This is a genomic window from Bartonella sp. AP88XZML (assembly GCF_042195565.1).
GTDB lineage: Bacteria > Pseudomonadota > Alphaproteobacteria > Rhizobiales > Rhizobiaceae > Bartonella.
The window spans coordinates 1-57,671 of sequence record NZ_JBHIOQ010000018.1; the positions used below are offsets into that span (position 1 = coordinate 1).

General features: G+C 37.2%; 39 protein-coding genes, 1 rRNA gene and 3 pseudogenes (1 of these 43 running past the window's edge). 33 read left to right on the forward strand and 10 right to left on the reverse strand.

Annotated elements, in window-relative coordinates; translation table 11 throughout:
* The 10 genes from ACFIK2_RS01345 to rrf form a co-directional block, all read left to right on the forward strand.
* The coding region (locus tag ACFIK2_RS01345) for an autotransporter outer membrane beta-barrel domain-containing protein (RefSeq protein WP_375676815.1) at nucleotides 1–373 on the forward strand (373 nt) is incomplete at its 5' end.
* A complete protein-coding gene (locus ACFIK2_RS01350) occupies nucleotides 374–688 on the forward strand; it encodes an autotransporter outer membrane beta-barrel domain-containing protein (protein WP_375676834.1) in 315 nt (104 codons plus the stop codon).
* Between the two features lie 877 nt (nucleotides 689–1,565).
* Complete coding sequence (locus tag ACFIK2_RS01355) at nucleotides 1,566–2,270, forward strand: right-handed parallel beta-helix repeat-containing protein (protein ID WP_375676816.1); 705 nt, start codon at nucleotides 1,566–1,568, stop codon at nucleotides 2,268–2,270.
* 64 nt (nucleotides 2,271–2,334) lie between these two features.
* Nucleotides 2,335–4,734 (forward strand): autotransporter outer membrane beta-barrel domain-containing protein, encoded by a 2,400-nt coding sequence (locus tag ACFIK2_RS01360; protein ID WP_375676817.1) that lies wholly within the window; start codon nucleotides 2,335–2,337, stop codon nucleotides 4,732–4,734.
* A gap of 580 nt (nucleotides 4,735–5,314) precedes the next feature.
* Nucleotides 5,315–5,491 (forward strand): hypothetical protein, encoded by a 177-nt coding sequence (locus tag ACFIK2_RS01365; RefSeq protein WP_375655308.1) that lies wholly within the window; start codon nucleotides 5,315–5,317, stop codon nucleotides 5,489–5,491.
* A gap of 424 nt (nucleotides 5,492–5,915) precedes the next feature.
* Nucleotides 5,916–8,438 carry an autotransporter outer membrane beta-barrel domain-containing protein gene (locus tag ACFIK2_RS01370; protein WP_375676818.1) on the forward strand — a complete coding sequence of 841 codons (2,523 nt, stop codon included), beginning with the start codon at nucleotides 5,916–5,918 and terminating at the stop codon, nucleotides 8,436–8,438.
* A gap of 630 nt (nucleotides 8,439–9,068) precedes the next feature.
* On the forward strand, nucleotides 9,069–11,417 hold the full coding sequence (locus ACFIK2_RS01375) for an autotransporter outer membrane beta-barrel domain-containing protein (protein ID WP_375634764.1): 2,349 nt from the start codon (nucleotides 9,069–9,071) through the stop codon (nucleotides 11,415–11,417).
* A 140-nt stretch (nucleotides 11,418–11,557) separates the two neighbouring features.
* The gene (locus ACFIK2_RS01380; RefSeq protein ID WP_375676819.1) at nucleotides 11,558–13,588 is read left to right on the forward strand and encodes an autotransporter outer membrane beta-barrel domain-containing protein; all 2,031 of its coding nucleotides are present in this window, start codon (nucleotides 11,558–11,560) and stop codon (nucleotides 13,586–13,588) included.
* A 136-nt stretch (nucleotides 13,589–13,724) separates the two neighbouring features.
* Complete coding sequence (locus ACFIK2_RS01385; protein ID WP_375676820.1) at nucleotides 13,725–16,859, forward strand: autotransporter outer membrane beta-barrel domain-containing protein; 3,135 nt, start codon at nucleotides 13,725–13,727, stop codon at nucleotides 16,857–16,859.
* 1,348 nt (nucleotides 16,860–18,207) lie between these two features.
* Nucleotides 18,208–18,322 (forward strand): 5S ribosomal RNA (gene rrf / locus ACFIK2_RS01390).
* Nucleotides 18,323–18,729: 407 nt separating this feature from the next.
* Here the strand turns inward: rrf and ACFIK2_RS01395 are convergent.
* The 7 genes from ACFIK2_RS01395 to parA form a co-directional block, all read right to left on the reverse strand.
* Nucleotides 18,730–19,134: a flagellar protein FlgN gene (locus tag ACFIK2_RS01395; RefSeq protein ID WP_375676821.1), complete on the reverse strand. Its 405-nt coding sequence runs from the start codon at nucleotides 19,132–19,134 to the stop codon at nucleotides 18,730–18,732.
* A 170-nt stretch (nucleotides 19,135–19,304) separates the two neighbouring features.
* A complete protein-coding gene (locus tag ACFIK2_RS01400) occupies nucleotides 19,305–19,493 on the reverse strand; it encodes a hypothetical protein (RefSeq protein WP_375632889.1) in 189 nt (62 codons plus the stop codon).
* 2,323 nt (nucleotides 19,494–21,816) lie between these two features.
* Nucleotides 21,817–22,050 carry a hypothetical protein gene (locus ACFIK2_RS01405; protein WP_375632887.1) on the reverse strand — a complete coding sequence of 78 codons (234 nt, stop codon included), beginning with the start codon at nucleotides 22,048–22,050 and terminating at the stop codon, nucleotides 21,817–21,819.
* 942 nt (nucleotides 22,051–22,992) lie between these two features.
* Complete coding sequence (locus tag ACFIK2_RS01410) at nucleotides 22,993–23,157, reverse strand: hypothetical protein (protein ID WP_375634767.1); 165 nt, start codon at nucleotides 23,155–23,157, stop codon at nucleotides 22,993–22,995.
* A 46-nt stretch (nucleotides 23,158–23,203) separates the two neighbouring features.
* Complete coding sequence (locus ACFIK2_RS01415; protein WP_375676822.1) at nucleotides 23,204–23,473, reverse strand: EexN family lipoprotein; 270 nt, start codon at nucleotides 23,471–23,473, stop codon at nucleotides 23,204–23,206.
* Nucleotides 23,474–24,562: 1,089 nt separating this feature from the next.
* On the reverse strand, nucleotides 24,563–24,793 hold the full coding sequence (locus ACFIK2_RS01420) for a plasmid partition protein ParG (RefSeq protein ID WP_273790969.1): 231 nt from the start codon (nucleotides 24,791–24,793) through the stop codon (nucleotides 24,563–24,565).
* On the reverse strand, nucleotides 24,790–25,419 hold the full coding sequence (gene parA / locus ACFIK2_RS01425) for a ParA family partition ATPase (RefSeq protein WP_273790968.1): 630 nt from the start codon (nucleotides 25,417–25,419) through the stop codon (nucleotides 24,790–24,792). The genes ACFIK2_RS01420 and parA overlap by 4 nt, the downstream gene beginning before the upstream one ends.
* Before the next feature lie 996 nt (nucleotides 25,420–26,415).
* Here parA and ACFIK2_RS01430 point away from each other — a divergent pair.
* Nucleotides 26,416–26,745 carry a TIGR01244 family sulfur transferase gene (locus ACFIK2_RS01430; protein WP_375632881.1) on the forward strand — a complete coding sequence of 110 codons (330 nt, stop codon included), beginning with the start codon at nucleotides 26,416–26,418 and terminating at the stop codon, nucleotides 26,743–26,745.
* 2,111 nt (nucleotides 26,746–28,856) lie between these two features.
* Here the strand turns inward: ACFIK2_RS01430 and ACFIK2_RS01435 are convergent.
* Both ACFIK2_RS01435 and ACFIK2_RS01440 read right to left on the reverse strand, forming a co-directional pair.
* The gene (locus tag ACFIK2_RS01435; protein WP_375610591.1) at nucleotides 28,857–29,858 is read right to left on the reverse strand and encodes a bifunctional riboflavin kinase/FAD synthetase; all 1,002 of its coding nucleotides are present in this window, start codon (nucleotides 29,856–29,858) and stop codon (nucleotides 28,857–28,859) included.
* Entirely contained in the window at nucleotides 29,858–30,703 is an 846-nt protein-coding gene (locus tag ACFIK2_RS01440; RefSeq protein ID WP_375632877.1) for a TIGR01459 family HAD-type hydrolase, read from the reverse strand. Before ACFIK2_RS01440 ends, ACFIK2_RS01435 begins: the two co-directional genes overlap by 1 nt.
* 1,194 nt (nucleotides 30,704–31,897) lie before the next feature.
* Here ACFIK2_RS01440 and ACFIK2_RS01445 point away from each other — a divergent pair.
* Nucleotides 31,898–32,251 (forward strand): helix-turn-helix domain-containing protein, encoded by a 354-nt coding sequence (locus ACFIK2_RS01445; protein ID WP_375636854.1) that lies wholly within the window; start codon nucleotides 31,898–31,900, stop codon nucleotides 32,249–32,251.
* Nucleotides 32,252–32,889: 638 nt separating this feature from the next.
* Nucleotides 32,890–33,077, forward strand: a pseudogene (locus ACFIK2_RS01450) (integrase); the annotation flags it as partial.
* A gap of 1,489 nt (nucleotides 33,078–34,566) precedes the next feature.
* Here ACFIK2_RS01450 and ACFIK2_RS01455 read toward each other — a convergent pair.
* A complete protein-coding gene (locus ACFIK2_RS01455) occupies nucleotides 34,567–35,292 on the reverse strand; it encodes a hypothetical protein (RefSeq protein ID WP_375676823.1) in 726 nt (241 codons plus the stop codon).
* A 398-nt stretch (nucleotides 35,293–35,690) separates the two neighbouring features.
* On the opposite strand from ACFIK2_RS01455, the gene ACFIK2_RS01460 reads away from it, so the two are divergent.
* The 20 genes and pseudogenes from ACFIK2_RS01460 to ACFIK2_RS01555 all read left to right on the forward strand — a co-directional run.
* Nucleotides 35,691–36,011: a TrbC/VirB2 family protein gene (locus tag ACFIK2_RS01460; RefSeq protein WP_375634396.1), complete on the forward strand. Its 321-nt coding sequence runs from the start codon at nucleotides 35,691–35,693 to the stop codon at nucleotides 36,009–36,011.
* The gene (locus ACFIK2_RS01465; protein ID WP_212112790.1) at nucleotides 36,012–36,320 is read left to right on the forward strand and encodes a type IV secretion system protein VirB3; all 309 of its coding nucleotides are present in this window, start codon (nucleotides 36,012–36,014) and stop codon (nucleotides 36,318–36,320) included.
* A 22-nt stretch (nucleotides 36,321–36,342) separates the two neighbouring features.
* Nucleotides 36,343–38,697 (forward strand): VirB4 family type IV secretion/conjugal transfer ATPase, encoded by a 2,355-nt coding sequence (locus ACFIK2_RS01470; RefSeq protein WP_375634398.1) that lies wholly within the window; start codon nucleotides 36,343–36,345, stop codon nucleotides 38,695–38,697.
* Nucleotides 38,694–39,179, forward strand: a complete 486-nt coding sequence (locus ACFIK2_RS01475) for a type IV secretion system protein VirB5 (protein ID WP_375634362.1) — start codon at nucleotides 38,694–38,696, stop codon at nucleotides 39,177–39,179. Before ACFIK2_RS01470 ends, ACFIK2_RS01475 begins: the two co-directional genes overlap by 4 nt.
* A complete protein-coding gene (locus ACFIK2_RS01480; RefSeq protein ID WP_375610597.1) occupies nucleotides 39,166–40,152 on the forward strand; it encodes a type IV secretion system protein in 987 nt (328 codons plus the stop codon). The genes ACFIK2_RS01475 and ACFIK2_RS01480 overlap by 14 nt, the downstream gene beginning before the upstream one ends.
* A 210-nt stretch (nucleotides 40,153–40,362) precedes the next feature.
* Entirely contained in the window at nucleotides 40,363–40,665 is a 303-nt protein-coding gene (locus ACFIK2_RS01485) for a type IV secretion system protein VirB7 (RefSeq protein WP_375634364.1), read from the forward strand.
* On the forward strand, nucleotides 40,619–41,323 hold the full coding sequence (locus tag ACFIK2_RS01490) for a virB8 family protein (RefSeq protein ID WP_375618279.1): 705 nt from the start codon (nucleotides 40,619–40,621) through the stop codon (nucleotides 41,321–41,323). Before ACFIK2_RS01485 ends, ACFIK2_RS01490 begins: the two co-directional genes overlap by 47 nt.
* On the forward strand, nucleotides 41,320–42,186 hold the full coding sequence (gene virB9, locus ACFIK2_RS01495; protein ID WP_375676824.1) for a P-type conjugative transfer protein VirB9: 867 nt from the start codon (nucleotides 41,320–41,322) through the stop codon (nucleotides 42,184–42,186). Before ACFIK2_RS01490 ends, virB9 begins: the two co-directional genes overlap by 4 nt.
* Complete coding sequence (virB10, locus tag ACFIK2_RS01500; RefSeq protein WP_375676825.1) at nucleotides 42,179–43,339, forward strand: type IV secretion system protein VirB10; 1,161 nt, start codon at nucleotides 42,179–42,181, stop codon at nucleotides 43,337–43,339. The genes virB9 and virB10 overlap by 8 nt, the downstream gene beginning before the upstream one ends.
* Complete coding sequence (gene virB11, locus ACFIK2_RS01505; RefSeq protein WP_375676826.1) at nucleotides 43,336–44,406, forward strand: P-type DNA transfer ATPase VirB11; 1,071 nt, start codon at nucleotides 43,336–43,338, stop codon at nucleotides 44,404–44,406. Before virB10 ends, virB11 begins: the two co-directional genes overlap by 4 nt.
* Nucleotides 44,407–44,471: 65 nt before the next feature.
* Nucleotides 44,472–44,687, forward strand: coding sequence for an antitoxin VbhA family protein (locus ACFIK2_RS01510; RefSeq protein ID WP_375610603.1), 216 nt, complete (start codon nucleotides 44,472–44,474; stop codon nucleotides 44,685–44,687).
* A 10-nt stretch (nucleotides 44,688–44,697) separates the two neighbouring features.
* On the forward strand, nucleotides 44,698–46,332 hold the full coding sequence (locus ACFIK2_RS01515) for a BID domain-containing T4SS effector (RefSeq protein WP_375634368.1): 1,635 nt from the start codon (nucleotides 44,698–44,700) through the stop codon (nucleotides 46,330–46,332).
* 155 nt (nucleotides 46,333–46,487) lie between these two features.
* Nucleotides 46,488–48,404 carry a Ti-type conjugative transfer system protein TraG gene (gene traG, locus ACFIK2_RS01520; RefSeq protein WP_375634755.1) on the forward strand — a complete coding sequence of 639 codons (1,917 nt, stop codon included), beginning with the start codon at nucleotides 46,488–46,490 and terminating at the stop codon, nucleotides 48,402–48,404.
* A gap of 516 nt (nucleotides 48,405–48,920) precedes the next feature.
* Complete coding sequence (locus ACFIK2_RS01525) at nucleotides 48,921–50,549, forward strand: BID domain-containing T4SS effector (protein WP_375676827.1); 1,629 nt, start codon at nucleotides 48,921–48,923, stop codon at nucleotides 50,547–50,549.
* Between the two features lie 248 nt (nucleotides 50,550–50,797).
* Nucleotides 50,798–50,989 (forward strand): annotated as a pseudogene (locus tag ACFIK2_RS01530) (type IV secretory system conjugative DNA transfer family protein); the annotation flags it as partial.
* 575 nt (nucleotides 50,990–51,564) lie between these two features.
* A pseudogene (locus ACFIK2_RS01535) lies at nucleotides 51,565–51,684 on the forward strand (integrase); the annotation flags it as partial.
* Nucleotides 51,685–52,541: 857 nt separating this feature from the next.
* Nucleotides 52,542–54,140: a BID domain-containing T4SS effector gene (locus tag ACFIK2_RS01540; protein WP_375676828.1), complete on the forward strand. Its 1,599-nt coding sequence runs from the start codon at nucleotides 52,542–52,544 to the stop codon at nucleotides 54,138–54,140.
* Between the two features lie 309 nt (nucleotides 54,141–54,449).
* Nucleotides 54,450–55,619 (forward strand): BID domain-containing T4SS effector, encoded by a 1,170-nt coding sequence (locus ACFIK2_RS01545; protein ID WP_375676829.1) that lies wholly within the window; start codon nucleotides 54,450–54,452, stop codon nucleotides 55,617–55,619.
* Nucleotides 55,620–55,962: 343 nt separating this feature from the next.
* Nucleotides 55,963–56,802 carry a BID domain-containing T4SS effector gene (locus ACFIK2_RS01550; protein ID WP_375676830.1) on the forward strand — a complete coding sequence of 280 codons (840 nt, stop codon included), beginning with the start codon at nucleotides 55,963–55,965 and terminating at the stop codon, nucleotides 56,800–56,802.
* A gap of 354 nt (nucleotides 56,803–57,156) precedes the next feature.
* Nucleotides 57,157–57,671 carry the beginning of a BID domain-containing T4SS effector gene (locus tag ACFIK2_RS01555; RefSeq protein WP_375676831.1) on the forward strand. Its footprint extends 766 nt past the window's final position, so only the first 515 of its 1,281 coding nucleotides appear in the window; it begins with the start codon at nucleotides 57,157–57,159; its stop codon lies off the right edge, out of view.

A 57,671-nucleotide genomic window follows, 5' to 3' on the forward strand; every position in this document is an offset into this window, starting at 1 on the left:
TGCCTATCAACATTTGATGTTTAATACCATTGAAGATGCTGATAATTTTACCGTTGATATGAAAAATCCTTCTCAATGGTTAGTACGCATTGGTGGACGTTTGACAAAAACCATTTCCACTGAAAACAGCCGTCCTATGTCTTTCTATGGAAAAGTAAACTTGATCAAAACCTTTGGTGATGATGGTACCATTCATATTGGCAGAGATTTTGACCTTGATCCTATGGGACCTGCAATTGAAGGCGGCGTTGGCATCAATGCGCAACTGTCTCACAATTTCTCGCTTCATGGTGATGTAAGTTATCAACAAAAGCTTCAGAAAACTGGTATAAGTGGTGCAAGCTTTTCAGGTGGTATACGCTATCAGTTTTAAATCAAGGCTGTAAATAGCCTATNGATCCGTGTTGGTGGACGTTTGACAAAAACTATTTCCACTGAAAACAACCGTCCAATGTCTTTCTATGGAAAAGTAAACTTGATCAAAACCTTTGGTGATAATGGTACCATCCAGATTGGCAGAGATTTTGACCTTGATCCTATGGGACCTGCAATTGAAGGCGGCGTTGGCATCAATGCGCAACTGTCTCACAATTTCTCGCTTCATGGTGATGTAAGTTATCAACAAAAGCTTCAGAAAACTGGTATAAGTGGTGCAAGCTTTTCAGGTGGTATACGCTATCAGTTTTAAGGAAAGGAAATTCTTCTCGGAACCTCTTATTTTAAGCAGAGCAGCCTGTGCCCTACATGAGAAGGAAAGCACATGTACAAGCGTATGAGACTGAAAAAAGTGTAAAAGCGAGCGTTGCTTTCCCGTTCGTTTGCACAGAAAGGCTGCACAACTCTGTATTGTGCAGCTTTTTTAATTTTCTATAATATTATGTAGCCCTTTTGTTGATATTACCTCTTGTAAATAAACCCTGCTTTTCTTTTCTGCTAAAGTCCTTTTTATTCCTTAAAGAAACCTCTTTCTTCTTCATGCAGTAGATGTACTAGCTTTTCTTTAAAGGAATTCCCTTCACCTCTTTACGGCAGAAGATCTGCTGCAAAATACCTTTTTGCGCAGAAAATCCAATCAGGCATAACAAACATAACACAATGCTTTGTACTCAATTTATCTAAAATGCTCAGGAAATCATAAAGAAGAGCTAAAGCTTTATCAATCATAATAAGTATTATTTAAGTATATACATAAATATATTTTAGATATACAGAAAACAAATATTAAATTTATTATGTGATTGAAATTATAATAGTTTATATTTAATAATTTGTTTTATAAATTATAAATTACATAGTTATTTACAAAATAAAAAACCATTTAATAAAAAATTATTATAGAATACAAGTAAATAATAAATTTAATATATAAATGTAAAAATAAATAAAGTATAAAATTATATTATATTTTATTATTAAATAATATTTTTTATTTAATAATAAAATTATATAAATACTTTATATAAAAGTTAAAATAATATAACCTCCCGATGAAAATTGTGTGTTCTTTATCCTTTTTATAAGCGGGGAGAGAATATGCGGAGGCTTATAAGTTAAGGAAAATCTTCATGTCTAAAAAATTTTTACTATCCTGTACAGCTGTTGCGACAATCGCGCTGTTTAGTGCTCATACTAATGTAAAAGCCGAAAAAATCTTAATGAATTTTCATGGAATAACTGAGGAAGCATCCAACTTCACTGTTGGCGGTATAATAGTGATAAAAGGTAGTGGAATAATTGGAAAAAATTTAGCAATAATTCACGACAGCAAAAACATGGAGGACGACTGGTTGAGCACTGTACGCATTATCGAACCTAATAGCTTTCTTGACTTATCAGAATCAACGATTAAGGCTAAAGAAATCGGTGTGATGGCAACAGACGGTGGTATAATAAAAATGAATGCAGTAGGTATTATTGCTCCTACAGTAGGCTTATTTCTCGAAGATAGCAAAAGTGATAAAAACAAGCTGAAAAATGTGACAATAACGAGCAGTAAAGATGACTTAATGGAAAAAGGAATAGCTCTTTATAAGGAAAGGAAAGTCATCTTGGAAAACGTAACAGTTACTCAAGCAAAAGTGGGTATAGAAGCGTTGGATAATTCTCAAACAACGGTATCAGGAGGATACTTTAATGCAAAAGAGCATGGAATATACGCTGGTACAGGCTCTACAATTACTTTAAAGAACAATGTTACAGTGTCCTCTGATGAATATGGCCTCAATGCAAATGGTGCACAATCCAAAATCACGATGATTGGGGAACTGTAACTGGGAAAAAAATGCATTAGTTGCAGCAAATAGTGGATATATTGATGGCATAGATACCACTCTAATGGCAGATGGCAATGGAAAAGGTGCATGGGCTAACGGCCCCAACAGTACAATTGAATTGCATGGCAATACAACCATTAAAGAGGCTATCATCGGACTTGAGGCAAAAGACAATGGTATCATCCAAATGACAGGAGGATCTATCACTGTTTCCGAGACAGGGGCTTCTTTTGAAAACAGCAAGAGTGACAACAACAAGTTAGAAAATGTCGTGATAACAAGCAGCAGCAATGATAAACCGATAACCACAGGTGTAAGTACTGATAAGGAAAGCACGATTATTTTAAAAAATATCACCGTTAAGAACGCACAAAAGGCTCTCTTGGCTAATGATAATTCCCAAATAACGGTAACGGACGGCGGTTCCTTTGGCGGTGAGGTACAAGCCAAGCAAGGCAGCACAATTACTTTAAATGATAATGTTATAGTAACATCTGAAAATAATGGGCTTCATGCAGATGGTGCACAATCTAAAATCACAATGACTGGAGGAACTGTAAAAGCAAAAGAAGCTGCATTTGTCTTAAAAGATGGCGGATATATTGATGTCACAGATATTTCTGCGAAAGCACAGTGCAATGGGATAAGCATTGATGACTCCAAAAACGATCAGACTTCAAGAATCAACCTGACCAATACAAACCTTTTTGTCGAAGATGGAACGGGTATTGTTGCCAACAATTCATCAAATGGTAAACTCAACCTCAAAGATTCAAAAATCAGTGCCGACAGGTTATTCGTGGGTATAACTCACGATACGCCAAAACCTGATCAAATCTTTACACTCACCGCAGAAAACTCTCTCTTACAGGGGGGAGTAAGAAATGACGAAAACAGCAGAACAACTTTCGATCTCAAAAACGATACAACATGGTTCGTAAACACTAGCACAAAAGAAAAAGATGATGCGGGCAAGTTACTTGATATTGCCCAAAGATCTCATTCTGATGTTTCTATACTTAATCTCGACAATAGTTCCATTGTTTTTCAACAGCCGACAGAAAACCATTATCATACATTGCATATAGGTTCTGGGAAACCAGACACGCAAGCAGTCTACAATGCTTCTGGTGACGCAAAGATTTCTTTTAATGTTGGATCTGTTGAGAGCTCTGATATAATCGATCAAAAAAATGATCGACTTCTGATCCAAGGAGATGTCTTAGGTACAACAACAGTTTATGTTATGAGTGATTTCAAAGATAGCAATAATATAACAGAAGCTTTTCACCCTTCTTCTAATACCAGTGGAGTTTCGCTCATTCAAGTTTCCGGGAAAGCAGATGAAAATTCCTTCAAATTAGCCAATGGTTATATCCAAGCAACTGGTTCACCTTATAAATATAGGCTTACCGCTTATGGACCAACATCCAGCTATGGTGCTGCAAATGAAACACTAAACCTGTTGGGAGAAAATGATAATTTCTGGGATTTCCGTTTGCAGAAATTTATTTTACCACAAGTAGCGAGCTATTTGGCCGTACCTAATGCTCTCTTCTACGCTGGTTTTATCGATATGGCTCAACAAAGTACTCTGTTAGCTGATCTGAGAACAACAGCTATAGGGATCGAAGATAACGTCAAAAAAAATGGATTCTTTCTCTCTTCCTATGGAAGTATCGCAACCCTATCGTCACAACAATATGGCTATAACACAAACATTCGCTATGCTGCTACACAAGCAGGTTTTACAGCTTCTGCACAAAAGAGCCAAAATACAATCCTATATTGGGGTCTTACCGGAACCTATGCTCAATTATCCCTCACCCCCCAAAATATAGAAGATGCAGACAAGAGTACGCTTAACAAATGGGCAGTCACAGCCTACAGCGGTATAGAGCATAATAGCGGTTTCTATATGGATACACTCTTCTCTTATGGGATCTGGAAAGGAAATATCTCTACAGCCATCGCTAACAGTACCACTAAAGTCGATGATATAAAAATGTTAATTGCCTCAACAACAATAGGTCAAAAATTCACAACGGGTATTAAAGCCCTCACGTTTGAACCCCAGGCGCAACTTGTTTACCAGCGTCTAATCTTTAATGCCTTTTCTAATGCTGATAATCTTAAAGTTGATATCGGTGAACCTTATCAATGGTTAGTACGCATTGGTGGACGTTTGACAAAAACTACTACCTCCACAGAAAAGAACCGTGTCATTTCTCTGTATGGAAAAGTGAACTTTCTCAAAACTTTTGGTGATGATGGTAAAGTACAGATTGGCGACACCTTTCCCCTTGATCCTACAGGATCTTCTATTGAAGGTGGGCTTGGCATCAATGCAAAATTGTCTCGCAGTTTAGCCCTCCATGGTGATATAAACTATCGAAAAAAGCTGCAAAAAACTGGTATATCCGGAACAAACTTTTCAGGAGGGATACGCTATCAGTTTTAAGGAAAGGCTGTAAATAGCCTATTCATTCTATTCAATTTAACAAAAAAGGCAGTATACATACTGCCTTTTTAATCTATGTAAGCTACTATTCTTATCCCCTGAAACTTTTTTCTTTTCTCCTCAATAATCTCCTTCCCTCCTATTTACACGAGTCACGCGGCATATTCATTATCGAATTTGTCTATAAAGCTAAGCAAAGTGTATTTTTAGATAATAAAAAGAAGACTACATTGGAAAAGATAATGATAAAAGAAACTCTCTCTTCATACCTTTTCTATGTTTATCCTCCTGTTTCTTCAATCCATTAGCTTAACAGCACCCTGTAAGGATTCATTTATATGTCCATGTACCGTTTTTAGGCAAACCATTTTGACAATGCTTATCCCTCTCATTCCATACAGTATATTGATTTATAAAGATAATTCTTTATTTTCCATGTTGAATGAGAGTCCCTAATATCGTAGGATTCTCTCATTTCAAACTTGTTTTATGTTGAATCAATTAAAAATTTTCTTGCACGTTACAAGCAGGGCTGGCGTGTGAAGAAAAGTTATATAAGAAAAACCTGAGAATTCCTCTCATGAACTGCCTCAAGTGCCAAGGGCTTGTCACAAAAACATTGGGAGCTGGCAAAGTGTGTGATGGGCTTGCTCTTTTATTAAGCGTAAAGGTATCGGCTTACTCCTTCGTAAGCGTAAAGATGATGGGACTCTATGGCTTTAACGTTATAGCATTCATGACCATCGTAGCAAAATGAGCTTTGGTACCCCTTAAGGAAAAGTCTCTTTTAAAGAAAGCCTGTGAATAGCCCCCTCATCTCTTCTTCTTATAGCAGAAAAAATTTGCTGATCGTTTTGGTTAGTGCATCAAATAATACATCTCAACACTATAGAGCTTTTATAGCGATTATCTTTAATAGACAATTTTTAAATATCATACTTCATAGTGCTTTTAGCATAAGCTTAACCAAGCTAGGTTTTATGAAATCCACTTTTCTCAACTTTTTATGATCATGAAAAAAGTTTTTCTGAAGCAAAACTTCAAATCATAGAGAACACCATCAATATAATTCGTTTTGTTATTTACAATAAAAACATAATGATATAGAAACTGTCTGGGTACTTGCGCCATCAGGGGAATGAAGTAAGCATCAAAGCATACCAAATACTAAAGGCATATCTATGTGTAAGAAATATATTTATAAGAAAAATTTTTTGTTATGTACAATTGCTGGAACTTTGATTTTTTCTCATTTCGGTTCAACTTATGCAAATACATTGGCTCCTGAAACTCCTGGAATTTTGGGGAAGATTGAATTAAATAAGGGAGAAGAAAAGACTTTAAATAATGTTCTTGTCCGCGATAAAGGACCTGGAATATTAGCGCATGATAAAGCAGCTATCACAATTGTAAAATCAACAATACACACGGAAATGTCTGCACTTTCTGTATCAACAGGTGGACGCATTCATGCTAAAGAAATTAAAGCAAATACAGTGTACAAAGGTTTAGAAACAAAGAATGGTATAATCAACGTTGAAGATTCAACCATAACCGTCCAACGAGGAGGTGCCGGTGGTATCGTTTTTTATGAAACAAAAGATTCTTCACTGAAAAGTGGAGAAAAAGTTGTCAATAAGGTTGTTCTTAGCAATACAAAACTTCTTGTGAAAAACGGTACCGGTATTCTTGGTCCCTACTGCTCAAGAGCCGTTGCTGAAGTTCAACTTAAAGACTCAGAAATTCGATCTGACGTATTATTGAGAAATAAAACGAAACGTAAATATTATGACAACGATACTCTTCCTGTAACTTTAGCATTAACCGCTGATAATTCAACAATAGAGGGACGAGCAAGAACTTTAAAAGTCAATACAACGGTTTTGACTCTGAATAACAAGAGCAAATGGTACTTAAAGACCTCTCAAGAGGAAGTCGATACTGACTTTAATGTGTTTAACTATGAGCTCAGTGATATTAAACAACGAGCCCTTTCTACCGTTTCAGTACTGAATCTTAATAATAGTTCTATCATATTTAAGACACCACAAGGGCGGGAAAAAGATCATTATCATACCTTGTATGTAGGGCGAACAGCTGAGGTTCGTAGACCTGAGGGAAGTACAATCCCCGATATAGAAAGCACTTATAATACAGTTTACAATGCCACAGGCGATGCAAAAATTTATTTTAATATTGAATGGAGTGATGGTCTAGTAAAAGAACAGCAAAAAGCTGACCGCCTCCTTATTCATGGTGATGTATCAGGCAGCACAACAGTCCATATCAAGAACCTTGCGAAAGGTGAGATATTAAAAGCTGAAGATTCTGTTTCCTCGAATATGCGTGGTCTTTCACTCATTCAAGTTTCTGGGAATGCAAATGAAGATTCCTTCAAACTTGCACACGGCTACACCACAATGGGGGGCTTGCCTTATAAATATATACTCAAAGCCTATGGTCCAACATCCAGCCATGGGACAGCCGATAGCACACAAAGTCATTTTAGCGGAATATCACAAGAATCAAAAGAAAATACCCTCAAAGACTACACAATCTACACGATATCAGCATTAGGAAAAATGATTGAAGGCGTTTCACCAAAAGAGAAAGAAGCGCAAAATACCGGTTCATCATCCCTTGGACAAGCAAACAACGCACAAAACATTTTGGAAAAAAATCAGAATTTCTGGGATTTTCGCTTGCAAAATGCGACTCTCGATAATGAAGGAAAGATCAGAGCTCTCGTTCCTCAAGTGGCAAGCTATTTGTCCATGCCTAACGCACTATTCTCAGCTGGACTGGCTGATATAAACAATCAAAACACTTTACTCAACTCGATACAGGAAAACACCTTTGATACAAAAGATCATAAAAACAAAGGAGTCTTCTTCTCGACTTATGGAAATAAGATGACATTATCCTCTCACCGTACGCCATTACAATATGGCTATGGTGCCGATATTCACTATGCAGCTTTACAGGCAGGCATTACATTAGCAGCTCTAGAAGATCAAAATATGACCACCAATTTTGGTCTTTTAGGGACATATGGGAAATTAGCTTTCACCCCTAAAGACATGGAAGGTGCTGACAAGAGTACACTCAATAAATGGTCAATTGCTGCATATAGTGGGCTGCGCCATAATAATGGGATATACATCCATGCACTCTTCTCCTATGAAATGCTCAAGGGAGATATCACCACAGCTCTCATAGGAAAGACTGCAGAATTGAAAAATGCTGATACATTCAGTGCATCAGCGACCATTGGACAAAAATTCGAAACCAGTAGGAAAGGATTGGTCTTTGAACCACAAGCACAACTTGTTTATCAACGCCTCATGCTTGGCACACTCTCAGATGTCGATGGCTTTGATGTGGATATGGGAAATCCTTATCAATACTTAGTACGTGTTGGTGGACGCTTAACGCAAACGAAGCTTTCTATTGAAAACGGCGGTACTCTTTCTTTCTATGGTAAATTGAATATTGTTAAAGCTTTTTCTAACAATGGTACGATACAGATTGGTGAACCATTCCACCTTGATTCTATGGGAGCTGCCCTTGAAGGTGGATTTGGTGTAAATGCACAATTATCACAAAATGTCGCCCTTCATGCTGATGTTAACTATCAATATAAGCTTCAAAAAACTGGTATATCCGGAGCAAGCTTTTCAGGCGGAATACGCTATCAGTTTTAAGAAAACGCAAAAAACAATTTATATTCTATTCATTTTAATAAAAGGCAGTACAAATATGCTGCCTTTTTACAATCTATCGGAAAGAAGCGTCAATAACGATTCTTTCTACCACCTTTCTTGAGCCAATTAATCTCACTCAAACCAAATGTAACAAAATCTGTTATCTCTGAATGAATACTGAATTCTCAAAAGAGCTGCCTTTTTGATTTATAAAAATCAAATGCTTTTAATAAATTTTTTTGTATTTTAAAACACGTAATAAATAATTCTCTGTGTAAGAAAATCAATTAAAAGCTTTTTGTAAGCACACAACAACAGCTTCTCCAAAAACTTTGTAGAGTTTCCATAACAACAGCCTTAAGCAACAAACATCCTTGCAAAATATTTTGTTTCTTAACACTTTTAAACGGAAGACTTATTAAATTAGCTTTTCTGCAATTCATAGTTGCTAACTGCAATCTCTATTTTAAAAACTCTTCTAAAATCATTTTTAAACGATAAAGAACAGGACGTAATATTTCGTTTTGTTGTTTACAATAAAAACATAATGATATAGAAACTGTCTGGGTACTTGCGCCATCGGGGGAATGAAGTAAGCATCAAAGCATACCAAATACTAAAGGCATATCTATGTGTAAGAAATATATTTATAAGAAAAATTTTTTGTTATGTACAATTGCTGGAACTTTGATTTTTTCTCATTTCGGTTCAACTTATGCAAATACATCAGCTCCTACAATGGTTATGGCTCGTGCGGATAAAGCAGGAGAAGAAAAAACCTTTAATAACGTTTTTATCCGCAGCGCATATACAACAGTGGTTGCTGATGACAAAGCCTTTATCACCATTACAAATTCAACAATGCGTTCAGACTCAAATTTATTTACCGCAACAACAGGTGGGCGTATTCATGCTAAAAAAACTGTAGGAAAATCAAATTCCCGTGGTTTAGAAATTTCAAACGGCATCATCCATATTGAAGATTCAATCATAAATGTTTCCGGACATCACAAAAGTCGTGGTATCCTTTTTGATTACATCCCAAGTTCCCAAGTAAAAGAGGGCGAAAAAGTTATCAATAAAGCAATTCTTACCAACACAAAACTTCTTGTTGAAAATGGTATTGGTATTCTAGGACCAGATTATGCAAAATCTGTTGCTGAGGTAGAACTTAAAAGTTCAGAAATTCGTTCTGATATATTATTAAAAAATAAAATCCCAGAAAACTCAAAAGATATCGATCCTCGCACTTTTATATTAAGCGCTGACAATTCGATTATAGAAGGACGAGCAAAGACTTTACCTCAAAATACAACGATTTTTACTCTCAACAATAACAGCAAGTGGTCCCTAAAGATTAGTCAATTTGAAGTAGACAAAGAATTTGACAGCTCTAAAGGATACTTGCTCACTGATATTAAACAACGTGCACAGTCTATTGTCTCAGTATTGAACCTTAATAATAGCTCTATTATATTTAATGCGCCGCATAAACTAGCAGACAATCAGTATCAAACCTTGCATGTGGGAAAACAGCCAACAGCTGAAGCTGCGAAAACAGAGCAAAACAGAAGCTCTGATGCAACAACGGTTTACAATGCATTGGGCAACGCAAAGATTTACTTTAATACCGAATGGAGTAATGGTCTTGTAAAAGAACAACAAAAAACTGACCGTGTTCTCGTTCATGGTAATGTCTCAGGCACCACAACGATCTATTTCAACAATCTTTCAAAGCGTGCAGAACCATTCGATAATGATGAAGTTTCAATTCCTTTGAATGCGCGTGGTCTCTCACTTGTTCAGGTGTCTGGAAAAGCAGAGGAAGCCGCCTTCACGCTGGCAAATGGCTACACTACAATGGATGGATTGCCCTATAAATATGTATTAAATGGCTATGGACCAACATCCAGCCGTGGGAGAGCTGACAAACAGCAAAGTCTCTTGCAAGAAAGTGAAGAGTTTTGGGATTTCCGTCTACAAAATGCGACTCTTGATGATGAAGGAAAAATCAAAGCTCTTGTTCCTCAAATGGCAAGCTATTTGGTTATGCATAATGCAATATTCTCCTCTGGCTTGGCTGATATAAACAATCAAAATACACTGTTAGATAATATGCACTCAACAGTTTTTGGATTAGAAGGTCATAAACAAAAAGGGATATTTTTATCGACTTATGGCAACAAGATGACGTTATCTTCCAGCCGTAGTCCATTGGAGTATGGTTATGGTGCTAATGTTCACTATGCTGCTATACAAGCAGGCATGACATTAACAACGTTAGAAAATCAAAATATAATCGCGAATCTTGGTCTTTTAGGCACATATGGAAAGCTCGCTTTTACGCCAAAGGACATGGAAGGTTCTGACAAAAGCATACTGGATAAATGGTCCTTTACGGTATATGGGAATCTCCATCATGACAATGGTCTCTATATTAATGCACTTTTCTCCTACGGCATTTTAAACGGACATATTACAACAGCCCTTATCGGCAACACCACAGAATTAAACAATACGGATACATTAAATATATCAGCTACCGTTGGACAAAAACTAGCAACTGGTGTTGAAGGGCTGTCTTTTGAACCACAAGTACAACTTATTTATCAACATATTGCCTTTGGCACTCTTTCAGATATTGATGGCTTCCAAGTTAATATAAAGCCCCCTCATCAATGGTTGGTCCGTATTGGAGGGCGTTTAACAAAAACAATACTTCCTATTGAAAAAGATCGTTTTCTTTCTTTTTATGGTAAATTGAATGTCATCAAAGCTTTTGGTGAGGAGCGCACTATCGATGTTATGGAATCTTTCCATCTCGATTCTATGGGCTCTTCCCTTGAAGGTGGACTTGGCATTAACGCGCAGCTTTCTAAAAATATCGCACTTCATGCTGACGTTAATTACCAACATAAACTTCAAAAAGCTGGGTTCTCTGGAATTAATTTTTCCGGAGGAATGCGTTATCGCTTTTAGAAATCTTAGCTCTCTATTTTGACGCATAAGCAGCGCTGAGATGAAAACAGTGCTGCTTAACTACATTACAAAAAACCGCAATGTGTCAAAAAGTGGTTCATTTTTAGCAAAACAAAGAAAATATCTTAAGGAACATCTCTATGCATAAGAATCTTTTGTTATGTACAGCCGCTTGTGCTTTATTTTTTTCTTCTTTTAACTTCACATCTACCAGCACCGCCTCTGCTCTAAGCCCCCAGGAACGCTATGCTATTGATTTAATAAACACACCAACACAAGCAGAAAAAAATCTTGAAAAGATAGCCTCTGGCGCCATGATGGAAGATAATTCGCACTTCAACCAAGCACTTGAAAATCATATGGATCGTGTAAGAAATACGATTAACAGCTCTTTTGCAGGTGCAGGTCGTTATAGTTCTGGTACACATATAAACGTGGTGAACCGCGAAATGGATAATATACGCGCCCAAGCCATGGCAAACAAACACCCTCTGGATATACAACATATGATGAAAGCCAGAGCATACCTTGAACAATTACGTCAGAACCGATTAAAAACAAGAGAAAATTTATTACGTGGCTACGATAAAGCAATTTCTGATGCCGTGCAAGCAGCAAAAATCCTTGATGCTGATAATCAACAGCGTGTTAATACCGCGCGCCAACAATGGGTGAGCCAAGACAATCATAATTGGTTTGAACTGCAAAATAAAGCAGAAATATTACATAAAGCAGCACAAGTGGATAGTGCTTTACAAGGACAAAACAAGGAACTTTCCAATACTTTACGCAAAGCAGTAGCAGTATTAGAGACTTTGAACAACGATGGAATAACTAACGTGAAGAAAAAAGGAGAGACAACCCCTCCTGCATCTGAAAAGAATAAACAACCTCTTATTGACTCCAGCACAGGACAAAGACGCGCTAGTGATAAATTACCACCCGCTCATGTTGCTGCCCAACACAAGGACAGTTCATTCACAAGAACAGATCATGGAATGAGACAGCCTAAAATAAATGAAAATTCGCAATCTGATATTGATCCCCAAACAAACACCACTTCCTCAGCATCAAAAACAACTCTTAATACATCAGCAAAAGCGCATATGAATTTGCTCCCAAAGGTTGGAAATACTGCTACCGCGGCTACAGAGAGCACCTCTAAACTTACAGATGATGATAAAGCAACTGCAACTTCTACTTCTCTTAATGGGACAGCAAAAAGAACAATTCTTACACCACAAGAAGAAAGCTCTTTAGTCATGCCTATCGCGATGTTTGCTGTTGGGTTTAGTGATGTCAACAATCAAAATATCTTGTTAGACAATATGCAAATAACAATGTTTGAGCCCAAAGATCATCCAGAAAGAGGCGTTTTCTTATCCTCTTATGGCAATAAAAGCACGTTTTCTTCCAAGGTTCAAGCAGAACAAGATGGTGTTCAAGCAGATATTCGCTATGCTGCATTGCAAGCAGGAGCAACATTAATAGCGCTAAAAGATCAAAATATCAGCAGCAACTTTGGTCTTTTCGGAACATATGGGAAATTATCTTTTACTCCTAAAAACAAGGAGAGCTTTCAAAAAAATATGTTTGATAAATGGTCACTCACCGCATATGGAAATATTCAGCATGACAGTGGCATCTATGCAAGTGCATTTCTCTCTTATGGAATTTTCAAAGAAAATCATGCTACAGCTCTCATTAAACATACCTCAAAAGTGAAGAATAGTAAAACATTAGGAGCCGCTGCAACTGTTGGTCAAAAACTGTCAACCAATTTGGAAGGTGTAATCCTAGAACCACAAGCACAACTTGTTTATCAACGTCTCATGCTTGGTTCTTTATCAGATAGGAGCTCTTTCTCAGATGACGATAACTCTAAAATAGACATAAGCAAACCTCATCAATGGTTGCTTCGTATTGGTGGACGTTTGACACAAAACAAAGGACATGCCCTTTCCTTCTACGGAAAACTGAACATGATCAAAACTTTTAGTGAAAACTTTTCGCTTGCTGCTATGGGATCTTTAATCGAAGGTGGTTTTGGTATTCAGGCGCACTTATCGCAAAATATAGAGCTTCATAGTGATATCAGCTATCAACATAAATTCAAAAAAGCTGGCATCTCTGCAATAAATATTGCCGCTGGAATGCGCTATCACTTTTAAAAATACTTGTATCCCTTATCTTGAAATACAAAGAGATCTCATTATGTTTCGTTTTGCCTCTTACAAAAGAGACATAATGAGGCCAAAGTTTTATTTTTTATGAAAGAGGGGAGAAATATTTTAGGAATACATCCATATGAAAAAAAGCTTCTTACTATACACAGTTTCTGGAATTCTGTTTTGTTCTTCCACCAGTATGTCTTATGCTATTCATAGTACAAATCCATCAACAACGATAGATTCTTCTTCTCTACAACCTGCTCGTGTCAAGTCACAAATAAATCTATCCGGAGTTTTTGATCCGTATAAAGATCCATATGATGGAATCGGACAAATTATGCCATCATATTCATATCCACCTTCAACATCTAGCTCTACAAGAACAATCATAACCCTTCCTCCTACAGGGAATAAAACTACAACGCCTACTTCTACAAGCACTCTACCTCCCAAAACACAACTTGAAGGAAATTCAGCTGGAAATATAATTTCTTCTTCAAAACAAAACTCTGATCTTGGTCAAGGAAGTACCCAAACACCAAAGACTAAAGTTACAGAAGGTGTACAATCTAACCCTACAACACAAAACACTCTTACACAATCTCTAACGACAGAAATAGCTTCAACAACAGGAATGAAAGCAAAATCTAGAAGACGTTCAGGGGCGCCCTCCTCTTCTGCAGACTCTTCCAGCGAAAAAACACTATCGAATTCTGCTGTGTCTTCACAGCCAGAACCTACACAACCTTCACCGAATTTACAACCAACACTTACAAAGTCTGAACCTACAAGCACGGAACCTACAAAACCAACAACAGAGCAAATACCAACATCTAATGAACCAGAACTCGCACAACCAATATCTTTAAGAGTAGAAACTGAAAAACCAGCATTACTGGTACCACCAAAATCTGCAAAACCAGCGCCAGTGCAATCTTCATATGCACAAAAAATATCTGAAAAATCAGAGATTGAAAAAACAATATCACCAATAAAACAACCTGAAAAGTCTACACAAATTGAGGATATAAGCGCTGGAGTTGAAGCTAAAAACGGTGAGATCATAACGCTACATAATAAAAAAATTCAAGACAATAGTTTTGCTGTACATGCAGAGGGAAATAATTCAAAAGTCAATATGATAGGGGGAACAGTTGATGCGCGTTTTGTTGCACTAAGCGTATCAGATGGTGGAGAAATTGATGCTACAGGCATTACTGTAACAGCAGAAACAGCTGGTTTGGTAAACATGGAGGGCACAATCAAACTTAAGGATTCAAGCGCACATGTCACGGGAAATTATGAAGCAGACGGTATTATTTTTCGCAACAATCCGTATAATGCCCCTAGAAAACGATATACACACAATGCTGAAAGGAACACCAATGCCGTTCAAGAACAAGATGTAGCCAATATTGCTGATAAAGTAACCCTAGAGAATACAAAGCTTTTCGTTGAACATGGTAGCGGTATCAACCTTTATGGAACAGGCATAAACGGGGAAGTCAACCTTAAAAATTCAGAAGTTCATGCCGATATTTTATTAAAAAATATCAAGAACGAAAGTGCCTCCACAAACACCATTACATTAGTTGCAGACCACTCTTCTTTAGAAGGTCGGGTAAGAACTTCTAAAGATAATAGAACAGTTTTTGATCTAAAAGAGAGGACGAAATGGCTTGTAAAGGCTAATAAAAATGCCACAAATAATGATAATATTTTAAATGACTATAGACAGTTTGGTGTTGATGAAAAATCATACTCTAATCTTTCTGAATTGCACCTTACAAACAGTGCTATTATGTTTGACAAGCCCATTGAGGGACATTATCAAACTCTGTTTATAGGACCTAATCTTTCGCAAGAAGACGAAACAACTCACACAGCAGCGGTTTATAGTACAGCGGGTCTTGCAGAGATTTATGTAAACACTCAATGGGATAAACATTCTCCTATAACGGAACAACAAACTGATCGCATTGTGATTAATGGTGATGTCTCAGGAAGTACTTTTGTGCACATCAATCTCCAAACCGATAGCTCTGCTGTTTGGGAAGAACGCATGGCGTCACTTCCTTTAGGGACACATGGGATTTCAATCATTCAAGTTTCCGGACAAGCGAATGAAAATTCCTTCACGTTAGCAGGAAACTATATGACAATAGGGAAACAACCTTATAAATATGTACTCACAGGCTATAAGCCTGGAACATCTCATGAGAGCCAAAATCTTTTTGGCAAGAAGAATAGTGATTTCTGGGATTTCCGCTTACAAAATGCCTACATTGATAAGGATAAAAAAGTTCGAGCCCTTTTACCACAGGTAGCAAACTATTTAACCATATCTAATACTTTATTTTCTGCTGGATTTACTGATGCAAACAATCAAAACACGTTGTTAGACAATATGCGAACAACAGTATTTGGGGCAAAAGACAATAAAAAGAATGGTATCTTTTTCTCTTCCTACGGCGAGAAGGTCACCCTATCTTCCAACCGCGATCCACTGCACTATGGTTATGGTGCTGATGTAAACTATACTGCCTTACAATTAGGGGGCATATTAGCCGCCTTAGAAAGCAAAGACATAAGCGCACATTTTGGTCTTTTAGGAACGTACGGAAAGCTTGCCTTTACGCCAAAAGAGATGCAAGATTCTGAAAAGACAACGCTTGATAAATGGTCACTTACCGCTTATAGCGGCATCCAGCATAGCAATGGTATATATGTCAACGCTCTTCTTTCTTACGGAACCTTAAAAGGAAATATTACCACAGCTCTTGTTGGGAATGCCGCAAAATTGGATGGTACCGAGATGCTTAATATATCTGCAACCATTGGTCAGAAATTAGCAACCGATACAAAAGGGCTTGTCTTTGAACCACAAGCTCAATTCATTTATCAAAATCTCATGTTTGATATTTTCTCAGATACCAATGGCTTAAAAGTAGACATGGGCAATCCACATCAATGGTTGATCCGTTTTGGTGGACGTTTAACAAAAACGATAATGGCTGTTGAAGAAAACAAGGCTGTTTCCTTCTATGGTAAAATGAATGTTATCAGAACTTTTGGCGATGGTAAAACAATAAAAATTGCTGATACCTTTCATGTTGATCCTACCGGCTCTTCAGTTGAGGGAGGCATGGGGGTGAATGCATATCTTTCTCAAAATATCGTACTAAACGCCGATATCAGCTATCGGCAAAAACTGCAAAAAGCCGGTGTATCTGGCACCAATTTGTCTGGCGGAATACGTTATCTTTTCTAAAGCAGAAGTTAATTTTAACTTAAATAAAAAAGGCAGCACAAAGTGCTGCTTTTTTATTTAAATTTATATATTTTTTAAATTCTCAAAAATCATTATCACATCAAAGAAGATTTTGACTTATAATATTTCTTTTGCATATTGAATAAAAGACTGAATACCATAACATTCTCTCATCAAAATACCCCATGCATAAAATTTTATGTCTTATATTATCACCACACCTCAAGCGATGATGTTTTTACAGCACAACAGAATAAGCATTCATGCCAATTTAAAAAAAGTCAGCCCCTTCTTCGCTGTGGACGCTCCATTTATTTTAGATGATGTACATTTAATATACCTGCTATAAAGACTAGTATCTGGTATAAATTCTTAAAGGCATGTTTTTCCTCTAAAATCTCAATGCTACAGCAGCTCCATTATAAGACAAGATATTGATTTATAAAGACAATTAATTGTTTTCCATGTTAAATGAGAATCCAGAATATCGTCAGATTCTTTCATTTTAGACCTGTTCTATGTTGAATCAACAAAAACCATATCTCTTACAAGTGACAAGGGGGAAGAGCCATAGGGATAAAAAACTATTAAGAAAGGATTAAAAATGCCTCTAATGAACTATCTCAAGTGCCAAGGGCTGGAGCAACATTGGGATCAAACAAAGAATATGATAGTGTTGAAAAATATAACAATATCAACTTGCTCTTTTATTAAGCATAAAGATGGTCGCACCCTATAGATTTTATATTATTTCCATGGAAACTTTCTTATTATACCATTCACAAGCACCGTTGCATCAAAGATGTCGTTGCGCCCCACAAACACCATCACGAAATAGACTTGAGGGCTTAGATATCTCTTTAAAACAAGGACGTGAATTAGGAATAACAAATCCATTCTATTTTGAGTATTTTGTCGTGCATGAAGGACATGCCCGCAGTAAAAAACACAATAAAAAAAGCGTGAAACAATGCGGAATCTTCATTATTTAACAGATAGTGCTTTAGATACTTTTGAAAGACATAAAGCTAAATTAAAGAACGGCGGTACAGAGGGAAGCTGATTTCTACCCCTTTATTCTTTCCCAATGAGATTGCCTCCCCATTTCAAATATTACGCCAACAAAGATATACGCACTATATCCACTCAGATCTGGATGCTCTCTCCAATCTGACATACAAAAACTAAAAACAGCAGAAGGAAATAATAAACCGCTTTAATTTTTATCTCAAGCATATAGATTTAAACAACGAACCGCGTCATATCACCACACTTTAAAGGACAATATTCCATGAAGCTTATAGGCAATATTCATCACATACTCTTCATCATTCATGCTTTTTGCTGACTTGATAGTTATGGCGGAGTGAACGCACCCGATCCCATCCCGAACTCGGCCGTGAAACACTCCAGCGCTGATAGTACTTTGCCTTAAGGCACGGAAGAGTAAGTCGCCGCCAGATCTGCTAAATGCAAGCAAAAGACTCAATATATAAACCTTACATTACCACACCCCCAAGGAAGCTGTTTTTAAGGCATCACAGGCTGGTCTAAATATTCTCTTAATCGCCTTCCCTAAACTAAAAAATGAAGCTCTCCCTATTAACTCAGTCTGCAAACAATGCTCTGTAAATAATCCGCCTTCTCTTAGTTCTCTTCCAGCCAGCTTCCCACAGCATGCGGTTCACATCACGATACCTTAAAAAACACTGTTTTAAGAACAGCGTTTTACAGTACATCAGGATAATAATTTAAATACCAAAATGCGCTTAAAACAAGTCTACTCACTAAACGCACTATTTACCCAAATCAACTGCCCTACCTAATCATTGTCATTACTTAAAACAGCCCGTATTAATCAGATTTGAATTTATTCCTCTATTTCTTTTGCACGTCCAGATAGCTGTATAGCTCTAGAAAGATCATTAACTGCATTTAAATGTGTTTGAAGTAATTCACTATTACGCTGTAATTTTTCTTGTAAATCAGACAACAAACTTTCAACCTCATGCTCAATATCTTGATTCATATAGCGCTTCACATCACTCATGGATTTATTAAGATCACGCAAACCACGTATTTTACGCAAATTTATTTCTTCGTAATCTGGAACACCACTACTCTCTAGCATATTGCTTTCATAATCAACAACTTGAGCTAATCCTTTAACAGCAGCAACAAATTTTGTCATCGCCCAATCACGATCAATAAGGTTGTTATCAAGAACTTTTGCTTTTGCCACAAAACTATCATCACCATATTGCACTACAGACATTTTTACTTCCCCTTCAACACTATTGTTCAATCTTACTTTCAAATGAGGGAGACTAAACAGGTTCTCTTCAATGCTGATACACTCAACCAAGCTCGTAGTGCAAACATTGCTCAAACAACAGCACGACAATCCTTCAAAGCGTATACCACTTGAACTTTCAACGCGTTCTCTCAAATATTTTTCTTGCTTTGCTCCAAAACCATCATTGCGGCTATACTAATCCATAAAAACGCTATAAACTTAAACCTTACAGCAATATCGAAACTTCCATATTTGCTCTGTCTATTTCGCCTTGCCGATTTTATCACGAGCTCATCTTCAACAGAAAATAACAATGCTTTCACGAGAACTTCAGCCACAAAAACTACCTGCCGACAAAAAACCGCAGCCTATCTTGCAGCATATTAAAGACTTAAGCCCATTAAAAATTTCAGCATTTTACCAATAGCAGCATTTTACCCTCCATAACCTTATGGCTCTCTCTGCACTAAAACTTTACACCTTCTGGCGCCCCATAAGATGGCACCAGACAAGATCAGTTTGCACCCATTCAAAAGGACACCCCCTCTCCCATGCTCTTTCTGCACACATGCAGTATTTCGCATAAAACACAAAAAGAATGCTCTTTTGAACAGATCAGCCACACAGCAATATAAAAAGACATCTTAAAATAGCTAAACAGCCATCAATCTTCCTTTTTTAAATTATCATTCGCTTTTCTTTGCAATGAACAACTATATAAGATTTTTTGAACCTTTTCAAGAGTTTCTTAGCCAATCAGTTCGATACGTCTTCAATCGCATATTCACGCGCTTGTTTTAAAGAAACATCTCTTAAGTGCACCCAAGCCTATTTCGCGCCGCGGCCCATGAATGCATGAATGGTATAATGATAAATCTCCCATGACATGTATAAAATCCATTGAGTATTTTCCATCTTTACGCTTAATAAAAGAAGCAAGCTAGCACCATCATATATTTTGCTACCCCCTTATGTTCTGATACTCTTGACACTTGAGACGGTTCATAAAGCATGGCCTTTCTTGTACAATTTCTCTGCGCATGGGAGCTCCCTGCTTGTAACTGCAAAAGACATTGTTTTGGTTAATTCACCACGAAACAGATTTGGAATGAAAAAATGTCCAGTATTAAGGAATCTAATTCAAGTTGAATAACGATAGATTATCATCTATAAATCAAAATATTATCCAATGCATAATGCTTAACGCTCCCCCCATTGATATTTTCAGAATTTTCACAGCATCTTCTTACAGATTATTTCATTCCATAACACAGTTTGCTCTTAATATCGCGACTTTACATGTGCTACTGGTATAAAAACAGAGAAACAATCATTTTATAATCAAGGTACAATTTTTGTTTACGATCTTTCTCTCGTTTTCAACCTTTTAAATGCAGCTCTTCTCTTTCATAATCATCACATTTCAAATCTATTCCATGTTGAATAAATTAAAATCACTTGCTTGCACATCACAAACAACGCCCTGATGTGTTGATAAAATACGCTGAAAGAAAAAGACTTCTTATGAACCTTAGCAAATGCCAAGAACTATAATAAACATTGGAAGCAAGCGTACGATGATTGTGACTTGCTCTTTCATAAGTATAAAGATGATAGCATTTTATAGATTTTTATATTATTCAAAGTTTATATTATTTCATGAGAGCTTTACTGTTATACTATTCACATTTACCGTTATACCATTTACGAATGTCATCGTAAAATGTCTTTCGTGTGCGTTAAGAGATATTTCTTTAAAACAAGTACATAAATATGCAATACAAATATACTAATATACAACATAAGTATATTTCTTTTGGAGCGTTCTTTACTTTTGTGCAAAACATGCCCCATTAGAGCAGCATTAACCAATCTTGCTATGAGATAAACGATCAGAAAACATTTTTGTCTTCCGCCGCTCACCTTAAAGAACTAAGATCTTAACTCAATCGGCTCTGTACGCAGTCCGAATCTTTGTCAAACGCTCTTCTCTTGACTTTCCCCTCATCTGATTCACTTAAACGAAAGGCTCAACAAATAAACCTACGAATATTCATCGTACACTAAAAAATACTTAAACGTTCCAAGAAAACGTATATGTCTTATATTACCGTTATAAATGACAGTGCTTTATAGCATAACAGGATAAAAAAGTTTCCAGCAACACAAAACTTACAAAATCAATCAATAGTCCTTTTAAAGCTTTCTTTTTTTAGGATTCACAATACTCCAACTCCTTAAGCTTTTATAAAAAAAGAAACAATTTTAAGCTTGCCGAATATGTTGTATCAGCAATATATTACAGATTGTAACATATTGTTATTCATAAAATCACCTCAAAAAGAACAGAAAGAGGTTTTTATGGCTGATCTCGTAAAAGCCGCTATGCTTTATTCAACCTTGATTATCACCATCAATGCTTTTGTTGTTATTTTAGTTCTCGTAATAGAAATATACTAAGCATACTCTCTTGGCTTATTGTAATCTGTGCAAATAAGCATCTTAATTTCACATAAGATCAAAGAAAAATTTTAATTCTACAGATAAACCACACACCCAATTTCAAACATCGCTTGCAACTATTTGAGGTGTAAACTCTGCTTTTTGTATGCATTTTTAACCATCATTGTCCATCTTTTCACGCTATCTTGAATCTCAACTTCATCCCCAGCTTAAAAAACGAAATTTTCTACCAGATCCGATCTGTAAATAATTTGTCTCCTTATTGAGTAAGTTCCTTTTGCTTCCCCCTTCAGGGCATCTCACAATCCTAAAGGATAATATTTCATGAAGCTTATGATAAATCCATTGAACACCATCTTTACCCTTATGAGAGAATAAACCAGCAGCATCACACACTTTTCCAGCCCCAAATGTTGCAATAACCTTTAGCACTTGAGATCGTTTATAAGAGGCATTTTTACTTCTTTCTCCAACAGTTTTTATCTACACGGCTCTCCCCGCTTGTACCATGCAAGAAGATGGTTTTAATTAATTCAACCGAAAACAGATTTGGAATAAGAGAAGCTTACTATATTCGAGATCCTTATTCAGCATAAAATAATTAAATCATTTTTATAAATCAAAGTGTTATTTAGAAAAATATTCATCACACGCTCGAGAACAAAAAACACCTCATACGTAAAGTTTTATATGAGCTCCACCGCTCAACATGATAATATCACGACACAATCAAGATAAAAAAATAACAAGGAAAACCCTTGTAAACTCAGAAAAGAGAGAGGAGAAAAATGAAAAGATGTGGAGAGCGCTCAATTCCTCACACATCCGGCAAAACCGTCCTAGCAAAACTGTCTCACAACTTAACTAATGTTATAATATTCTCAAATCAAAAGAAATTTTTTAAAAATAGTTTGAGAAAAACATTTGAGTATGAAACGATAATAATTCTATTCAGAATGTTTTTCTCTTTATTAAAACAGAGAAAGTAATTTCCAAACAAATGTTTCCTCCTAATTTTTCCGAAATTAGCCGCAACACTTAAAGACGATCTTAGTGTGATGAAACATTTATTTGTGATAAACGCAAAAAAAACACCCCAAAGATAGATTTAATCTCAATATTTTAAATACATGTAACCAAAACATTAAAAAATTAGCAGTAACACATAACAACTCATTGGGAGGCAATACTATCTACAATTGAAAGCACTTTTGGGCTTAACAATGACAGTATAGCATCCGTTTACACAAAGAGTACTGATCGTAAACGACTAATTCTTGAAGCCATAAAAAGATTCTCTAAAAGTTAGAGAGAGCCTAAAAACGTAATAGAATCAAGAACTAAACAATTCCTTATTTATTGAATTGTATGTTTTTAATTAATGCCAAACATCAGTTCCATATATGCTTGTCTGGCATGTTGGCAATTTTTAGATTTCTCCATAGAAGATTGATCCAGCTTTTCACATTTTTTTGCCCACTCTTCGAGTAATGTTTTATCTTTCTTAAATTTAGTTTTTTTCGCAACCAGCAACAACAAGTCCAGTACAAACCAGTAATGCTGTAATAATGACTTTATTCATGATTTAATTCCCTTCCTTTTTCTCTTCAGTTTTTTTCTCGTCATCATGTACAAAGCTTGAACCAGGCCAATCTCGGGCATGAACTTCACGATACGCTTTATCTGCGTTTTTACAATTTTGAGAATCTAAATCCTCTGATATCATGCATTTCATTGCCCATTGCTCGAGTAATTTGGGATCCTTCTTAAATTCCGATACGCTATAAGTTTTTTCACAACCAGTAACAGCAAGTCCCACGCAAAGCAGTAGCGCTGTTATAATGATCTTGTTCATGATTTAACCCCTCTCTTTGTTTTATATTTTATTAACAATATCTTTGGATTCACATCCCCTCCTATATTGTGACCTTGCGTCTAATTTTCCTTTGCAAATACGTACACTTCCAACGCAAACATGTTAAATCATAAGAGCCTCTTTCATTTATCAGACTTGCATTTGTAACATTATCTGCACGGCAGCTCTTTGTATTTGAAGTGTTAAAACTTCAGTAAAAATTCTGATATCTTGACATTCTCAAAAAGCTTTTTAATCATTTCTTTTCCTTCAAGAACCTCTTGGTAACGAGAAACAGTACGAATATCTTACCCAAAATTCGTTATGCCTATACCCATTGCAAATTCCCTGCAAACGAAAGAATACAGCTTTTAGTCAACTAATTGCACTCTTATCATTTCTAAACCACCGGAAAAGAAAGAAAGCTTTAAGTCCCCCTGTATTTTTTAAAAGCCAATAGAAATGCTAAACAAGCAATCTTATACATTCCAATTAAAGAAAAAAGCCTATTGTCTTGCATATCATTACGACTGGCATTAACTATTTAAGACTATAAAATCATATAAATGTAAGAAATATTGTCTATAGTATACTCAATGACTTCTTTTGTTTATTAGGAATAAATTATAGCGCGTCAATATCAGTAAATTTTACTTATTTTTATCCCCCCTTTATAAACATGAATATAATTTAATAAAATGGATTGCTGCATAACAGAAAAAAATAATCAACGCTACTCTTAATTATATTATTTACCTATGTATTAAGTAAAATAAACAAAAATAACCTGATGTTTAAAATCATTATCAAGATAATTTTTATGGAAGAATAAACTTATCTATTCATCTAGAGATATAAGATGACAAGTAGTATGATGATTATCACATTTATAGGGAAAAATTTGAAATGGAGAATTTTTCGCAAACTCATAGCTCTTTCATGAGATGATACAGAACCTTATGAAAAACAACTTAAATGAAGCAACTATCGTGAAAAAAGAAGAGCGCTTTTATTATTAACTTCGTATAAAAACAATCGATATCATATCTAGAAAAAGCACTCAAACCAACGAAATTATCGTATCATTTTTTACACTTTTCCGTATTTTTGTGAAAGCAATTCGCGGACCTCATCAGCTATTTTAGTTCCACGACTTGCACAACTGACCTTAATCAACCGATGCAAACTTTCTGGTATATCAATCGTGAGGCGCTTCATCCCTCCACTCATGCTCCCTTTGTGGCTTCCTACCCATGCATCCGCTGTTAAAGGAATTGATTTATTCGTTGGTTTTGTGCCGATTTTAATTTTTTTATTCATCGCGCTAACTCCTTGATTTCCGCTGCAACCGCTTCAATCTCTGCTGCTGCTGGTCCTTGCTTATCAACTTCATAAACCGCCTTCCCCTGTGCTGCTGCTTCTGCAAAAATCACACGCTGCGCAACGCTAGAAGAAAGAACATGCACGGGGTATATGCCAAGAGCTTCGTTCACATCACGCCCTATCGCTGTATTGACGATTTTACGATTAATGACAAAAGCAGATTTAAGATTTTCTTTATAAACACGTGCTTCGTCAATCAGCTTTACAATTCCATCCGCTGCCCAAATATCATAGGGACTAGGCAAAACAGGTATAAGCACCAAATCCGAAGCCATAAGAGCACTACGAGCAAGATCAGTTACACGCGGAGGACCATCGATAATAATATGATCATAACCATGACCAATCTGTGTAATCTCTTTGTGAACCGTTGCACGCGGTAAACCAATAACCGAAAACAAAGGTGCATCTTCACGCGCAGCAGCCCAATCCAATGCGCTCCCCTGTGGATCAACATCAATAAGCAATACCCGTGCACCGGTACGCGCAAAACTGGCCGCAAGATTAACACTCAATGTCGTTTTTCCGACACCTCCCTTTTGATTCAAAAGTCCAATGATCATTTATTACGCCTTTCAGCATTATCGTTTTTACGATTATACAGAAAGTAATAAAAGAAACAAGCATCCAATACGTGCAAAATAACCATTTTTCCCATTTTTAGGATAAATAACAATAGCCCGCAATTTTTTATAATATTCTTTAACATGAGCAAAACATTATGAAGATGATATTCTTGAAAATAACAAAATAAATTTAAAAGAGGCATGCTCTTCTTCCCCCCCCACCCTAAAACGAAGATTCTTAAATCCATGTCGATCTGTGAACAATGCTATGTAAATGATCCAGTTTCTTATCTCGCGCCTGCCATTTGGGCTTCTCCCTTCATGCAATCCACTTAATGCAACTCTACAAATAAGCTCCACTCTGAATATACAACAAACTATAAGAAGCATTCATTGTTTTGTACGTTGAATGAGAGAGCTGAAATCAGGAAGATTCTCTCATTTCATGCCTCTTATATTAAATTAATCAAAATCATATCTCTTGTACATACAAGCGGGGCTAGCGTGTGAGTAAAAACTGTACAAGAAAGGATTAAAATGCTTCTTATGCAGAATCTCAAGTACCAAGAACTATTACAATATTGGGGGTTGGAAAATATAATAATGGTGCCGACTTCCTGCTTCATAAGTGTAAAAAGGGTGGTGATCCATGAATTTTATACTCTTTGACTCTCGACAGAGTAAAATGGGCTTAAGAAAAGTAAGGATACCTCTAGCAAGCGCGTAAACAAACAACACAATGAAATGTCTATGCTGAGTAAACACTATAGATTATCCATAAAGACCAAACATCCATCTTTTATAAGATCGCATAACGAACATGTTGCGGAATGAGATATTTTGCATCTTACAGCTCATTTTTCCCAAATAGATCTTCTCGACAAAAAGAATATTTTTGTTAAGATGCCACTGAAAAACTTACCTTCATTATGTTCTTTCTATATACTAGACCAGAGGGCATCGTGAAGATCGTGCAATTGGGAATAAATAAAAATGAATTTACAACAAATTGAACCTGATATTTTTATCAGCGCCCAAATTAGCATAGAAAATATCAAAACATTGGCACAAGCTGGTTTTAAAACAATTATCTGTAACCGCCCCGATCACGAAGAGCTCCATCAACCTGACTTTTCTAGCATTAAAACGGTCGCAAATGAATATGGCATAAAAGCCTATCACATTCCCATTTCTCCTCCAACTATAGAAAAGTCAGCTGTTGAAGCCATGCAAACAATTTTAAAAACAGCCTCTCTGCCTCTTCTTGCCTATTGTCATCACGGAGCACGCTCGCTGCATCTTTATCGTTTAGCGCGTCTTTAAACAGAGGGTTCACACACTTCCTCCGCACCTTAAAAGACGAAGATTCTTAAATACACATCGATTTGTAAAAAACAATCTGTCAATAATCTTTGTCTTGCACCTTTCCCTTGGCTTGCCACTTCATAAAACTCTACAAACAAGCTTTGCTCCTCAATATACAACGAGCATACACACCCGAAGCCATAAAAATGCGTGAAAATTCATATGATGATCAAGAAAATTTATTTTTACCCCACCTTTTATCACTGCTCCACTTTCTTTTTCTCTTCCTTTACCAATACGAGCTCATTCGTACGCCACAGACACCTAAAACGACAGTAAAACCACTAAGAAAACCCCATATTCCGAATAAAAGGCATGCAGAGTATTTTATAAAAAAAGCCGTAAGCCATAATCTATGGTTAACTACAACATATTGATTTATAACAATTAATTGTTTTGCACGTTGAGTGAGAAATCCTAATGCCGTAAGATTCTCTCAAGTCTATTTATAGTGAAGCAATCAAAAGCGTGTTTCTTGCATGTCACAAGCAGGAAGTATTCGTGTGAAATAAAACGAGTTAAGAACAAACTCTCATAAACGCTCTCAAATAGCCAAGACTGTACAACACTGAAGGCTTGTCAATATAACTGGTGGTGTCGGATTGCTCTTTTATTAGGCATAAAGATGATAGCGCTCAACGGAGCTTTCAAGATACCATTCATGAGAGCCATCATGAAAATGAATATGAGAAGCGTTGAGAGATATTTCTTTAAAAGAAGTGCATAAATTAGCAAAACAAGGATATTCCAGCATTTTATTTTACCTGTGGGACCTGATATCCTATTCAAAGAACAACAAAAGCCTGAAACTGTTATTTTCATGATTTAAGAGATATTGCTCTGGACGCTTTTGAAAGTAGCAAAGCCGAATTTAAAAAAGACTGTCATCTGGACTGATTTTCCCCTTTATAACTTCATATTTTTCCCCAATAAGGCTGTAAACCGGTTTCAGAGATTATCCAAATGAATATAGCAATAGACTCTCCCCATCTGGTATACAAAAGCTGTAACAGTAGAGAGAGGACTAAAGCGCCTTAATCTTTATCTCAAACATACTGCTCGCATTGAGGAACACTAAAGAAAAAGTTTTATGAGAAAAACAACACCATAAAGTCATGAATAGGCCGAACATAGATTGGAAAGATGTTCTAACTTTTATCCAATACTTCTATCAAAAAACAACAAAACATTATTGGCTTTGTGTTTTCATATCCTTACAAGACTGCCTTTTCTTTGCATTATAGGCTTTACATTTGTGAAAGACAAAGGAAATATATGGATAGTTTTTAACTTGAAAATCTGAAAGATTGACGTGTTACGACAACAAAATTGTGCCTTTATCCATCAAAAGCATTAGAAATTTTGAAACAATACACCTGCTTTCTCGCAATGATTTCTTTTATCTACAATCAATCGCAGTCTCCTTAATATGCATTCCCCATCACAATATACAAGAGAAACGAAACTTAAAGCATTTTCCAGCAGCTTCATTCTCGTTTACGTGATTGGTTAGCACGAAAACTGCTGCTAACCACTGATCTTCTTCACAAGACTCGACAAACAAAACTTTTTTAAAAATATTCATTACATAATACAAAATATCACATGCGTAAGGTTACACGAACCAACTCTCATCATAAACGATGATACGGCATAAATGACATAATAAGCCAAATTAGAAAAAAGAAACAATAACCTTTTAAAATAAAAAAAGTCATCAATTAAATTTTATCAAACTATAAGCTTAAAATCGCAAGAAATTTTAAAAACAGCCTTTCTCCTTCTTCACGTCTATTATTGCTAAATAGGCTGGTTGCTTATTCTTTACTGCATCTTTTATGACGAGTTTTAACGGATCAGAAAGAAACAAGCAGTAAAGTTTTGAATGACAACAAAAACCATAAAGTTAACTTTGAAAAAAATGATGCCAAAATCAGATCTTCAGATATTCGATTCTCCCTCTCAACAACGGAAAAAACATATATTCCACGATGTTTTGGAATATATCTTTGTGATTATAATCACTTTAAGTGCTATTTTTACAGCTCTTCTCTCTTTTTCAGATCAGTTTAGGACATATTTTTAAAAGTAAGCAGCCTATCCAACGTTGATAATGGTTGTACTGTCTTTAAAACTTCTTTTGCTTTTTTTTCATCACGATGCATTTGCGCAATCAAAGGTTCAAGCCCATCAAATTTTTCTTGTCCTCGCAAAAACTGGAAAAAAGAAACGATACAGCTTTCCCCATAAAGGTCGTCGTTAAAGTCAAACAAATAGGTTTCCAAAAGGGGCGCCCCATCCTTAACAACCGTTGGACGACAACCAAAGCTTGCAACACCATCATACAAAACACCGTTCGCACGACGCAAACGTACCGCATAAACACCATGAGCCAAACGAACTTGGGGAGGCAACATTTGATTAGCGGTAGGAAATCCCAAAAGACGTCCAAGTTTTTCACCTTGAATAATATTGGAGCGTATCCGATAGTGATACCCTAACAAATGGGCTGCTTTGTCCACTTCCCCTTGTGAGAGAAGTTGCCGAATAAAACTCGAGGAAATGATCAAAGATTGTGACTCTTGAGGACGAGCAACGCAAGGAACTTGCACAACCTCAAATCCATATTTCTCTCCCCTTTGGCAAAGAAGATGTACATTTCCACTTTTCTGATGACCAAATTGAAAATTTTCGCCTGTCACCACAACTGAAACATCAAAAACTTCCTTTAAAAACGACTTAATAAATTCGTCCGCTGAAAGAGCGGCAAACTGTGCATCAAAGGGCTGTTCAATCACGCCGTCAAAACCAAGGGTTTTAAAAATTTCAGCTTTTTCAGCTGCCTCTGTCAAACGATAGACAGGAGCTGAATGTTGAAAAAAACTTCTTGGATGGGGTTCAAACGTTAAAACAACAGATGGTTTCTTTTTTATACGCGCGAAATCAAGTGCTTTTTGCAACACCACCTGATGCCCACAATGAACACCATCAAAATTTCCAAGTGCCAACACTGCTCCCCGCCAAGCCGAGGGAAACATATGAATTCCCTGAAGACGCAAAAAATTAGTCATTACTGAAGTGCCCACATGATTGCTTGTGGTTTATAACCATGATGTTCAAGAAAAGAATGCAAAGCTTGCTTATCAACCACACCCTTTTGCGTATAATCATAATGATGAATCCCCCCCATAATATAAAGGGCATCAAGACCAAAGTGAGCCGCCCCCTTAATATCCGTTAAAAGACCATCACCAATAGCTAAAACTTTACTTTTTTCTACTGTTCCCCGTATTTTTTGAAGTTTTTCAAAGGCACATTCATAAATAGGCGCGTGAGGTTTTCCAGCAATGCGCACTTCCCCCCCTAATTGTTGATAAAGACGAGCCAATGCACCAGCGCACCAAAATTCTTTATTTCCATAATGGACAATCACATCTGGGTTCGCACAAATAAAAGGTAAATTCCGCGACCGCATGCGACGAAACATCTCCTCATAAGCAGAGGGTTCTTCGTCAAAATCTTCAAGAAAACCGCTACAGACGACAACAGAAGCCTCCCATTCTTCAACAAATTCACACTCTAACCCTTCAAACAGCACCAAATCACGTTGTGAACCAATGAAAAAAACTTTACGTGGAGCAGTCTGAATAAGATCGCGCGTTACATCCCCTGAAGTGATAATGGCATCATAATAGTCGCTATGAACATTCATGCTTTGTAATTGAGCAGCAACATCTTCCCGTAGCCGAGGAGAATTGGTTAATAAAATGACAGTTTTTCCCATTTGTCGGATTTTATACAACGCCTTCAACGCTGGTTCAAATGCATGTACACCGTTATGCACAACACCCCACACATCACAAAAAACAGCATCATAATGCGCTATAATAGTCTCAATATGGGTAAGTTCATTCATGGAGCACCTATCTCTATTTGTCATTTAAAGCTGTCTTTTACTTCAAAACTACTTACCGAAAGATAATACTTGTGTCATCTGCTTTCTCAAACCATATCCCAACTTTTTATCGTCTATAGAGATCATAAGAAATGATAAAATAACTAAGTTATCATTAAGTTGTGCAAAATTCTAAAATGCTTGATAGCAAAAGCTTATCATTCCCCAATGCTCATTTTTCTCATAAAAATTTTAATTCTAACAACAACGACGTTGATAGAGTTTTTTATCTAAAATACTCAAATTCTTCACTGAGAAAATAAACGTATCCCCCTCTTAAAAACATGCATCATGAGAAAGCCCAATATATTTTCTCATTTCAAATTTGTTTATATTGAATCAATCAAAACCTTTTCGCTTACACATTATAAGCAGAGAGCGTACAGATAAAAACACGTGAAGAAAGAAAAAATAGCTCTTATGCTCCCTTTCAAGGCAAAAACTGTCGTAATATTTTGAACTGGCAGAGAGTATGTGCCGTCCGAGCATCTTTTTTTCAGTAAAGATAGCAATATAGCTTTTATCCCATTCATAGAGGCTTTTACGCTACATACTTTACGAAGCACCATTGTAAAATAGGCGCTAACATTGAGAAATATCTTCTAAAACAAACATGTGAACATACAACAATAAGATCTATAATGTTTTGAGTTTATTTTGCATGAGGGCTCTTTACTCATAAAAGCTTTCCCCTATCATCATGATATCTCAGACGCATCAAAACAAGTCATTTTGATTATTGGTTAAGGACAGCACCGTAAGCGGTGCCTTGAGCTTAAAAACCAAGCTTTACCTTCGTAAAATGCATATCTGATGTCATGAGTTGAGTAAGCAAACCTTAAAACTTTGAAAGGCAAACAACCTCCTATTTAAAAAAATCTATCCGTCTCAAGAAAAACTATTTTTATTGCCAATCTCCTAAAATTACTTTATGAATCGAAAAATGTTTTGATCGCATACGCAACGATCAAAAGGGGTCTTGAAAACCCGAAACCCTAGCGTAAAAATAAACCCACTATGTGGGTATCCCGGAATTCCGGGAGATTTTGCTATGTCCAGGTGCTCCAAGCACTAAAAGCAAAATGCTGACTAGGGTTCAGTGTTTTCAAGCTCCCGGAATACCAATGCGAGGGCGCTCGCACCTGGAGGGGGAAAATGCAAGCTCAAAATCTTAATATTGATCTTTTTGTAGGCAAAAAAATTCGCTTTAGGCGAAAAGTGCTAAAAATGTCTCAAAAAACATTAGGGCATCATTTAGGTGTCACTTTCCAACAAATCCAGAAATATGAAAAAGGCTTAAATCGCGTGAGCGCAGGGCGTTTAAAGGAAATTTCCGATATTTTGAATGTTCCACTTGCCTTTTTTTACACTGATATCATCAAAAAAGACAACACCCCGTACCATTATGATGAAATCGCCTCGAGCAAAGAGGAATATTTGCTTTTAAAAAGTTTTAGAGTCCTCACATCTGTCAAGCAGAAAGCGATTTTAAACTTAATTTGTGATTAAAATTAAAACGCTTTAAAAGCATAGCTATAAAGTGCTACACACCCTATTCTTGTCTTTCTCCCCACACCCCAAAAGGATGCCCCCCTCCTCAAACCGGTTGATAAACGATCCGCCTTCTCAAAAATAGCTCCTTCTCAGATTCCCATTTCATATGGTTCCTTTCACAAAATTATATAAACAAGCCCTCCCTTGAATATTCATCACACTCTCTTATCAAAACACCCCATGTATAAAGTTTTATGTCTTATATCACCACACCCGCAAACAATAGCGTTTTACAGCACAACAGAATAAGTATTTATCCGTATTTAAAGAGCGGCCCCCCTTTTCTCTATGGACGCTCTATTTATTTTAAATGATGTACATTTAATATACCTGCTATTAAAGACTTAGTATCTGTTATAAAGTCTTAAAGGCATATTTTTCCTCTAAAATCTCAATGCTACACCAACTCTATCATAAGGCAAACATTGATTTATAATGATAATTCACTGTTTTGTATGTTGATTGAGAGGCTCGAATAACGTAAGATTCTCTCATTTCAAACCTGCTTATCTTGGATCAATCAAAATCATTCCCTTGCACGTCAAAAGCGGGATGAATGTGTGGATCAAATTTGTATAAGAAAGGATTAAAAAATGGCTCTTATGAACCGTCTTAATGCAAGATCTGTCGCAACATTGGGGGCTGGCAAATATAATGATGGCGCCGGCTTGCTTCTTCATAAGCGTAAAGATGGGGGGCTCAATGGATTTACCCTTATACCCTTTACGAACAGCGTCGCAAAATAGGCTTGGATACCTTGAGAGATATTTCTATAAGACAATGCTATCCAATTCTCTCATGATTATAATCCTCAATCTGATAAAGTTGAAACAAACAATAGGATTGCGAATATGATTTGGGGAGCTCATCTAAAAGATGAAAAATGATAAAAAATTCCGCTATAACAATTGAAGAAGCGAGCATTCGTTGAGCCGTAACTTCTTTATTTTAGAATTTTTATATCACACTTTACTGTTGAGTAATATATATTTATTAAAATACATGACCACGGTCTAGAGCATCAAGCTTTGGCGAGAAAAACATTTCAGTATCTGCTTGTAAGACATTTTGACAATTTTTAGATTCCTTAACAAATTGTCCTGAAAGAAAACACTTCGTTCCCCATTCTTCTCTTAATTTTGCATCTTTTTTTCAATCTTCTACGCTATAGTTTTTTTTCACACCCCAAGACGAATAATAGAGCCATGCATAATAAAATAATTTTTTTTCATTTTATCCCTCTTTAAATACCTTATCTGTTAATATTATCCCCCCAAATGAGGGTTGAATTTTCACACTGTATGAGAATACAACCTCACTATCCACTTGCTTGCTTTCAAAGTGAACACTCTGAGTAAAGTAACGCAAGAAGAGCTCACAATAGCCATCGTATGAGTTTGTCATAAAATACAATAAGAAGGGAAAGAGCCCAAACTGAATACAAATGATGAAATCAGAAGGCGCATTAATGCTTTTGTTCAACTGATTTCAAATAGTTACATTGCAATAGGCATCGCCCCTAGCCCTATAGAAAGCCTATGAGCATTATAAGACTTAAGTCTCACGATCATTAAACCACAAAGCCATAACAAAAAAGTATGAGCTCTTTTTACCTATTTATATGTTGATTATTGTTCCCCATCGAAGGCCTAAATAGAAACGTTTTGTGATATATAGAAAACAATCAGCAATGCAAATCATTTTTACGAAGATTTCTTCGTGTAGAGTCTATTTGAAATCCATCCATCATTTGGAAGTCTGAATTTAAAAGCAGATAATTATGAAAGCTTTTCAAGGAAGGCAACAGATTGATCACTTTTAAAGAAGTAAAAAACGTGATCCAATCCTGAAGACAAAATTCTGATGAAAAAACTTTTGCTATGAATTCTTTTAAGGCATTGTGAAAGATTCTATCCATTATATTAAACGTTACACCATTTTTGGGGCTGTTCATTTTTTACTTTTATCAACACCGCTCTAGAAATCCGTTTCTTGAGCGTTTTTTATCGCCTCACTTTCTCCTTCAAACACAAATACTCAAAAATGCTTTGCCACCAACAATGACATTTTCCCGCTTTTATAAAACACATAAGTAAAAATAGAGAAGCGATTTTGAAAGCAACCCTCCCTTGAAAAGGGAAGTACCATCCATTTACTTCATAAACGAAAATAATCTCACCGTTTATTCAAATTTGCTCTACGATTTGGTACAATTTTATTGATAAAGTTTTCTCTATAAAAATTTAAGTAAATATGTTCATTAAAACCAATCATGGACTAGCAAAGGGATTATAGGATCCATTATCTCGCTGCCATTTTAAAGGTTCAGTGAAATCACTCGACCAAAGACCAATCTTGTTGCCACGTGCTTTTTCTTCCGCATGATGATACTGGGCTGGAATAGGATTTTTCCCCTCTTTTGAGAGTACCAACATACCTTCTGTAAGACCTGCCTCAGCTAAATCAACCCCTTGAACAAAACATTGCGCATAATAAACACCATTGTGCATCAAAGCCTGTTTACAGGATAAATCCTGCCCAAGTGTTTTGGTGACAAGCCAAGCCGTTGTAACCGCACCACAGGGCCATTCTTGATCATTTAATCTTGCTTTTTGACGGGGTGCACATGTGTCCACACCATAAAGATGAATATCACGGGAGATATGTGAGCGCCAAGATTGTGCAGCAGGCGTCAGTAATTTAAATGTAACCCCACTTGTAACAGAAGCCTTACCATGAAAAACAACAGCATTATTTGCAACATCATTTAATGAAACACTCTTCTGCAAATCGAGAGCTGGTTCATTTTTTTCTAATTGCTGTTTGGTGATAGATCTACCCAACTTTTTTTCTTCTCGATAGAGATCGACAATATCTTGGATATCTTGCGTCTCAAATGTTTTAAGAATGCTGAAATCCATTTTATCTTTATATTGGCTTAATCCCCACACTGTCGCCCCCATAATGTAAATAATAACAATCAATTTAAATAGCATCTCTTAACACGCTCGCTCAAAAAATTCGTTTTTTTCCTATCATGTCAGATTATTGATCAGCAATCCCCTTGTTTTTAAAGAAAAAATCCAAATATAAGTGTTGCAGATTAACTACATTTTGTAAAGAATGATATTCTTTCTTTCATTATTTTAATATTGTTATTTTTACCAATATACACAACTTAAAATTGCCATTTTCATGTAACACAATCTCAATTTGAAAAGACTTCTGTCTCTTTACGAAGAAGAGCTTGAGAGTGAACAGATCCACGATCAAGGCTTTTAAAGCAAACAAACGAGAAGAATTAAACTGTCATCAAATGACAGCACTCTTTAGTTTGTTAGAGGCAATGGAATGTCGACATATGAACAAATATTATTTGTTAAAGAGAGGTAAAATGACAGATAATAGATTCCAAAACATCATTTTTATCGTGACCATGCTGCTTTTTACGGCAGTTTTTGTATCTGATCTTTCTTATGCTGCTTCTACTACTGGTGGAGGTGGTCTGGGAAATCTTGATGGTGTTTTAGGCAACATTGTCACAATGATGACGGGTCCAACGGCAAGGCTCATTGCAATTATATGTGTTGCTGCTGTGGGGATTGGCTGGATGTACGGCTTTATTGATTTACGCAAAGCAGCTTACTGTGTTCTGGGGATTGCTATTGTTTTTGGTGCCCCTGCTCTCGTCACTAAATTAGCGGGCACAACATAAATGAACGAAGATACTCTTTTCCTTGCCTGTACGCGCCCGGCCATGTTTGCTGGTGTTACAATGGAAGCGATGGCGCTTAATGTCATGGCAACATCCATTCTTTTCATTTTAACCAGTGATTTTACCATGTTTGGTCTTGGGATTGGGATGCACTTTATTTTGCGAGAAGTGACAAAGTACGATCACAACCAATTTCGCGTATTATTTGCATGGCTCAATACCCGAGGAAAACAAAAAAACCTCAACAGATGGGGAGGAGGTTCAACCTCCCCTTTACGCCTTATCCGCACTTATAAGGAACTAAGCTGAAGGAACGAAACTGGTGAAACAGATGTCAATAATGAAACGGGAAACTTTGCCTGAAGAATATATTCCCTATATACGCTACATCAACCAACATGTCGTTGCTTTAAATTCACGCTGTTTAATGGTTGTGATGGCTGTTGAGGGTATAAATTTTGACACTGCGGATATTGATCAATTAAATTCTTTACACAACCAATTAAACACCCTTTTTAAAAATATCGCAGACGAACGGCTTGCTTTATATTCTCACATCATCCGCCGCCGTGAAACGATATACCCAGAAGGTCATTTTCTTTCATCTTTTGCAACAACATTAGATGAAAAATATAAAAAGAAAATGGTTTCGCAAGAACTGTATAGAAATGATCTATTTATTTCACTGCTTTGGAATCCGGCCGCGGATAAAACAGAAAAGCTGGTTTCATTTTTTCAGCGCTTGAGCAAAGCCAAGAAAACACAATCTGAGCCCGATGAGGAAGCTATTCGTAAACTCGAAGAGTTAAGTCAAGATCTTATGCAAGGTTTGGAAGAGTATGAAGTCCGTCTACTATCAATCTATGAACATGAAGGACTTTTATTTGCCGAACAAAGTGAATTTCTCCACCAGCTAGTGGGGGGAAGACGTGAGCGTATTCCTCTCACATTTGGAACTATTGCTTCAACAATTTACTCGGATCGTGTTATTTTTGGGAAAGAAATTATCGAAATTCGCCATGAAAGCAATGAACGCTTTGTGGGCATGTTTGGATGGAAAGAGTATCCTTCTAAAACACGCCCAGGTATGACTGATGGTCTGCTTACGGTGCCATTTGAATTCATCTTAACACAATCCTTTGTTTTTAAAAGTAAGGCAGCCGCCAGTGCGATTATGAGCCGCAAACAAAATCAAATGATCAATGCAGCTGACCGTGCTAGCTCACAAATCGATGCACTGGATGAAGCGCTAGATGATTTAGAATCAAACCGTTTTGTTTTGGGAGAACACCACATTTCTTTAGCTGTTTTTGCTGATCATCCTAAAATATTGTCTGAAAACTTATCAAAAGCACGTTCCCATTTAACCAATGGAGGAGCCGTGATTGCCAGAGAAGATTTAGGATTGGAAGCAGCATGGTGGGCACAACTTCCTGGAAACTTTAGCTATCGTGCGCGTTCAGGCGCCATTACCAGCAGAAATTTTGCCGCTTTATCGCCCTTCCATTCTTTCCCTGTTGGCAAACTGAACGATAATGTTTGGGGAGCTGCTGTCGCATTGCTAAAAACACAGGCTGGTTCACCTTACTATTTTAATTTTCATTATGGCGATCTTGGAAACACATTTGTTTGTGGTCCATCAGGATCTGGTAAAACAGTGATTGTTAATTTTCTTCTTGCACAATTACAAAAACACAATCCAACAATGGTTTTTTTTGATAAAGATCAAGGAGCAGAGATTTTTGTACGGGCTGGAGGAGGGAAATACAAACCTTTAAAAAATGGGCAACCCACGGGTATTGCTCCCTTAAAGGGCATGGAATACACCGAAAAAAATAAAATATTTCTTCGTAATTGGATCTTAAAGCTGGTAACCGCTGAAGGGCAAATCGTAACGGAAGAAGAGCGACAAGATATCGCCAAAGCCATCGATTCCTTAGAAAACTTACCCCCAACCCAGCGCTCTCTTGGTGCCCTTCAACTGTTTTTTGACAACACATCCAAAGAAGGGATTGCCATACGGCTGCAACGCTGGATTAGAGGCAATGATTTAGGATGGGTTTTTGATAATGACCAAGATGATCTCAATTTAAATGCGCAGTTCATTGGCTATGACATGACCGATTTCTTAGATAATGAAGAAATTCGACGCCCCTTAATGATGTATCTCTTTCACCGCATTCTTGATTTGATTGATGGGCGGCGCATCATTATCGTCGTTGATGAATTCTGGAAAGCTTTAGAAGATGATTCATTTAAAGCTTTTGCGCAAGATCGGCTAAAAACAATTCGTAAACAAAATGGCATGATGCTCTTTGCAACACAAAGTCCTAAAGATGCTTTGAACTCAACAATCGCGCACACAATCATTGAGCAATGCCCCACCCAAATATTTTTTCCAAATCAAAAAGCAAATTACAATGATTATGTCGAAGCTTTCAAACTTACTGAGCGTGAATTTGAACTGATCCAATCAGAGTTAAGCAGAGAATCCCGTCGTTTTCTCATCAAACAAGGACAAAGTTCCGTCGTTGCAGAACTTAACTTACGTGGAATGAATGATGAGATCGCCGTTTTAAGCGGCACAACAAAAAACATTGAACTCATGAATGAAATTATCAACGAATATGGAGCTGCCCCTGACAAATGGCTGCCCATATTTTATCAAAGGAGAAAAAATCAATGAAAAAATATGGCTTAGTTACACTGTTATCTTTTTCTTTTATTTCTCATGCAATAGCGCAAACAACACCCGATGTAGATGAATATTATAAACAAGCACTCGAGAACACACAAAAATTAAATACTGCAAAATCTGAAACAGCTGAAAGCATTTATAAAAGTGCAACTGATACTGCAAAAAAAATTAAAGACATAAGTCAAGAACTTGAAAATATTAAATCAAAACCAGAAACAAAACCAGAAGAATTGCAAGCCCTTCGACAAGAGATTCAAGTAAAACTTTCTCTTCTTCAAGCAGGTCTTCAAGTAAGTTCTTTAAAACTTCAGTCTCTTGATATGATTCAAGCAAGAGATACGAAAACAAAAGATGAGCTACGTGAAGAAAAGGAACAACAAAAGCATAAATATCTTGAGGCACAATTAAAAGAAAAAGAAAAGAAATTAAAAGAAAAACTTGAAAGTACGAGTACAAATGTCAGACTTTAGTTTTTCTCCCTTTGAAAGCGTTTCTGGGTATATTTTAAAACCCCTCGATAATGTGATGGACACAACGGTGAGTGGGCTGTCTTCTGCTATTTCAGCGCCCTTAAATCTCGCCGCAATCATTTTTATCTTTCTTTATGGCTATAATGTTATGACAGGTCGCGTTGCGCTTTCCATGCATAGTCTTCTCAATAATGTTGTTAAAATCGTTGTTGTTACAACAATGGCAACGAATGCGGATACATTTAATACTTATGTCAAGGATATTTTCTTCAATGATTTATCCAATGCTATTGGGAATGCGCTTAACAGTAATCCTGCAAGCTCCAATGTTTTTGATTATATTTTGTTAAAGGCAAGTTCGCGTTATCAAGAAGTCTTATACAATGCTTGGTTTTTTGAAAAGATCATTGTAGGTCTTCTTGGTTCTATCATGCTTCTCGCGGTTATTCTTTTTTGTATAGGTGGTTTTATTGTGCAAATGTTTGCACAAGTTGCACTCGTCATGATTATAGGTCTTGGTCCTCTATTTATTAGTTTGTATTTGTTCAATGCAACGCGAAAATACTCCGATGCATGGATTACAACTTTGATCAATTTTACCATTTTACAAGTTCTCGTAATCATGCTTGGAACCATTATATGTCAAGTTATCCTACAGGTTCTCAAAGTTTCATATGAATCAATTTACGTTCTTTTTCCCCCTGTCATCGTCATTTCGATCATAGGAGTTATTATCTTCCGTGCGCTTCCTGGTATTGCAACAGCGCTGGCCTCTGGCGGACCATACTTTAACGCTGGTGTCTCTTCAGGAGGACAGATTTTTACAATGCTTTCCAATGGTGCAAGAGCGAGTGGCAATGCAGTAAAAAGTGCCACTTCACAAATCTCAGGAGCTGCCGGTAACGCTGTTAGAAGTGCGGCAGGGGCAGCAGCAAAAGCAGGTAAATCTGGAGGCGGTCGTGGTCGATTTTAAGATAAATCACCTCTTTAAAAGAATAAGCATTTTTGTTTTTGCCTTGTGTGCGCCCTTTGGCGCACACGCCATGATCCTGTTCCAAATAAGATCTAACATCTTGGGTCTAACAACAAAACCAATCAAAATCTTGCATCACATAAACTTGTAAAAATGTTCAGAACAAAGGCTCTCATGCATTGTATTCCAAGATATTTGTGAGTTCAAAAAATGAAACGAAAAATAACTTTTGTTATGGTCCTAACAATCGCTCTTACTGGTTGTGCCTCTTTGAGTGTCCCTAAAAAACCACCACGCTGTAATGGCAAACATACACGTGCTTTAAATAAAGATAAGTGGAATTGGGACAATAAAAACATTGTCTACCCAGAAAAGAGCGTAAAGCCTGTTACCACTCCCATCATTCTCAATACTTTGGAAAGTGAAAAAATAACAGCCAATTCAGCTTTATTAAAGCCGGTTATTCATGAAGCACGATCTGATAAAACTGTGGAGGTTATGCGTGAAAAGTGATGCCCTTGAAGAATATATAAAAGAAGCGCGCTCATTTGACATTGATCGCATGCATAGCATGCGCGTGCGGATGAAAATCTCCATGGCTTTAACAGTGCTTTTTGGATTGATGACAATTGCGCTGGCTTTAGCTGTCGCAGCTTTGACGCCTTTGAAAACGGTAGAACCTTTTGTTATCCGCGTTGATAACTCAACAGGCATTATTGATACTGTAAGCGCCCTAAAAGAATCCCCTAACGACTATGATGAAGCGATAACGCGTTATTTTGCCAGCCAATACGTTCGCGCTCGTGAAGGTTTTCAAGCATCAGAAGCAGAAAACAATTTTCGCTTAATCTCTCTTTTATCTTCTCCAAAAGAACAAAACCGTTTTGCAAAATGGTACGCGGGCAATAATCCAGAAAGTCCGCAAAATATTTATCATAACATGATTGCTACGGTCACAATCAAATCAATTTCTTTTATAAGCAAAGATCTTATCCAAGTTCGTTACTATAAAACGATCAGAGACTTGAATGAAAAAGAAAATATTTCCCATTGGATTTCAATCTTAAATTTTTCCTACGTGAACGCACACATTTCAACGTCTGATCGTCTTATCAACCCTCTTGGTTTTCAAGTATCGGAATATAGATCTGATCCAGAGGTGATAAAATGATCAGACTTTTACAAACAATCTTTTTAATTTTTACGATCACTGTCAGCTTTCACACAGTTCTCTCACTTGCAGAAACAGCGCCTGTCAGTGCACGTAAAGATAACCGCATCAGATTTGTCAATTATGACCCCTACAACGTCGTACAAATCATTGGCTCCATTCGCTCTTCGGTTCAACTAGAATTTGCCGTTGATGAAGAAGTAACCTATGTAGGAATTGGAAATTCGGTTGCTTGGCAAGTTGCACCGGCTGGACACTTTGTTTTTCTCAAACCACGTGAAGTCCAGCCTGTGACAAATTTACAAATTGTCACAAGCCGCCAAGATGGAACACAACGCTCTTATCAATTCGAGCTACAAGTCCGTGAAGGCGATGTTTCAGCCGGCAATGAGACGTATTTCTTAGTAAAGTTTCGTTATCCAGAAGATGAAGCCTTACGTAAGAAATTAGCCGAAGCAGAAAGAGAAAAACAACGTGAAGAAAACTTTGTCAATGATATTTTAAATATCCATGAAGATTTTGGACCACGCAATTGGGCTTATGAAGCTCAAGGCTCATCCCTTATTGAACCTGCTTCTGTCTATGATAATGGGAAAACAACAACCTTTACCTTTTTAGGCAACATTGAAATCCCTGCCATTTACATTGTATCGCCTGATGGGCAAGAAGCGCTTATTCCCAAATCGATTAAAGGCAACAAGGTTATTGTTCATGCAACAGCTGCACAATTCACGCTACGACGTGGGAATGAAGTATTGTGCATCTTTAACAAAAGGTTCGTACCAAAAGGAATTAATCCTGAAACAGGTACGACATCACCATCTGTACAACGTAAAGTGAACCTAGGAAGCAGCCATGAATAACACCGTGGATGAAAAAAGCATTAATGATCGCGATACAATAAAAAATGCTCAAGGGAAAAGTCAACAGAACAATGTGGGGAAAGCTATTGCTCTTATTATTCTTTTCAGTGTCTGTCTTTATTTAGCCTATTCAACACTTGTTACAGACAAAAAGCAACCAATTGAATCTTCAAAAGAAGGAAAAGTTATAAAACAAACAGAGCTTTTTCATCCTGCAAAGCCTACCCCTCCCCCCTTTGAACAGCCTCAACGAAATAACGCTCTATTACCAAAAGTCGAGCTACCAACACCAAACATCAATCAATTAAATTCTGATGACTCACTGCTGGAGGCAGCACAACGTGCTCCTGTATTAGCTTATGCAAGTACACAACAAGGCAAAATAGATTCACAAACAAATAATGGTGCTTTGCCTCACCAACTTGAAAGTAAACCTGATGAAACGACACAACGTTTTAATCATCTTCTCAAACCCACAGTGCTTGAAGGTATTCGTGCTTCAACCCTTGGCAATCGAAACTACATCATCGCGATGGGAACTTCTATTCCTTGTATTTTAGAAACAGCCATCAACAGTGATCAACAAGGTTTTGCCAGTTGTATCATCTCCAGAGATATCTTATCAGACAATGGTCGTGTTGTGCTTCTTGATAAAGGCACCCAAATTGTTGGTGAATATCGCGCCGGATTGAAAAAAGGCCAAACACGTCTCTTTGTACTATGGAATAGAGCAAAAACCCCTAATGGTATCATTATATCCTTAGCTTCACCGGCAACGGATGCTTTAGGGCGTTCTGGTATGGATGGAGATATTGATAACCATTGGCTCGAGAGGATTGGGTCTGCGCTTCTTGTCTCACTAATAAAAGATGCAACACACTATGCCAATAAACGTTTATCAAAAAAACAGGAAAAAGAAGAAACTGAAACAATTTCTTCAGGACAAAACATCGCAAACATTCTCGTAGAAAATTACGCCAATATTCCTCCAACATTATCCAAAAACCAAGGGGAAATGGTGAATATCTTTGTCGCCCGCGATTTAGATTTTTCCAGCGTTTATAAATTGAAAGTCATCGAAAACAAAAAACAGATTCTCAATCGAGCTGTTTCAAGAAACTTTTACAAAAATTCGGCGGTAACTTTAGAATGAACTCAAACTTACATACCATGAGCGATGAAACCGTTGCGATTGTTCTCACAAAACTTGAACCCATCAGTGCTTTTTTGAAAGATGAGAGACTCTTTGAAATTGTTATCAATCGTCCCTATCAAGTCATGACTGAAGGATTTGATGGATGGAAAACAATAGAAGCACCGGGGCTCTCTTTTAATGAGCTTATGGGGATTGCGAAAGTTGTAGCATCCTATTCCAAGCAAAACATATCGGATAAAAACCCAATATTATCTGCAACGCTACCAGGCAATGAGCGTATTCAAATTGTCATTCCACCCGCTGTCGAAAAAGACACGATTAGTATGACAATTCGCAAACCGTCATCGCAGAGTTTTTCTCTCGAAGAGCTCGCCAAGAAAGGCCTCTTCTCGTTATGTGAACAGGTCTCTTTCACATCCTTGAATGACTATCATTCTCGTTTTAACGAACTCAAAATCATCGAGCATAATTTAGCCAATGCCTACTGTAATAAAGACTTTGTCTCTTTTTTAAATCAAGCTGTAGAATGCCAGAAAAATATTTTAATTGCGGGAAAAACCGGTTCGGGTAAAACAACATTATCAAAAGCATTAATCGCCAAAATCCCTCAAGAAGAGCGTATTATCACCATTGAAGACACGCAAGAATTGGTGATACCACACCCTAACCATGTCTCAATGTTCTATTCAAAAGATGGACAAGGCTTAGCCTCCGTTGGCCCCAAAGAGTTACTTGAATCATCTTTACGGATGCGTCCTGATCGTATTCTTTTGCAAGAACTTCGAGATGGTACAGCCTTTTATTATATCCGCAATGTCAATTCAGGCCATCCAGGTTCCATTACGACGGTTCACGCATCAACAGCACTTGCAGCCTTTGAGCAGATGACCCTTTTGGTCAAAGAAAGTGAAGGCGGTGGTGATTTAGAGCGTGATGATATTCGAGGACTGTTGATTTCAATGATTGATATCATCATCCAATGCAAACGGATTGAAGGAAAATTTAAGGTCACAGAAATTTATTACGATCCCTTCAAACAACGAAACATCTTTGGAGGTGACTAAAAGAAGATCACACCGGCTGCCAAAGGCTCTTTTAAAGCAACAATTGCAAATAAGAGAAAAAATGCATGAAAACCAACGAAACAGAAAATAGAGAAAATCTTTTATCGATGACAGAAGAAGAATTAAAAAAACGCCGTGAAGCCGTTGAAGCAGCCATCAGCACCCATGCGATAGAGGGAATAGCGCTTCATCCTACAACACTCAAAATTTTAGAAGAATACGCAAAGGGAAATATTTCACTCGAGGAATTTAACACTCTTATGGACAACGTAAAATTATAAGGAAGCTACGATGCCAAAAGCAAAAGCAAAGACAAAAAATATACAGATAGTTTCTCCCCATCATTATGTTTACCCAAACACCACAACACTCAAAAATAAATATGGAATAAAAGACTTAAAATCCTTTCTGGAGAAATGCTCACATGATACAGCAGAAGCAATGGTTAATTTGCGTGAAGCCCCCTTACCAGAAAAGTTTGATAGCTCCTATCTATGCTCTATTCATCACCACTTATTTAAAAATACCTTTGAATGGGCTGGATATATGCGCCATCTCCCCTTTACATTTGAAGATGGCACCATAGCCGCCATGCCCGAAATGAAAAGAACAGGATGGGAAAATCCTTTTGCACTCGGCGATGAAATCCAAGACGGTTTACAAAAATTAGATCAAACGCTTGCCGAAAAAGATAATTTGCAAGGCTTAACGCGTGAGAAATTTAACGCTGAAGCAATAAGCTTATTTAACGCCCTTAACCAACTTCATCCTTTTAGAGAAGGCAATGGACGTACACAACGGGTCTTTTTTGAAAAGCTTGCTCAAGCAGCAGGGCATCAGCTTGACTTTTCACTTGTTACAAAAGAACGCATGATGCTCGCCAGTGTTGCTGTAGCAGAAAATGGTGATCTAGAACCAATGCAACATCTGTTTGAAGATATCTCTAATCCCAATAAAATACTTCTTTTAAAGGAATTCATGAGCAACATGAAAGAACTTGGGCGCAATGTTAATGATCGTCCTGTTATGGTTGCAAAAGAAGGTGAAACTTACACGGGCACCTATAGGGGTGCTGGTTATGATAGCTTTGCTTTCAATGTGAAAGGCGCTTACATCATCGGCAATAAAGAACAACTCACACCAGAACAACTCAAAACATTAAAACCCGGTGATAGATTTACTTTTACCGTTCCCAAAACAAAAGCGCTTGAAAGCATTCTCATTCCAGAAGAAAGATTAGCCCCTTTGACAGAAAATGAAACGGCCCAAATGGTTGCAGAAGATTCTTGTGTCCACGCAAGCCTAAAACAGGTCCAGCAATTGTCAAAAATTGTTTATGGTAGTACAAAAACATTAGACAAACAGATGGAAGAAATCATCAAAAATCCAAACTTAGGCCAACCGCTCGCCAACCAGATTGAAAGAGCACCGCACTCTATTTCTCATCTTGCCGGTTTCAGTTTATGTGGACTACAAAATCAGGCACGTGCAAACGCTAAAAATCATCTTGAGATGCTCTGTACTGCCGTTGTAAATTTTGCCCATGCAGTGAGACATGCTGAAAAGGAAATTACGCAAGAACATGCAACAGAACAAAGTCGCCTTGCAAAAATGGTAGAAATGCCAAGTCAAAGCTTGCAAAACCTCTTCGCCTTGCCAAAAGAATTACAACAAGAAGCTTTAGCAAAAAATCCTTTATGTCAAAAAGAGCTCAGCAACTTTGTAAAAAAGATCAACACCCGTCTCTCACCAAATGAACATAAAGCAGTTCAAAATAATGATTATGAAACATTGGCTCAAAGCATTGGTGTATCAGAAAATAAAGCCAAACAAATTACACAAATTATTAAGCAAACCAAAGAAGTACACCAGCAAGCACAAGTATGCACAATGCACCGTTCCAAAGCATTCGCTATGGCCTGCTAAGAATAGACAAAACCTTCCTCCTTAATGAGAAAGGCTCATAAGCGAAAACTGTTTGGCGTTATCTGCACCTTTGCAAAAAGAGATGAGAGTTCATATCACACACCTAGAAAAGAGCATTTCGCAACATATTCTGACAGAATTGAAAGTAAAATACAATGAAATATACCAAAACACAAATGGTACTCATTTTAACACCGATCGCTTTAGGTGCTTTAACGATATTCCTTGTCCCTCATTTTTTATTGTTTATAACAAATGGACTAAAAAGCGATCAAATTTATTGGACTCTTCGTTCTGAGCCTTTATTAGTCTTAGCACTAACGGCTGCTGTTTCATTGTTGTATAGTCTCTCGCAAAAACTACACCTGCGTAAAATGATCACTTTTGTCTCCGTTGTCTTTTTTGGAACAACCGCTCTTTACTATATTGGTGGTGAAATAAAACGTTTAAGTCCCTATGTTGGCCAACAAGGAATAACATGGGGCTATGCTCTTCAATTCATGGACCCCATGGTTGTTTTTGGCATCATCATTGGTGTTTTTTTTTCCATCATTCAATTCGTAACAACCCTTCCCCCTAAAAGTAAGGTCAAGCGTGCAAAAAAAGGTATTTTTGGTGAGGCCGCTTGGATGAATTTAAGAGAAGCAGCAAAAATCTTTCCTGCCAATGGGCAAATTGTTGTGGGTGAAAGATACCGTGTCGATCAAGATAATGTGTGCAACATTCCCTTTGCACCTGGCAATAAAACAACATGGGGAAAGGGTGGAACAGCCCCTTTGCTAACCTTTAATCTTGATTTTGGTTCAACTCATATGATCTTTTTTGCTGGTTCTGGTGGCTATAAAACAACAAGTACAGTAGTTCCCACGTGTTTAACCTATCCAGGGTCTATTATTTGTCTTGATCCTTCAACAGAAGTTGCCCCAATGGTCAAATTTGCGCGTCAAAAAATGGGAAATAGAAATGTCATTGTTCTCGATCCCAACTCATTGTTAACAAAAAACTTTAATGTCATCGATTGGCTTTTAGATGACAGCGTACCACGCACACAACGCGAAGCAAATATTGTAAGCTTTTCAAAGTTGCTTCTTACAGATAAAAAATCAGATAATTCTTCAGCGGAATATTTCTCAACACAAGCCCATAATCTATTAACGGCTCTTCTTGCTCATGTTGTATTTTCTGATGAATATGAAGACAGCGAGCGCAATTTAAAAACATTGCGTGGTATTCTCTCTCAATCAGAAACAGCTGTTGTTAATCAATTACGCATGATTCAAGAAACAACACCTTCTCCTTTTATTCGTGAAATGGTTGGTATTTTTACAGAAATGGCAGAGCAAACCTTTTCAGGGGTTTATACCACCGCCTCAAAAGACACCCAATGGCTTTCTTTATCCAATTATGCAGATCTTGTCTGCGGAGATGATTTTTTTTCCTCAGATATTACCAATGGCAATACAGATGTTTTTCTCAATCTCCCCGCAAGCATTTTAAACAGTTATCCAGCTATTGGACGTGTGATTATTGGCGCCTTTCTCAATGCCATGGTTACAGCAGACGGTAACTATAAAAAGCGTGTTTTATTTGTCTTAGATGAAGTTGATCTTTTAGGCTATATGAATATTTTAGAAGAAGCCCGCGACCGTGGACGTAAATACGGTACATCCTTGATGCTCTTCTATCAATCCTCTGGCCAGTTGGTCAACCACTTTGGAGAAGCAGGAGCACGTTCATGGTTTGAAAGTTGTTCCTTTGTCAGCTATGCTGCCATTAAAGATCTCCAAACTGCCAAAGACATTTCAGAACGCTGTGGCCAAATGACCGTTGAAGTAACCGGAACAAACAAATCAAGAGGTTTATCTTTAGGAAAGAGTTCATACAACGTCAATTACCAACAAAGAGCCCTGATTTTACCCCACGAAGTTATTCAAGAAATGCGTCAAGATGAACAAATTATTCTGATGCAAGGACAACCCCCTTTACGTTGTGGTCGAGCGATCTATTTTAGAAGAAAAGAAATGTTAGCCGCAGCTGCAAAAAACCGCTTTGCTCCACAAAAGAAAAACTAAAAAACACCCTCTAATGGAGGCAATGCATCAAAACAAAAACAACAAAGGATAAAAGCAGAGATTCTATCTCATAAAAGCCTATAAAGAAGGAATTCCCGCTTGATACAACAAGAAAAATATGGGGAAAAGTCTTTAAATGATGGTATTATGCCTGTGCTTACCAATGCCAATTTTCTTTATAAAGCACTCTCCTCATCTCCAAATAATAAATACCAATCATATCTATGCCTTGAGAATCCTATCAGGAAACTTTTGAAGGCACCGCTTTTATAGGGAAATTTTTCTACAAAAAAATTAAAAGACAATATGCATGAAAACAACCCAAATGAACCATTCTCTCTCAGTAAAAGAAAAAAATGCCAAGATAAAGATTGATACACTCAAAAACACCTACGAATTTGAGGGATTTTTTCCTCACCCAAGTCTCAACATCTCAAAACAATATGCGTGGGGGATTTTCAAACAAAAAGTTTAACACACTCTCATAGATAATGTAACATTATAAGGAATGTAACAATGCCCAAAGCAAAAGAAAAAACAAAAGGGATTCCCTCACCCCATAATTATATCTATCTTGGTACCCAAATTCTCAAAAATAGATATGGAGAAACAGATTTAAAACGTTTTCTGGAAAAATGCTCACATGATAGGCAAAAAGCCATGATCAATCTGCGTGCAGAACCCCTGCCAGAATATTTTAATTCAACTTATCTATGCCATATCCACCAACAATTGTTTAAAAATACCTTTGTATGGGCTGGACATCTGCGCCATATCCCCTTCGCATTTACAGACGATAGCATTGCCGCCATGCCAGAAATGAAAAGAATGGAATGGGGCAATAATTTTGCAACCGGTGAAGAAATCCCTGAACTCTTACAAAAATTAGATCAAACGCTTGCCGAAAAAGACAATTTGCAAGGCTTAACACGCGAAGAATTTGTCAAGGAAGCAACGAGTCTATTTTATTCTCTTCACAAAATCCACCCATTCATAGATGGCAATGAGCACACAGAACAAGTCTTTTTTGAAAATCTTGCCAAAGCTGCAGGACATCAGCTTGACTTTTCGCTTGTCACACAAAAACGTATGATGGCTGCCTGTAGCGAAGCAATGCAATATAGCAATACACAACTGTTGAAAGATCTTTTTGAGGATATCTCCAATCCCCCCAAAATACGTCTTTTAAAAGAATTTATGGACCACGTAAACAATACGGGACGCAACGTGGATGATCGCCTTGTTATAGCAACAAAGGCAGGAGAAACCTATATAGGAACTTATAAAGGTTGTTATTCAGAAGGTTTTATACTCGATGTGCAAGGAACTTACATCATTGGTAGCAAAGATGATCTCACACCAGAACGATTAAAAACACTAAAACCTGGTGATATCATTACCTTTACCGCCCCCAACAGCAAAGAGCTTGAAAACACGCTTATTCCAAAAGAAACATTAGCACCTCTCACAAAAAGTGAATGTGCCAAAACAGTTGCGCTAGATAGTTACGTTCTCAAAGCTCAAAAGCAAGTCCGAGCTTACACAAAAACTGTTTATGGTGACGCAAACGTATTAAACGAACAGATAGAAGAGATTATTAAAAATCCAGAATTAGGCAGACAGTTTGCTAATCAGATTAAACAGGCACCGCACTCTGTTTCTCCTCTTGCAGGTTTTAGTATATGCGGTCTACAAAATCCGGCACGTGTACACGCTCGAAATTATCTTGATGTGCTCTCTCTTGCAATTGAGAATTATGTGTATACTGTAGAAGCTACCTATAATATAGTCACTCGAGACCATAAAATTAAACAAGAACGCCTTGGAAAAGCGGTAGAGAATCCCAGTCAAAACTTGAAAAATATTTTTGCTTTATCACCGGAAAAACAAAGAGAAATCTTGTCTCAATCTCCTCAATTACACCAAGAGCTCCGTACTTTTATAAACAGTTTAGAACATCGTCTCTCATCAAACGAATGTAGTGCGATCACAAACAAAGATTATGAAACACTTGCACAAAGTATTGGTATATCAGAACAGAAAGCACGAGAAATTACCGACATTGTTCAAAAAGCAAGGAACGCTCATAGCCAATTCTACACACGCACACAAAATCGTTCAAATACACTTGCTATGGCCAACTAAAAAATATGAAACTTTGTTTTTTTGATTTAAACACCTATGTGGAAGAGATATTTTAATATTCTTATCATACATGCAAAAAACAGACTACTTAAGCGCCCTACCACCAATTTTGCACATAGCATATACACCATATCCAAAGCAATTGGACAGGATAATTGTTAATTCCTTTTAAACGTCATGATTACTACTGACGAAAGCTACAAAAGCCTATTTTATTTGTCTTAGATGGAGTCGATTTTCGTGGTTATATGAATATTTTAAAAAGAGCACTCATTTTACCCCACGAAGTTATTCGAGAAATGCGTCAAGATGAACAAATTATTCTGATGCAAGGCTCCCCTTCGCAATGTGGTTGCGCCATCTATTTCAGAAGGAAAGAAATGTTAGCCGCAGCTACAAAAAACCACTTTACCCCACAAAAGAAAAACTACCCTCCATGATACGATATTGACAAAAAATAACCGCCCGCATACAAGAAAAACAGGTTCAAAAAATCCATGATTTTTCTTTTTATATTTTCTGTTTTATATTTTGTGCATCGTTTTATCAGCTTTATCAGCGCCCATGGTCTTTAAAAAGTCTTTATAAAAACGCCCATACACCCAACCAATAGCGACACTAATATCTCCACTTGGAAAAGGAACCCATTTCTACAAAGTTTTTCATCTATAATTTATATAATAAATTGATTTATAAATGATAATTTATATTTTTTTGTTAAATAAGAGACTAAATAGCGTAAGATTCTCTCATCTTAAATCTGTTCCATGTCGTGTTGCATCAATCAAAACTCTGTCGCCTGCATGTCACAAGCGAGAGCCTCATGTAGAGTAAAACTGTACAAGAAAGGCATACCTTTTTATGAACCGTCTCTAAGTCCCAAGGTCTTGTCCGAAACATTAGGCACTCAAAGTATCTGAGGATACTGGCTTCTTTATGAAGCGTAAAAATGGGAAAGCTCAATAGATTTTATACACTTCATGGGAGGCTTTAACGTTGTACCATTTATGAGCACCGTCGCCAAATGGGTGTGTTAAAAGATGTCTCTTTAAAACAAGCCCGTGAATTAGCACCCCAATGGTATTCTGTTTTACGTCAAGGGCATTCCTCCATTAAAGAACATAATCAACAAAAGATTTGCCTTTGAGACAAGAAGCTCTCAAAACACCCACACGACAAACATCGATTTTCTCCCTCCCCCCCAAAAAACATCCAAGATATACACCAAAATGAATAAATCATTCTTATACAAGCTTTTCCCCCTTTACGATATCATAAAGTGTTCTATTTTAATGATAAAGCGCTGAAAAAGGCTTTTCTCCCCAACCAAAGAAAAGTTTTTATTCTCTTATGGGTCTTAAATCTTAAAGCAGCGCATACAATAAGAGCAACAACACAAAGTAAAAAACATTTTGTTGCAAAAATACACAAAAAAGATGTTCGTATGGCAAGATATTCATATGGAGCAATAAAAAAATATAATGGAGAAAAATTTTTGATGACTGCTTTTGCCCATAGATTCACCAATCTGAGAGCTGTGTATGAAAAGTACCAGCACCATCCACTAACCAAGAGCGATTACACCCGCTATATCCACGCCCCTCATCAAAGCGCTCTTGCAAACAACTTTGTTAAAGGAAAAAACAACAATTTTAAGCAACATTTTTCTTTTTGACCTCTTCCTTACACCTCAAAAAACGAAGATTTTACCCAGAGTCAATTTATAGAAAATCCATTTTCTGACCACTCATGGGCTTCATATCAGCGCCCTAAATACCAGCATTTTACAGTACAAGATAATAAACAAAGGAAACATCAGAAAAGCTTTTCAAAAGCATCACAAAACGATTGATACAACATCCATACACTGAAGGGAAAAGCACTCCCTCTCATAACACCCAAAATCTCAAAAGAATACGCGAAGGGGAATTTTTCACATGCAGCGTTTAAGACGCTCATCAACCACCACCCTACCTACTTAGGAGAGATTACATGTTAGAGCAAAATTATCTATATAAAGGAACCAAAACACTCAAAAATAAATATGGCATCAAAGACCCTAAAAAACTGTATCAACGCAGTACCCATGACGTCACTAAAGCAGCCGTAAATTTTCGCCATGAACCACCCCCACAAAAATTTGATGCTTCCTATCTAAAACTAATCCACTGGAGCCTCTTCTACAAAACTTTTGAATGGGCTGGAAAAACCCGTGATACATCCTTTACATTTGAAGATGGCACCACTGCCCATATGCCGGCGATGCGTCCCAAAGCCTATGAAATTCCTTTTGCTATTGGACCGCAGATTCAAAAAGAACTAAAACAACTCGAAAAAACACTTAATGAAAAGAACAATTTAAAAGGTTTATTGCGCCAAGAATTTGCTGAAAGTGCCGCTGAAGTTTTTATGGCGCTCGAGCACGCACATCCTTTTAGAAAAGGCAATGGGCGCGTAAATCGAATGTTTATGGAAAAACTTGGACAAGCCGCAGGATATACCATTGACTTTTCTTTCATTACAAAAGAACGGATGACAGCAGCTTGTATTGAAGCTATGCAACATGGCAATCCCCAACCGATGAAAGATCTTTTTGAAGATATCACCCATCCGCAAAAATCCCTTGTTTTAAAAGAGTTCATCTCCCAAATGAGAAACGCTGGACTGGATGAAATTAACGATCGTGTTGTTGTTGCAGCAAAGGAAGATGTAACCTATGAAGGCGTCTTTAGAGGTTTTTCAGCAGAAGGTTTTGTCATGGAAATAGAAGGGGCTTTCGTCGTCGGACACAAAGATGATCTCACCCCAGAACTCGTCAAAACATTACAAAACGGTGCCCGCTTCTGCTTTCAAAAAACCAACGTTCAAAGCTTAAAAGAAACACTGATCCCAAAAGAAACTTTAGCCCCTCTTACCCATGAAGAGTTATTCACAAGGATTTCAAATGACGCTTATGTTGAAGGGAGCCGAAAAGAAATCGAAAATTTATCAAAGACTGTTTATGGTAAAACCCAGGCCTTAAAGACAACATTAGATATCATAACGGCAGCTCCAAACTTAGGAAATCAGTTTGCCGATGAAACTTTACAAAACCCTCAATCAATTTCTAAATTTGCTGGGAGTAAAATACTTGGCATGAAAAGTTCAAATCGCAGACAAGCCGAACAGGCTGTTCCACAACTCAGCCAAGCCCTTAAAAATTATGGCGCAATAACACAACAAACAAAAGATGCAATTCTAGAGCAACACCAAAGAGAACAAAATCGCCTGAACCACACTGTCGAAAAACCTGGAAAAAATTTACAAAACCTTTTTGCCTTACCAGAAGAACAACAAAGGGAAGCTTTATTCCATTCTCGTTCACTGCGACAAGAACTCCATACCTTTTCACGACAACTACACAATCGTCTATCCTCAGAAGATCGTAAAGCCATACAAGAAAAAGATTATACCAGACTAGCTTGCCTCCTTGGGACATCGGAAAGCAAAGCAAAAGAAATTGCGAATACTGTAAAGAACACCCAAGAAGCACAATGCCAAGCTCGCAGCTTGAAAGTTAGTCGTTCCTCATCGCTGGCTCTTACCGGCTAAAAACGCGTGAACTTTTGCCTTCCAACAGAACTCTTTATACCAATCATTTTATCTCCATTACGCCCACCAATTGTTTTAAAATGTTACAAAAGATAGTCCTAAAAATGAATCCTGTAATCTACTATAACTTATTGATAATATTTCATAAAAAAACTGTATAAAAGACATAAATGTCCATTACATATCAATATGGATAGCGCGAAGTCTTTGGAGACCATTCAGTTTGATATTCTTCTTTTGTCTTAAAAAATATCAAAAAGTGGGAAATGCGCCAAAGAGGTTTTCTAAAAATATTGAAAGGAAACAGCCATGAAAAAAAGTCACCCAAGCCCTTCTACCAATGTAGAGGAACTAAGACAACAAATTGACCAACAAAACCTAGAAGCTTCTAATGTAGAAGACCTCTACGCAAAGGTTAATAAACCACCTAAAGAACAGCGCACCTCACCTCAATATACACTTCAACAACCACCAGAAACGGTTTATGCTCCCAAAAAGCCACTTGACCAACAAAACCTAGGAGCTTCTAATGTAGGAGACCTCTACGCAAGGGTTAATAAGCCACCCAAAGAACAGCGCACCTCACCTCAATATACACTTCAACAACCATCAGAAACGGCCTATGCTCCCCAAAAGCCACTAGGAAATCCCTATGATAGACTTGGTGAAAGACCAAGTGATGGGCGACGCACCGCCAAACTCGTAAACCCCTATTCAATAACGGATTTGGCAGCACAAGGTTGGCAAACACCCTACGACACAGTTGGTGAAGGTGCACAGGGTGGACGACATCCCCAAGAACCAGAACATCTCTATGCAGAGCTTGAAGTTGGTGAAAATGGTAGGCACTCTCCCCAAAGACCACTCGAATCCGTCTATGCAACGGTTGGCATGGGAGCTGAAGGCGGGCAAGAATCTGAACAACTAGAAAATCCCATCTATCAAGGCGTTGGCGGAGGCAGAATCTCCCCTCCCAGAACCCCAAAAGATGTGGTTACAACAAAGCTTTTAACAAGCGTAGACTTTCAATATGGTGTAAGAGAAACGCAAGAATGGTGCAGAGTTGTTTATGGTAACGAACATGCTTTGAATCAACAACTGGCTAAGATTCTTGACGACCCTCAAAATGCAGAAAAAGTCTTATGGAGCCTTGCAGAAAATCCTGAAAGCGCTGGTAAGCTTGCAGGTCACAAAATACTTGGTGTAAAATCTCTAAGCCGCAGAGAAGCTGAAGATGGTTTTCGTCCTCTTTGCTCAGCTCTTGAGAGACATATACATAATACACAAAAGCTCCATAAAAAGTTTACACGGGAGCATGAAAGAGAAAGAGGTCAAAGACAAGAAAGTCCAGAAAGAGATACAGAAGACAGACATTACCACCATCATCATCGTCATGCAAGAGGACAAGAACAAAATAGTCCAGAGCCCAGCCCACAACAACAAAGACATGAAGAAAAAGGAATGGCTTTTGCCATGTAAGGGGAGCATAAACATAAAAACAGATAGTTTTTGTTTTTCATGTAATCTTTTTTTCAGTGAGTTTCTTGGTGCAAATCATTTTATCGTGATTGCACCAAGAATTGTTTTAAAATATTACAAAAAATAGTCCTAAAAATGGATTCTGTAATTTATTATAACTTATTGATAATATTTCATAAAAAAACTGTATAAAAGACATAAATGTTCATTACATATCAATATGAATAGCGCAAAATCTTTGGAGGTCATTCGGTTGGATATCTTCCTTTATATCAAAGTTATCAAAACTAAAAGTGGGGAATGCACCAAAGAGGTTTTCTAAAAATATTGAAAGGAAATATGTATGAAAAAACATCATCCACATCCTTCTGCAAATCCAGAAGCCCTCTATGCAAAAATTAATAAACCAACTAGAGGAAACCAGCGCGGACCAACCCCAGAAGAGGAAGTTCTATACGCATCCGTTAGCAGTGTTTCTCCTTCAAGAGGGAGACATCCTGATCGGGGAAGAGAAAATCCTGAAACCGATTACACAGAGGTTGCTCCCCCAAAACGCGAAGCTGAGGTTACATACGCATCCGTTAGCAGTATTTCTCCTTCAAGAGGTAAACATCAAAGGACAGAAAATCCTGAAACTGACTATACAGAGGTTTCTCCACAACAAAAAGGAAGATCATCTTCACCTTCTCTCACAACTGATCAAAAGAGTGTAATGCTTTTAAAAAATCCACAGGTCCAAGCACGTGCAGAAGAGGTCATACATTGGAGTAAAATTGTTTATGGCAATGATACAATTTTCCAAAAACATTTGCAAAGCATACTTACAGATCCCAATAAAGGAAAAGAGCTTTCAGATCAACTTGCTGAAGATCCTGAGTCTATACATAAGCTTGCGGGCCGTACCGCACTTGGACTAAAAAGTCAAACACGCAAAGAAGCTGAAGAGGGTTTTAAATCGCTTGTTGACGCCATTGATGATTATACAAAGGCTGTAGAAAGAGCCACAGAGAGGCTATCGCAAACCCCTCTAGCGGAACAAAGACGCCGTCAAGAAAATTCTCAGCAAGTTGAGAGACACCATCATCATCATCGTCATCACGCAAGAGGACAAGAACAAAATAGTTCAGAGCACAGCCCTCAAAGACAAAGACAAGGAGAAAAAGGAATGGCTTTTGCCATGTAAGGGGGCATAAACATAAAAACAGATAGTTTTTGTTTTTCATGTAATCTTTTTTTCAGTGAGTTTCTTGGCGCAAATCGTTTCATCGCGATTGCGCCAAGAATTGTTTTAGAATGTTACAAAAAATAGTCCTAAAAATGGTGCCTGTAATTCACGATAACTATTGATAACTTATTGATAATATTTCACAAAAAAACTGTATAAAAGACACAAATGTCCATTAAGCTGATTGCAAATAGCGCAGATCTTTGGAAGCTCATTCAGCTCGATATTTCTTTTGTCTCAAAGCGATCCAAGCATAAAAGGCAAGAATGCACCAAAGAGGTTTTCTAAAACAATTTTTGAAAGGAAACATGCATGAAAAAAAAACACCCTCATCCTTTTCCATCCTCTTCAATACAAGAACTTATAAAGCTCTATGAACAAGCGGCGGCAGAAGTCTCAGGCGCAGCCCCCCTTCCTAAAGAAACACCTTCAAAAAGCAAAAGACTATCATCCATACCGGAAGAAGATGAGGAAAGACAATCTCTTTTAAGAGAAGAAACTGTACATGCATCAACAAATCGAACAGCCTCGTTAACAAGAGGCGGCTCTACCAAAAGGCAGCAAAAACCTGAAACGACACACTCAACAGTTACTTCACAAATTACCCAAAGGACAACAAGAGTTCTCTCAGAGGAAGAAATCATTCTATTTCTTCCACACCATTCATTGGTTAAAACATATCGAGAGGAAATCCAACATTTATCCGCAAAAGCCTATGGCAATCCAAATATTTTGCAAGAAAAAATGCAGGAAATTCAAAAAAATCCTGCTGCAGGAGAGGAGCTCTCATGGCGCATGGCAGCATATCCTGAAAGTCTTGCTAAACT

Bases quoted from the DNA above. Each gene is read 5' to 3' on its own strand.
- ACFIK2_RS01355 (WP_375676816.1), top strand. From the start codon at position 1,566: ATGTCTAAAAAATTTTTACTATCCTGTACAGCTGTTGCGACAATCGCG.
- ACFIK2_RS01360 (WP_375676817.1), top strand. From the start codon at position 2,335: ATGGCAGATGGCAATGGAAAAGGTGCATGGGCTAACGGCCCCAACAGT.
- ACFIK2_RS01365 (WP_375655308.1), top strand. From the start codon at position 5,315: ATGAACTGCCTCAAGTGCCAAGGGCTTGTCACAAAAACATTGGGAGCT.
- ACFIK2_RS01370 (WP_375676818.1), top strand. From the start codon at position 5,916: ATGTGTAAGAAATATATTTATAAGAAAAATTTTTTGTTATGTACAATT.
- ACFIK2_RS01375 (WP_375634764.1), top strand. From the start codon at position 9,069: ATGTGTAAGAAATATATTTATAAGAAAAATTTTTTGTTATGTACAATT.
- ACFIK2_RS01380 (WP_375676819.1), top strand. From the start codon at position 11,558: ATGCATAAGAATCTTTTGTTATGTACAGCCGCTTGTGCTTTATTTTTT.
- ACFIK2_RS01385 (WP_375676820.1), top strand. From the start codon at position 13,725: ATGAAAAAAAGCTTCTTACTATACACAGTTTCTGGAATTCTGTTTTGT.
- ACFIK2_RS01395 (WP_375676821.1), bottom strand. From the start codon at position 19,134: ATGTCTGTAGTGCAATATGGTGATGATAGTTTTGTGGCAAAAGCAAAA.
- ACFIK2_RS01415 (WP_375676822.1), bottom strand. From the start codon at position 23,473: ATGAACAAGATCATTATAACAGCGCTACTGCTTTGCGTGGGACTTGCT.
- ACFIK2_RS01420 (WP_273790969.1), bottom strand. From the start codon at position 24,793: ATGAATAAAAAAATTAAAATCGGCACAAAACCAACGAATAAATCAATT.
- parA (WP_273790968.1), bottom strand. From the start codon at position 25,419: ATGATCATTGGACTTTTGAATCAAAAGGGAGGTGTCGGAAAAACGACA.
- ACFIK2_RS01430 (WP_375632881.1), top strand. From the start codon at position 26,416: ATGAATTTACAACAAATTGAACCTGATATTTTTATCAGCGCCCAAATT.
- ACFIK2_RS01435 (WP_375610591.1), bottom strand. From the start codon at position 29,858: ATGACTAATTTTTTGCGTCTTCAGGGAATTCATATGTTTCCCTCGGCT.
- ACFIK2_RS01440 (WP_375632877.1), bottom strand. From the start codon at position 30,703: ATGAATGAACTTACCCATATTGAGACTATTATAGCGCATTATGATGCT.
- ACFIK2_RS01445 (WP_375636854.1), top strand. From the start codon at position 31,898: ATGCAAGCTCAAAATCTTAATATTGATCTTTTTGTAGGCAAAAAAATT.
- ACFIK2_RS01455 (WP_375676823.1), bottom strand. From the start codon at position 35,292: ATGCTATTTAAATTGATTGTTATTATTTACATTATGGGGGCGACAGTG.
- ACFIK2_RS01460 (WP_375634396.1), top strand. From the start codon at position 35,691: ATGACAGATAATAGATTCCAAAACATCATTTTTATCGTGACCATGCTG.
- ACFIK2_RS01465 (WP_212112790.1), top strand. From the start codon at position 36,012: ATGAACGAAGATACTCTTTTCCTTGCCTGTACGCGCCCGGCCATGTTT.
- ACFIK2_RS01470 (WP_375634398.1), top strand. From the start codon at position 36,343: ATGTCAATAATGAAACGGGAAACTTTGCCTGAAGAATATATTCCCTAT.
- ACFIK2_RS01475 (WP_375634362.1), top strand. From the start codon at position 38,694: ATGAAAAAATATGGCTTAGTTACACTGTTATCTTTTTCTTTTATTTCT.
- ACFIK2_RS01480 (WP_375610597.1), top strand. From the start codon at position 39,166: ATGTCAGACTTTAGTTTTTCTCCCTTTGAAAGCGTTTCTGGGTATATT.
- ACFIK2_RS01485 (WP_375634364.1), top strand. From the start codon at position 40,363: ATGAAACGAAAAATAACTTTTGTTATGGTCCTAACAATCGCTCTTACT.
- ACFIK2_RS01490 (WP_375618279.1), top strand. From the start codon at position 40,619: ATGAAGCACGATCTGATAAAACTGTGGAGGTTATGCGTGAAAAGTGAT.
- virB9 (WP_375676824.1), top strand. From the start codon at position 41,320: ATGATCAGACTTTTACAAACAATCTTTTTAATTTTTACGATCACTGTC.
- virB10 (WP_375676825.1), top strand. From the start codon at position 42,179: ATGAATAACACCGTGGATGAAAAAAGCATTAATGATCGCGATACAATA.
- virB11 (WP_375676826.1), top strand. From the start codon at position 43,336: ATGAACTCAAACTTACATACCATGAGCGATGAAACCGTTGCGATTGTT.
- ACFIK2_RS01510 (WP_375610603.1), top strand. From the start codon at position 44,472: ATGAAAACCAACGAAACAGAAAATAGAGAAAATCTTTTATCGATGACA.
- ACFIK2_RS01515 (WP_375634368.1), top strand. From the start codon at position 44,698: ATGCCAAAAGCAAAAGCAAAGACAAAAAATATACAGATAGTTTCTCCC.
- traG (WP_375634755.1), top strand. From the start codon at position 46,488: ATGAAATATACCAAAACACAAATGGTACTCATTTTAACACCGATCGCT.
- ACFIK2_RS01525 (WP_375676827.1), top strand. From the start codon at position 48,921: ATGCCCAAAGCAAAAGAAAAAACAAAAGGGATTCCCTCACCCCATAAT.
- ACFIK2_RS01540 (WP_375676828.1), top strand. From the start codon at position 52,542: ATGTTAGAGCAAAATTATCTATATAAAGGAACCAAAACACTCAAAAAT.
- ACFIK2_RS01545 (WP_375676829.1), top strand. From the start codon at position 54,450: ATGAAAAAAAGTCACCCAAGCCCTTCTACCAATGTAGAGGAACTAAGA.
- ACFIK2_RS01550 (WP_375676830.1), top strand. From the start codon at position 55,963: ATGAAAAAACATCATCCACATCCTTCTGCAAATCCAGAAGCCCTCTAT.